This is a genomic window from Mesonia sp. K4-1 (assembly GCF_008017825.1).
Classification (GTDB): domain Bacteria; phylum Bacteroidota; class Bacteroidia; order Flavobacteriales; family Flavobacteriaceae; genus Mesonia.
Window position 1 is genome coordinate 1 of sequence record NZ_VRLS01000086.1, and the last position, 57,671, is coordinate 57,671.

The window sequence follows — 57,671 nt, forward strand, 5'->3', positions numbered from 1 at the left end:
CAGAGAAGTTAAGCCCGTTAGCGCAGATGGTACTGCTAATTGTGGGAGAGTATGTCGCCGCCTTTTTTACTTACCAAATGGTAAGTTTATAAACCCTTCACTTGATACAAGTGAAGGGTTTTTTTTTATCCTTTTTTTAAAAGTGAATTAAATCTTATTCTTATGATTTATTCTAAAAGAAATAGAATAAATTTACTCTTCAGATCTATAATATCTTAGTAATGAATTTATATAAGAAATAGATAAGAGCATTTCTATATATAATTTTATTGTTTGATCTCTGATTATTATATAAATAAGATTCTGAAACGTATTACAGTATATATATTGGAAATAAATCTTTATTGTATTGTCTATTTAAATCTATTAGATTTTGAAAGTTCTTATGTTTAAAATATAATAACTGAAAGGTTAGCGTCTAATCATTTTAGAATCTCAGATTAAGGCTTAGAAGTTAGTATATTTAGACAAAACAATATTTTGCTAACAGGCTTTATAGATTAAAAAAGTGGTTTAAAATACTCAATAATAAGCTCCTTAAATCAATGGTATGGGATTATAAGATAGAACAATCATACCGTGACAAGCATCAATTAAAATTTACAGAATCATATAGACTCTAATACAATACTTCATTTGTGCTGCTGTCAATAATAACTTTAACCCCAAAAAAAAGATGCTTGTATAAAAGCATCTTTGATTTATAAAAAAATATTTTCTTACCTTTTACTAATTTCTCCCCCAGATATTGATTTCTTTATTTTTTTATTACTAGGGTTTCCTCTATAAGTTATTGACCCCCCAGAAGATGCTTTAGCTTCTATAGATTTCTTTACGTCAATTTCAATATTCGCTCCAGAGCTAACAACAAGGTCTGCGTTTTTTACGCTTAGATTTTCAGCTTCCAAACTAGACCCACTACTTGCATTTGCCTCTAAATTGATGGAAGTTCCTTTTAAAATAATTAAAGAGCCGCTTGAACATGAAATATTAGTATTTTTAGATTTAATATTTAATTCCAAATTAGATCCACTACTAGTGTTTATCGTAATATTTTCCCCAATAACTTTTCCTTTACTTATCAATTGACTACCGCTTTGAGTTGAATAATAAATTAAAGGCTTTGTATGATAAACTCTAATTACACTTTCTTGGAGATTATTAATTTTCTTCTTAGAATCAATTTGCAAATGATTTTCAGCTAAAGTGTACTTAAATAAAGGTATTAAGTTTTTGCTTGCAGAAATATATATTTTATTTTCTTCAGCCTTAATTAATTCTACTTTCCATCCTTTAGAAACCGATAATTTTTCAAAATTATCGGTTAATACAATCTCTTCAGTTAATATTTCTCCTTTACCATCAATTCCATTGTTAATGTTAACATTACACGATAGAAAAAAGAAAGAAATCACAGTGCTTATAAATATTTTAGTCAAGGTTAGCATAGTATTTTGTTATTGGTTATTATTTTGATTTAATGAATCTAATATCTTATCATTAGTTTTATCTACATCGTTATACCACTCTTCTTTATTATCATCGTCAGAGAAAACTTCTATTTCTTCTTTACTGTCAAAATATATATCGTTTTCCTGCTCAGTATCATTTTCATTTTCCGGACAACTAGAACAAATTATTTTATTTTTTGCTATAAGTAAATATTTTCCCTCTTGCCCATTTTCTAAAATATCTTCATACCAAGAATAGTTTCGGTGATAACTATGAGTATTCTCATGAGCAAAAAGAATAGCTCCCTCAGGCAGATATAATGTTATTTCAATTTCTTGATCGAAATATTTATTTTTAAAAGCTGTAATAAAAAATCCGTCAAGGTAAAGAGTATTGTTTTTAAATTCTGAGTTAAACATAATCTGGTTAGCTCTTTGTCTAGCTTGTACATAGTCCTGACCTTCAGCTGACTTCATTATTTCTAATCTTGCTAGAGTGTCTGTAGTAGATTTGACAATTAGTCGAATATCTTTAGAAAAAATTATTTTTTCATTATTCTCATTATATTTAATTTGTACATCATCGTCTCTTTCTAATGAAGTATGCATCCATTCGTTATCCCTCATTTTAACGAATAAAGTATCATTTGTACGTATAGGTAAATTCTCTTTAAGTACTATATCTTCTTCGAATGCTCTGTGTGTGGCTTGTCTAATTCCTAAAAATGCAATAACAAAGATAGATAGTAACCAGACACCTAATAAAGTTAATTTTGCTGGAGTACCTATAGATTTTAAATTACTTACAACAATTTTTAATCCTAACAAGAAGATAAAGAATAAGGGAATTGCTGCGCTAAAAAAGATGATTATACTAGCTAACCAAATGGGAACACCAATATCTACCATATCTACATAATCCATCCAGGGAGCGTCAAAAATACCAAATGTACTAATACTTAGAATCGTGAATATGAGAGTTATTAAGCCCAATCCAGCAAATAGAATAATAAGTATTCCAATAAATTTCCCAATAATTTTTATGAATGATAAGATTAAATTACCAAGTGATTTGAAAAACTCTGAACCTCCTCTATTAGCTTTAGCGGTGTACTTTTTGTAGTCTACATCTTTAATTTTATCAGAAACGGTGTCAAAACCTTCCTTTACTTTTTTTTCTATATTGCTAATATTTATTGGTTCTCCTTTCATCTCTAATTTTTCTGAAGTAGTGATTGCTTCAGGTACTAAAATCCAGAATATTAAATATACGATTGCAAACCCTCCAGAAGAAAGAATGGTAAGTAGCACAAATAAAACCCTTACCCAAATGGTATCGATATGAAAATAATGACCCAATCCAGAACTAACACCCGCTATATAACTGTGATCTTTGTCTCTATATAATTTTTTAGATTTTTGGTAAGTTGAATAACTATTTTTAGGCTCTTGATCTTCAAAAATATCATCGTCTACCATATAGTCTTCAGGTTGTCCCATGATTTCTATAACAGCTTCGACCTCGACAATGCTAACTACCTGCTTGTCGGTTTTCATTTTTTCAGAAAACAATTCAGCAATACGAGCTTCGATGTCTTGAATAATTTCGTCTCTTCCTTGAGCATCTGTAAAAGATTTTTTTATTGCATTTAAGTAATCATTTAATTTTAAAAATGCATTCTCATCTATATGGAAGAAAACTCCTGCTAGGTTGATATTAACGGTTTTATTCATGAGTGTTGTTTTTTTGATTGGTAACTATGGTAACAGCATTTTGAAGGTTGTCCCAAGTGGTTGAAAGTTCGGTAAGGAAAAGTTGGCCTGTTTCTGTTAATCCGTAATATTTTCTAGGCGGTCCACTTGTAGATTCTTCCCATCTGTAACTTAATAAGCCAGCATTTTTAAGTCGGGTCAAAAGAGGGTAAATTGTTCCTTCTACAACAAGTAACTTGGCATCTTTTAAGGTATCTAATATTTCAGCAACATATGCGTCATTGTCACGAAGTATAGAGAGTATACAATACTCTAATACGCCTTTGCGCATTTGCGCCTTAGTGTTTTCAATTTTCATAGGCTTTCATTTTGAGTGGTATTAAACTGTTCATTTTTTGATGATGATTTGATGAATGATTCTTTTGTAAGTATGGGTATTGTAAGTGGGTATTTAAACTTTTTTCCTTCACTAGCACTTATACTTGCTTGGATTACAGCAAAGGTATCTAGTATAAATATGCCTATTCCTACAATCGCAACTATAGCGATAAAAATAAGATAAGGGGTTATAGCAAAATCTTTAGTATTTGAAATGGTTAAATTTCCTTCAGAAATGTAAAATTCATTTATTGTTCCAAAATTAAGACCTAAAATTAAACCAGCGAGTAAACTCACTCCAATCCAAATAGCGTAATATAAAAATATATTTAACTGAAAGTTAAGTGCCTGCTTGCTGTGATCTTCAATAAATGGTTCTGGCTTTTTAATCATTAAAATACACAGAGGAACTAAAAAATTTCCAAAAGGAAAAAAATATTTGCTAAAAGTACCTGCATGAGATAGCGTATACCAAGTTTTATTTTCTCTAGATTGCATAAGATATTATTTTATTATACAAATATATGGTTTTAAAAAGGTATTATGCAATACAAAGTACTAAAATTTAACAATTAATTTTTTAAAGTAGATTTATTTTACTTAAAAAAAATGAATAACTTACCTTAAAAAATTATGCTTACACCTAATAAAATCAATTGGTTTACTTTTTTTAAATTACCAGCTGCGTGGTGGAGTGGAGTAAAACTTAAAAGTATTGATGAAGAACGTTGTTCTACCAGCGTAAAATATAAATGGATTAATCAAAACCCTTTCAAATCGATGTACTTTGCAGTACAGATGATGGCTGCCGAATTGAGTACAGGAGCTTTAGTTATGAGCCATATTAAAAAACAAGATAGACCTATCTCTATGTTAGTGGCTAGAAATAAAGCAGAGTTTACCAAAAAAGCTATAGGTAAAATTACGTTTACTTGCCTTGACGGAAATAAAATTAAAAGTGCTATTGAAAATGCTATAAATACTAATGAGCCTCAAACCTGCTGGATGAAATCTATAGGAGTGAATGAAAATAATGAAACGGTATCCATATCAGAATTTGAATGGACAATAAAGGCTAAATCTTAAATTATTGTTAAGGTAAGGTGTTAAATAGTTATAAATTTTAACTTATTTTAAGATTTATTTGCAGAAAAATTACTAAATTCAAGTGTTTTTAATTCAAATTTATCGCCTATTCAAGAAAACTACTTTAACTAACTTAAACTGTTCGAATTATGTCTAGAGCAATGTTTGAATACACTAAAACGATCTTACAAAAAGTGAGTTTTGATGTTGTTTTGTTTTGCAAAGAAGTTGAAAAAGCGGTTGATCGATTATTACCTCATGAGGTAGAAGAATTGAGAGATTATATTTTACTACTTGTAAATCAAAACCCTACTTTAAAAGATTCATTAATATATCTAAAAGCTTAAAAAAAAAAAGCGACGCTTTTACTAACGTCGCTTTTTTTAATTTCTGTTTATAGGACTAATAATTTTTACATTTTGAAATGCAATAGCACCTTTTATAATACCAGCTATTATTTGTTGAAGTGCCTCGATAATTTGAATTTTTAATTCACTTTTGTGATAAATGAGACTTACCGATCTTGCAGGTACAGGTTCTTCAAACATTTTTAAATTACCTTTCTCTTTATCATTTAGCTCTAAGGTGTGTAAATATGGTAATAAAGTCATACCCATACCTTCATTAGAAAGTTTGATAAGCGTTTCAAAACTTCCGCTTTCTAATTGAAAAGAACTTTCTTCATAGTTCTTCTTTGTTTTGCAAAGATTTAAAATGCCTTCCTTAAAACAGTGTCCGTCTTCTAAAAGTAATATATCATCAATATTTAGATCTTCAGTTGTTAATTTTTGCTTTGTATACAATTGATGATTAGAGGGTATATAAGCAACAAAAGGTTCGTAATACAGCGTCCATTCTTTAATATTTTCCTGTTCCAAAGGAGTAGCAGCAATGGCAGCATCTAAATGTCCATCTTTTAATTTTTCTATTATCGCTTCAGTATGTAGCTCTTCTATTTTAAGCTTTACTTTTGGATATTTTTTAGTAAAACTCTTTAAGAACATAGGTAATAGGGTAGGCATGACAGTAGGAATAATACCCAACCTAAATTCACCACCAATAAATCCTTTTTGTTGATCTACAATGTCTTTAATGCGATCACTCTCATTTACAATATTTTTAGCCTGATAAACAATCTTTTTTCCTACTTCGGTTAACTCAATAGGTTTTTTAGATCTATCAAATATTTGAATGTCTAATTCTTCTTCGAGTTTTTGAATTTGCATACTCAAAGTAGGTTGAGTAACAAACACCTTTTGTGCTGCTTTCGTAAAATTTTGATATTCGGCTACAGCCAAAACATAGTGTAATTGAGTAATAGTCATGAGATAAGTATTTACAATGTAAAGATACTTATACTATCAAATAAATTTATTAATGTTTTCTAAAAATATAAGATTTATCGATGCTTAAAACCTGATAACAATTTCTTTAGTTTTTGCATTGACTTCAAATTTGGCGTCTTCCCAAGTTGGTGGACCCATTAACATAGGGTTATTCGAAACACCATAATCCTCCTTTGGCATTCCATTGTTTTCAAAGTCCATTTTCTTATTACCATTCTTGTCTTGAAAGCAGGAAATAGCATACCATCCATAAGGCACTTCATTAAAAGTAATAATGGCTTTTCCGTTTTCAATTTTAGCGTTTGCTGAGTAATTAGGTTGCGCTTTCATAAATTTTTCTTGCGTAGACATGCCTAAAAGAATCTCTCCTTCATCATTTGCAATATTTTCAATAATTACCGTTACGGTAGCGGTGTCTTGTGCAGTTATTTGTTGAGAAACTGCCATAATAAAAAGTAAAAATAAAGTTTTCATAAGATATAAGATTTGAATTATACCTTAAAGTAAAGCATACTTTAATCCCTAAAATAATCTTACTTACCCAATTGTAAAATGTAAAGGATGAATTGTTGAATATTATAAAATTCCCCTAGCTTTTATTTCTAAATACTTATTTATCGTATTAATAGATAAATCTTTAGGAGCAGTTAAAATGGTTTGTATTCCATGTTTTTCTAACTCTTTAGCCATATAATATTTGTCATTCTTAAACTGAGTCGCAATGGTTTGCTCATAAATTGTGGCTAAGTTTTCAGGGTTTTCTTCTGTAAACTTTTCTAGTTCTGTATTTTTAAAGAAAATGACTACCAAAACGTGTTTTTTAGAAATCGCTTTTAAATAAGGTAACTGTCTTTGTAAAGAAGAAATATGTTCAAAATTCGTATACAGCATTAATAAACTTCGCTGCGTTACTTTTCTTTTTAAATGTGCGTATAACAAGCCAAAATCACTATCTAAAAACTTAGTATCTACGTTATATAATTGATTTAATATAAGCTGTAGCTGAGTCATTTTGCTATTCGCTGGCAAGTAGTTTCCAATTTTATGCGAAAAACTTAGCATCCCCACTTTGTCTTTTTTCTTTAATGCAATATTAGAAAAAGCTAAGGTACTGTTGATGGCATAGTCTATCAATTTAAGCTCATTAAAAGGCATTTTCATTACTCTACTCGTATCAATAATAGAATAAATGGGTTGAGATTTTTCATCTTGATATTGGTTCACCATAATATCTCGATGCTTTGCAGTCGCCTTCCAATTAATGGTTCTTATATCATCGCCTTGAACGTATTCTTTAATCTGTTCAAATTCCATTGTATGCCCAATACGGCGTATTTTTTTTAAACCAATTTGAGAAATTCGATTATCTATCGCTAAGAAATCATATTTCTTCATCTGTATAAAAGAAGGAAATACTTTTACCATCTGGTTCTTGTTGAAAGTATATCTTTTTTTTATTAATTGAATGGGTGAAGACACGTAACAATTTAAATTTCCAAATATATACTTACCCCGTTCTACAGGTCTTAAACCATAAGAAGTTTTCATTTTTTTATGAGAAGGAATATGTACAGTTTTCAAAAAATCTCGTTTTTGAAACTGAACAGGAATCTCATCTATAATCTCTACTTTTAGCTTAACGGAATAATTATTTTTAAGCTTTATTTCTACTGAATTAAGATCACTATTCGAGAATTTTTCAGGTAACACACGTTCGGCTTCTAAGCTATTTTCTTTAAAGAGTAGAATAATATCCGCCAAGGTTAACAATAAAAACCCTAAAGCCAGTAGCCAGATATAAGCATAAATGGGTGTGTACCAATAACTAACTAAAAATAGTACAGCAAAGACACAAATAATCATGAAAAAGCGTGTATTGAAATATAAAGATTTAAAAAATTGAATCACGCTTATCTAGGAATTTCAATAGATTTGGTAATCATTTCAACCACGTTTTCGGTAGTCATTCCTTCCATTTCTCGTTCTGGAGATAGAATAATACGATGTCTTAAAACAGGATTTAAAACTTTTTTTACATCTTCAGGAATCACGAAATCTCTTCCGTAAATAGCGGCATAAGCTTTAGAAGCATTCATAATAGCTATAGAAGCTCTTGGTGAAGCTCCTAAAAATAGATGAGAATGATTTCTGGTTCTACTTACAATCTCTGCAATGTAATTAATGATTTTCTCTTCAATGATAATTTCATTAACCTGAGACCTAAAAGTATTTAGTAAACTTGGTGTAAGCACCGCTTCTATCATATCTAAAGGTTTTTTATCCTTTCGCTGATGATGCGATTGTAAGATTTGTACTTCCTGCTCTAGACTAGGGTATTCAACCTTAATTTTGAATATAAATCGATCCAGCTGAGCTTCTGGCAAAGCGTAAGTTCCTTCTTGTTCAACAGGGTTTTGAGTGGCCAAAACCATAAAAGGAGGATCCATTTTATACTCTTTCCCATCCATGGTCACTTGACGTTCTTCCATCACTTCAAAAAGTGCCGCTTGGGTTTTTGCTGGGGCACGGTTAATCTCATCTATCAATACAATGTTAGAAAATATGGGTCCGGGTTTAAACTCAAAATTAGAACTAGCCGAATTTAATATTGATGTCCCCAAAACATCGCTGGGCATTAAATCTGGCGTAAATTGAATTCTGTTAAAGTTGGTTTTAATCGATTTAGCAAAAAGCTTTGCGGTAATGGTTTTTGCAATACCAGGAACACCTTCAATCAAAACGTGACCTTCTGCCAAAAGACCGACGATTAATAACTCTATAAAGTCTTCTTGACCAATAATTACTTTTGCCAATTGTGCTTTAAGGCTTTCAACCGCTTGTTTTAACTCTTCTAAATTCAATCTACTATCAAAATTGATAGATTGCTCCTGATTATTTTCTGGTGATGTAGCTTCGTGGTCCATTCAAATATTAGTGTTTGAAGTTGGTAATTCGTTTATTGATTTTTTTCAATTCCTCTTTAGAAATCATTTTATTATGCTGCTGAAGTTGTAAAAAATCAATAAGCTCTTTTACTTCTTCTGTAGAGTGATTTGTTTTGTTAGCAATATCATTAATTAAATTGGAATTACTGTTTTGAGTGTTAATATGATATTTAAGCCTTAGCTCATGATAAAATTGATCGATCATTTTATGAGCAATTCCTGTATGATCTTTCCTTTCTAAATACATCCCTGCAATGGTTTGCGTGTATTCATATGTTTTATTTTTTAAAGGATTTCTTACGGGGATGCTTTGCTGTTTTCTTTTTCCTTCAAAGAACACAAATAATACCGCACCTATAAGAATGAAATAATATGCCCATTTTAAATATTTATTGTTCAGTAAAATATAAAGGGGAGACGTGTTAATAGTTTTTCCGCCTGAATAATGATTGTCCCAATAAAAATTATCTTCATTTAAATCTACATAGGAGATCGCATTTTGTGTGTACGCGTATTGTTTTTCACTAGAAAGTAAGAAAAAATTACTGAAAACTTCTGGAGAAGAATGAATATATATTTTTCCTTGGCCGAAAGGTGCTTCAATAAAATTAATAGATTCTTCCGTTTTTTCTAGATCTTCATCTTTGATTTGAACCAAGCCTAAAACCTGTTGATTAAGCGTATCAATTTCATTAAAATGAATAATTTCTTTGTCTTTCCGAAACGTATGCCAAGAATCTAATTTTAATTTGGGGTTGACGAGTTGATACTGGGGAAGGTTCTCAAGACCATTTTTTCTAACCCTACTTTTTTGACTCAACTTAAGAGTGTCTAAAAGAGTGGTGCTAAAATTATTGCTGGATAAAAAAAGTGTATTTCCTTTATTAACCCATGCTAGTAATTGTTCCGCTTCAGCTTTATCAAACATAAGAAAATTCCCGATAAAGAAATATGCTCCTGGTTTAATATCTCCGTATTTTAAAAACTCAAAAGGAGGTACATTAACCTCTTCTATTTGTGGAGCTTGTTTTTTTAATTCATTAAAGAAAGCGTAAGTCCCTAAAGGAATTTTGTCTTTATTAGAATAAGAAGGATACCAATTAACAGGATCTTTTTGATTCGCTTCAAGAAAAACTAGAGTTCCTAAAAGAGCGATTAGAATAACCAATAAAATTTTATAACGCTTACTCATAAGAACGGGTGTTAATGTGTTTCTTTAGCGCTAAAAAATCCTCTTCGGCAGTTTTGTATTGTTGCGGATTGATGGTAAAATTTCCGTACCAAACGAAATCATACAAATGCGTTAATTCTTGAAAAGGCTTATTGATTTTAATTTCTTGAATTTCTTTTAAGTAATCTTCATTCGTTTTTTCTTGTTCGTAGTTAATAAGATTCTTGTTTTTTAGCTCTCGTAAAATAAGAAGGTAGTAATATCTAATGGCTAACCTTAAATCACCCAACGCAATTGCCTCTCTAATTAGAGCTTCAATGTCTTTGTTTTCAATAATTTCTTGCTCTTCCGATAGGTAAACTTCTTGTTCGTTATTTTTAGAACCTAAACCTTTTCCAGGATTTAACTTTATAAAAAGCCAAACGATTAAAGCAATAATACCGCCAATAATTAGGTATGGAATAGTTTGGAATAAAAAACCTAAGAAACCTGTTGCTTTAATATCCCCAAAAAGAAAATCCCAAATACTATCGAGAATATTGAAAAACCATCGTTTTAGTTTAGTCCACCAGCTTTCAGCCTTTTCTTCTTCTACATAATCAAACTCATCTAGTTGTTTGTATTCTTCTAAAGTATCTTCATCAAAATGGAGAGGTTTTATATCCTCTCGTTGATCATATTGAATTTTTGCAATAGAATCATTCTCTACCAGCGTTTGAGCTTGAAGCACAGGAGCTGATAAATAATAAAAGAATAAAATGAGAAGAAGAGAACGCATGAATTTATCGGTTTCCTAAACTATTAATCTCGTCGTAAGTCCCTGTCTGATTTTTCTTTTCATTTAAATTGAAATAAATAAAAATACATGCTACGATAAAAATGATATAAAATAAATATTGACCAATACTAGAAACTGCTGTTAAAATCACATAACCCCAATCAAAAAAGGAACTAGGATCGCTTAAGCTACCTTCTTGAGATATAGCAAAACCTTTTACAAACATATAAATGATAGCGGGCAATTGAAAAATTAAACTCAAAATATATACTAGAATATAAGTAATAAGCATAGCGAAAAAGGACATCCACCAATTGCTTTTTATAAGTTGAAAGCTATAAGAAAAAGATTCTCCAATACTCAAATTATTAAAGGCATAGATAGAATACATAAGTGTAAGTACTACTCCAATATATATACCCGGTAAGAAACAAAGCATAATACCTATAAAAGTTAGTACTCCTATAATAAAGCTCATTCCTAAGTAATTCAACCAGTTTTGTTTTACATCTAAGCTAACTTCTTCTATAAGAATGGTTCCTTCATTTTTCATGTAAGATTTTACGGCATAATGTATAGTGCTTACTAAAAAAGCATAGAATACCGCCGAAGCAATTAGCATGATAATAGCTCCTAAAAATATAGAGAAATAAAAGTCTAAAATTCCATCAGAGACTTGTTGAGAGTCATTTAGTATACTCATCAAATCAAAACTTTGTTTTCCTGTAGTGTATGAATAGTAAGTAATCGCGAATACCAAAATAATAAAAGGTACACCCGCAGTTTTGGTTAATATTTTAAAAAGCGGCTTTATATTTTCTCTTATAAATTTAAAGGTATCACTTAAGATCTCTCCAATCTCTCTTTCTCTTTTAAACTGAATGTATTTATCAAACATGCTTTATTTCTTTTTTATGAAGTTGAATAGGGTAAATAATATAATAGTAAACGATTAAAGCTAACGAAATTAGAATAATAGATATGGCTAACCAATCTGGCATTTGGGTTTGTCGGGTTACAAAACCCTCTAAGAAACCAGCGACGATGAAAAACGGCACGGTGCTAATCACAATTTTTAAGCCCTCTTTAACACCATTAATAAACGATTGAAGTCGCGTGTAAGTGCCAGGAAAAAGTAAACCTTTTCCAACCACAAGACCTGCGCAACCAGCAACGATAATGACCGAAATTTCTATGGTTCCGTGAATCCAAATGGTTCTAACCGATTCCCATAATAATCCTTTATCATAAAAGAAATATTGAAAAGATCCCAGCATAATCGCATTTTGCATTAAAACGTATAAAGTACCCAAACCTAAAAATATGCCCAGCACATAAGCCATTAATCCAACCCGAATATTATTAATAGTAATCCCTAAAAACATATTCATTTCTTGCATTTGCTTATAAACCGCCATAGGGTCGCCTTTGTCTATATTGTCTAGGGTCATATTTACATAAGCATCTCCCAAAATAGAACGTACAAAGGCTTGCTCATTAGCAGCCGAATATGCTCCTACAATACAAAATAAACCAAAAACCAAGAAACTAATTAATAACTGCTTTTGGTGCTTATAAAATTGTAGAGGAAACTCTTTTAAGAAAAAAGAAAAGATTCTTCCTTTAGATTCTTTTTTGGTTTTATAAACTTTTTGATGCGCTTTCGCGGATAAAGAATTTAGGTACGATAAGGTTTTACTTTTAGGATAGAAAGTCTGAGCATAACTCAAATGATCTGTCACTTCAATATATAAAGCTGAAAGATCATCGGGTGAAATTTTCGCATTATTATCAATAACATTTTCAAATGTTAGCCATTTGTCCTTATTTTGCTTTACAAAAGCAGCCTCGCGCATAATTGAAAATTAAAGAATACCAAAGAAACATATTAAATGGATAATTATCAAATTGAAACCGCCCAAAATGTAGAGATATCTCAAAATATCGCTAATTTAGGAGATAGAATTTTGGCTTTTTTAATCGATCTGTTAATTATCATAGCTTATGCACTTTTAACAGGGATTACCACTTCAAGTTTAGGATTGGGGAGTGAAAACGAGTGGATTTATATGGTGGTTATTGGTTTACCCATTTTTCTCTACCATCTTCTTATGGAAACTTTTAATAACGGACAGTCTTTAGGGAAAGCTTCTATGCGTATTCGTGTAGTGAAATTAGATGGTTCTAAAGCTGCATTTTCTAATTATGCTATACGTTGGTTATTAAGAATGGTAGATATAAGTTTTACTAGTGGTGCGGTTGCTATATTTACTTTTTTATTTAATTCTAAGGGACAACGTTTGGGAGATATTGCAGCCACGACTACCGTCATATCCGAAAAGCAAAAAATATCTATTCATCACACCCTCTTGGCTAACATTCCTGAAGGATACCAACCTAAATATCCACAAGTAACTGTTTTCTCTGATGAAGAAATGCAGCAAATCAAAAACATATTTCAAAAAGCGAAAAGAGAACAAAATCATGCGGTTATTTTAGCTTTAGCTGAAAAATCATCCGCCTTGATGCAGGTAACACCACAGGAAAAACCATTTCCTTTTATAGATACTATAATTTTAGATTATAATTTTTACACACAGCAATAAATGGATTATTTGTTATTTATCGATATTTTAGGAACTATAGCCTTTTCTATTTCTGGAGTTTTGTCTTCTATGAAAAAAAGAATGGATGTTTTTGGGATCTTAATTATTGCTTTTGTAACAGCTGTTGGAGGTGGTACACTAAGAGATATTTTAATTGGTTTTCCTGTAGCTTGGATGCGCAACCTTACTTACGTCTATGTGATTATGGGAACCACAATTTTTGCGATCATCTTTAGAAAAAAACTCATATATCTTCGACGTTCAATTTTTCTTTTTGATACCGTAGGTATAGGATTATACACAGTTTTAGGGATTGAGAAAGGGATTGCAGCAGAACTTTCCCCTATTATTTGTATCGCAGTTGGAACCATGACAGCCTGTTTTGGTGGGGTTCTTAGAGATATTTTATGTAATGAGGTGCCTCTACTTTTTAGAACTAAAGAAATTTATGCAACCGCATGTATTTTAGGAGGATTTACTTATTTTCTTCTAGCTGAATTTCCTCTAAGTCAAGGGCTCGTTTTTGCACTCTCAGGAGTAGTAGTGATTTTGGTAAGATCACTTGCCGTATATTTTGATATCCGACTTCCTTCCGTTTACGGAAAAGATGATACTAGCGAATTACCTTAACTTCTAACATTATATTTTTTTTAGGCCATTCACTTTGGTCAACCTCTACTTTGGCAATCTTATCAACTACATTCATACCACTAATCACTTCTCCAAAAACGGTATGATCATTATCTAAGTGATGAGCCCCACGTTTGCTTTGTACAATAAAAAACTCAAAAGGAGAGGAAGCCTTACTTACGTTTTGTTCACTGTACTTAGCTGCAGAAAAAGCTCCGCGTTTATGAGTGTAACTTGCTTTAAATTCATTTGGAATAAGGTATGAACCTACTTTATGTCTTATCTTATGTGTTTCTTGTAGATCACTATTTCCTCCCTGAACTACAAAATCATTAGCCACGCGATGAAAAAATGAAGTGTCAAAATACCCTATTTTAGCTAACCTTATAAAATTAGCGCGGTGTAAAGGAGTGTTTTCATAAAGCTTAACTCTAATGTTTCCAAATGAGGTAGATATCTCTATTAAAGTTTCAGGGTTTTCCTTACCGTATTGAGTTAAAAAGGGAATAAGTTGTTCTTGCTGAATGGCTTCAATGCTATCTAAGTTGACCGATAAGTTATTTCCTCCTTTTGGGATCTTAACAGCATTTAAAAGACTGTCTCTTTTCCTTTCTTTCTCTTTTTGAGCTTCTATTTTCTGCTTCTCTATTTTTGTTGAATCAGATTTAGTATCTTCACAACTAAGATGAATTAATAAAATAAAGATAAATATAAAGGAGTATCGAAATGACATTTTCTGAGTTTAAAAAATCTATTTCAAAAATAGAAAAAATTGAATTGTTTGGAGAAAAAGCACACATGGAAATGTTACCTAAATTTAGAACTAAAGAACTAAGAGAGGTAGATGTTGAAAAAGCAAATCCGCGTGAAGCAGCAGTTTTAGCTTTATTTTATCCCGACAAAGATGATATTACTAATATTGTTTTAATTCTTAGAAAAACATATAAAGGAGTTCATTCTGCCCAAATTGGTTTTCCAGGTGGAAGAGTGGAGTTAACAGATAGCAATCTTGAAGAAACCGCTATAAGAGAGACCTACGAAGAGGTGGGAGTACAGCCAGAGAATATAAATATTTTAAAAAAGATAACTAAGATATATATACCGCCATCTAATTTTTGGGTGCATCCTTTTATAGGATTAGCCAATCATACTCCTAATTTTGTAAGGCAAGAAACAGAAGTAGAGCAAATTGTAGAAGTAAAACTAGAAGACTTTTTAAATGAATCTAGCCTTATTGAAAAAACACTTAATACTTCTTACGCTAAAAATGTAAATGTACCTGCATTTTTTTTAAATGAACATGTGGTGTGGGGTGCCACAGCTATGATGCTTAGTGAAGTAAAGATGATTTTAAAAAGCCTTATATAAGGAACGGTTTTTGTATATTAGCCGCTTTGTAAAATTGAAAAATTACTATGGGATTATTCAAAAGAAATCCTTTCGGACATATATTATTTGTAAAAAAATGGCTTATTAGAATTTTAGGTTCTATGACGCATAGGCGTTACCGCGGATTTAATGCGTTACAAATTGAAGGATCTGAAATTATTAAAAATCTACCCGATAAAAACGTACTTTTTGTATCTAACCATCAAACCTACTTTGCAGATGTTGTAGCGATGTTTCACGTTTTTAATGCGAGCCTTAGCGGAAGAACTAACTCTATAAAAAATGTGGGGTATTTATGGAACCCTAAGTTAAACGTCTATTATATTGCTGCAAGAGAAACTATGCGTGCAGGTTTATTAGCTAGAATTGTTTCTTATGCAGGAGCGATTACTGTTGAGAGAACTTGGAGAGAAAAAGGTAAAGACGTGAATCGTCAAGTGAAGATGAGCGATATTACCAATATAGGAACCGCTTTAAAAGATGGTTGGGTAATTACTTTTCCTCAAGGGACAACTAAACCTTGGAAACCCATAAGAAAGGGAACTTCACATATTATAAAAAAATATAATCCTGTAGTGGTACCTATCGTTATTGACGGGTTTAGGCGATCTTTTGATAAAAAAGGAATCAGAATAAAAAAGAAAGGAATTTTACAGTCTATGGTAATTAAAGAGCCATTAAAATTTGATGAAAATGATTCTGTAGAAAGTATTATAGAAAAGATCGAAATGGCGATAGAACAACATCCTTCGTTTGTTAAAGTGATTCCTAAAGAAGTATTGTTAGAACAAGAAAAATTAAACGAACAAAGAAGATGGAGTTATAAAGAGTAAAATTATTTTCTAATTTTAACATTATTTTTATACTATGGCAAGAAGCTTGTAGTTATTGTTGGAGAATGTTAAAATCTAACTTTCAGTTGGTTATGATAAACATTTCATTAATTTTGAAAATAATTTAAAGAAATACTTATTTATGACAAAAAGAAATTTCGCCCCAATTTTACTTATTTTAACTGTATTCTTCACCTCTTTGTCTGCATCTGCGCAGCAAAGTGTTCTTCCTTTTACCGACTTTAAAAAAATTATTCCTTTAGAAGAAATAACTGCAGCTCCGTTGCAAGTATTGCTGGAAGATGAGATTTTAAGTAACCCTCAATGGAAAAAATTAATAGACAATAAAAAAATGTCTATTGGAGTAGTTGATTTAAATAATGTCTACGAAGCACATTATGCAGGAATTAATAGCTCCGAAATGATGTATGCCGCAAGTCTGCCTAAAATCGCTATTTTATTAGCATCTATGGATGCTATTGAAAAATGTGAGTTAAAGGAAACTGAGGAGGTAAAAAAAGATCTCAATTCAATGATCAACCGTTCAGATAATCATGCTTCAACAAGAATGATTGATCGTCTAGGGTATAAAAAAATAGCCGATGTTCTTCAAAGTCCGGCTTATAAATTATACGATAAAGAAGATGGTGGAGGCCTTTGGGTAGGTAAGCGTTATGCTGCTTCTGGAGCTAGAAATCCAGATCCTTTAAAAGGTTTAAGTCACGCTGCAACCGTAAAACAAGTATGTAGATTTTACTATCAAATGCTAACGGGTAATTTGGTTTCTCCAGAAAAATCTAAGCAAATGCTAGATATAATGGAAAACTCTCACCTACATCACAAATTTGTAAATACTTTAGATAGAATAGCTCCAAACGCCAGAGTATTTAGAAAATCGGGTTCTTGGAGAAACTATCATGCAGATTCTGTTTTGGTATGGGGGAAAGACGGAAGAAAGTATATTCTTGTGGCACTTATAGAAGATGCTAACGGAGAACAAATTATAAGAGATTTAGTAGAGCCAATTGAAAAAATAATTAAAAAATCACGTTCTTTGGAGACCACATAGTTTCCTTAAATGATAAAAGTTTTTTTACAAAAGAGTTTTGGTATTAGAAGTGGCGAAGTAAGAATTTCGCTTCTAATGCAACTCTATATATTCCTAATCATCACAACGCTATTAATTGTAAAACCTACAATTAATGCGTTGTTTTTATCTAAATTAACTTCTAATGCTTTACCAAATGCTTATTTATTAGTAGCATTGGTTGCCATTGGAAGTTCTTTTTTTTACAATAAAGCACTAAAGAAGTTTTCTCTCTTAAAGATTGTAACGACAACTTTAATCGTTTCAGCAGCTATATTTTTATCCTTAAAATTTCTCCTCAATTTTGATTACTTCTCTACAGAGCTTTTATACTTCTATTATGTTTGGGTAGCAATTTTTGCTTTATTAACGACATCACAATTCTGGGTATTAGCGAATTTGGTTTTCAATATTAGAGAAGCAAAACGATTATTTGGTTTTATTGGCGCAGGAGCAATTACGGGAGGGATATTTGGTGGTTATGTAACTAATCTTTTGGCCCCCTCTATAGGAAATGATAATCTTATGGTTATTGCTTCCTTGATATTATTAGGTTGTATTCCTTTGTTGCATTACATCTGGAGAAAAAAAATTAAGTCTTTAGGGTATTTTAGACAAAAACAGCGATCATACGCTACCAATGAGTCATCTTTTCAGCTTATTTATAAATCAAAACATTTAACTTACATAGCAGGAATTGTTGGGGTAAGTGTTATTACAGCCAGGTTAGTAGATTTTCAGTTTAGCGATTTAGCTTCTAAACAAATACCAGATTCCAATGATCTTGCTTCTTTTTTTGGGTTTTGGTTCTCTACTTTTAATTTAGCCTCCTTAATTATCCAGCTTTTTTTAACGAGAAAAATCGTAGGAGTGTGGGGAGTAGCCTCCACATTAATCCTCTTGCCGATGGGAATTCTAGTAGCAGTAGGTCTCTTTATTATCTTTCCAGAACTCTGGGTAGTTATTTTAATGAAATCCGTTGACGGAAGTTTAAAACAATCTATCAATAAAGCAGCTTCCGAAATGTTGGTGCTTCCAGTACCTACAGATATAAAGAATAAAACCAAATCATTTATCGATGTGGTGGTAGACAGCGTAGCAACAGGTATTGCAGGTTGTCTATTGATTTTTGTAATTAAAGGCTTGAATTTTGGAGAAGTAGAAGTATCTATTTTAATTTTAGTACTTCTTCTTGTTTGGTTCTATTTTATTTATAAAGTTAGAAAAACCTACTTTCAATCATTCAGACAAAATTTGATCAATTTTACCAATAAACATCACTTAAGCAAAAAGAAGAAGGGAAATCGCGTATCGACCAATATTACAATCCTAAAAGTTCTTGAGGAAGGTGAGGATTCAGAGATATTGTATATGTTGAGTAAGATTGATGAGATTAAAGATAAACGACTAAAAGATGCAGTAGTATTATTATTAGATCATCCTTCAGAAGAAATTAAAGCTGCCGCTATAAGAAACTTGTACTTACTCGATAAAGGAACAGCAGTAGAAAAGGTAGAGAAATTAGTGAATTTTAAAAGTGATGAGGTAGTATTAGCAGCCATGCAGTATTTACTAACACATACAGATATTAATGATTTAAAATTATTTGACTCTTACCTTAATAGTGAAAACGAATATATAGCTTCTGCAGCCTTGTTTTGCTTGGCGAAAGAATCTCGTGACAACCAAAAATTAGCTCAACGCTACAGTTTAGATAATAGGCTAGAAGCTGCAATTACAGCCGTTAATTTACCAAGCGACAATCATAGAATTGAAGAAACTATAGAATTGGTAAAAGCAATTGGGTTTGCGGGTATGCCTAAATATTACTCTTTTATAAAGGCGCATTTTAATAACAGGAATCAAGAAGTAATTAAGGCTTCTATTGAAGCTGCGGGATACAGTGCAAATCTCATTTTTGTAGATGATTTATTAGGTTTTTTAGAGACTAAAGAATTTAGGGAAGAAGCGGAAGAAGCTTTACATCTTTACGGTTCTGGAGTTATAAAATTGTTACTTAAACGACTTAAAAATAACCTGATTTCAGAGAATGCAAAACGTTTTATACCTAATATTTTAGCTAGATTTAATAATCAAGAAAGTGTAAATACGTTGTTTACGCTACTGCGGAATAAAGATATTATTATCCGTTTGGAAGCTGCTCGGTCTTTACAAGAAATGAAGGAAAGGAACAAGTCTTTAAAGTTCAGTAAAAAAGATGTGGTGAGATTGATTCTTTCAGAGTGTAAATTGTATCACAATACTTTGATAGCCATGGAACTTCAGAAAAAAATCACTAAAAAATATAAGTTAGAGCTAGTAAGCGATAGTGAAATGGAAGAATTTTCTGCTAGAAACAGCTTAATAGAAATTCTGGAGAAACGTTTAGACCACGGCTTACAACAAATATTTACTTTATTAGAATTAGAATATAATTCTAAAGATGTGATTATTGCCTATAACGGAATTAAAAGTGATAAACAAGAAGTGCGAGCTAACGCGATAGAATTCTTAGATACACTCTTACAACCCAACTTAAGGCACACCTTATTACCTCTAGTAGAAAATACTATTTTAAGCGCAAGCAATCAAGAAATTGACTCTTCAATACTAACTGTGCCTAGTGAATACAAATGTTTTCAAATGCTACTAAAAGGAAATGATGTTAGAATTAAACTGGCCGTTCTTTATTTACTAAGACATATAGAAGATAAAAGTTACCTAAAACTAGTCCATCGTATGGTCACCGATAATGATGTGCGTATCCGAAATTTTGCCACGTTAGCCGTTGAAAGTCTAAAAAATTAAATACTTTCCTTTTGAATAACCTCGTCTATTCTTCCTGCCAAAGCTTGATGATCGTAGGCAGAATTTTTATTAAGCACATTGGTCATTAAACAAACCATATATTTTTTTCCGTTAGGGTGTTCAACAATCGCCACAGAGTTCATATAATTATAAACATTACCTGCATATTCTCCGCAAGTTTTTCCGTTAGAACGGTCACAAGAATATAAGCTCCCCGATTTAAAATAAACCGCAGCATCTCTAATCTTTGGGGAATAAGCGTATCGTATTCTTCTGTCGGTCATATACATTAAACGCTTAATTTCAAGGCTAGATTGGGCGTCAATTAAATTTCCTTGTTCTAAGCTTACTAAATACTTCATTAAACCTAAAGGTGTACCAATGCTACCGCCAATATCACCAACAAACTTATTGGCTCCAGAGGTAAAAAAGCTACCTAGACGCCATTCGTCTTTTGTGATTCCAATTTTTCTAAGCGGTTCATTCACGATTTTGTTAGCTAATAATGTAAGTTCTTTTTTAGGGGTATCTTTAAAATAAGCATCTATTTTTTCCTGAGTGAGATACTCATATTCTCCTTGAAAAGCAGCCATCAATAAAGCTTCTCTCCATACTACACTCGCTGCGCCATTATTACTTACAGACATCGTATGATCTATCCATTCGTATAAACTAAATACATCATCTGTTTTTACTTGCCTTTTGGTTAACTTGTCTTTTTCAATATCATAGATAGGAACTGTATGATGATCATACACTGCCCAATCTCCAGCTCTTACGCGTTTATTTTTTAGTAGAGCGGTGCGAGCATCCCAAGATTGCGGACATATATTCTGCAACTGGGTGAATAAAGCAGTCACAACGGCTAATTTTCCTACACTTCCAGGTTGGTAACCAGTAGATTCTTTATGCTCGGCATATTTTAGATCATCAGGATTGGTCATATCTAAGACGGTTAAAGAATAATTTCCAGAAGGAATTACTTTCTTTAACTTTTCAGCGAAAGCTTTATCTTCTATTAAAATAGTATTTACAGAATCATCTTTCCTTTTAGTAAGTTGTAATTCGATACAATTAAGCGGAAGTAAAGCACCTTTAGGCAAGTTTAAAGTTTGCGTACTGTCATTTTTTATCTTTTCAAGACGAGCTAGTCTAGAAATTTTAGTGGATTTGTAACCATCTATAGGATAAAAAGTGTTTAATCCAGCAACAATAGTAGTGGTGATGATTAAAAATGTGAGATTGGTTTTACTGAAAAAATTCATAAACTATAGTTTGGTGTTTAATGGTATTTGTTGAGTATTATCTATCTCTGGGTTCAGAGAATTAAGGTACGCAGAACTTAAAGCATTTTCATTTTCTACAAAAGGACGTATTTGAAAAAGCCAAAGTTTATCATTTTCAAAACCTAGTTCTACATCATAAGGTCCCGTATTAGAAGCTTCTGTCTTTTGCGGAATAGTAGTTCTTATATTTTTTGCAAATTCTCTAATTTGATAGATATTTTTTGCAGATAAAATAGAGTTATGAAGACTTGTAGTTTTTTGCTCTAATCCTCCGTTCACCGGAAGTCTATTATAGTTCATTTCTCGCGAAGGTGATAATAAGGTAATCCCTTTTGGCATTTCTATAAGCCAAGATTCCGCCGATTGCCCATCTACCGCGCCTCCCGCACCTTTACTAAAGGCTACAGTTAAATCATCACTGTTATTATTACTAATCCCTTTTGTAATTAGAACACCACTATAATCTACATCTACAGATGGAATAATAAGTATGGAAGGGAAAACATTTTCTGGATTGTTCAAGTACTTTTGTCTCCATTTAAAACTCCTTTCAGTATAAGGAGACGCCCATACATCTCTAATTCCTTGTAAGATTTTTTCTTTACTTCGTACATTGAAAACCGTGAGGTTTAAACCTGCACCCGTAAAGTTGCCTAAATCTTCCATATTGGTATCACTACGTAAGAAAACAGGAATCTCACCTAATGACTGATTGAAATTAAGTTGAAAGCTTTGTTCAAGTTTATTCACAAATTGGGGTTGAAGCTTTATACTTTTAATGGCTTCACGGAGTTGTAAAAGTCTATCGAGTTGACATTGCTCAACCTCTTGCTCATTAATATTATTTTCTCTCATTTTTTCCGCTTGAGCGAATGTAGCTTTTAAATAATCCCAGTAAGAACCGCTTTGCAAAGGCATAGGTTGATTCATATGGCTTTTGAAAATCCCGAAAGGAATAACAGATCCGTTCACTACATTATTAGGAAACATCGCTTTTAGTTGTCCTAAATTAGCAGCTTTAGGTCCGCAATAAATCCCCGAACTTTTAGCATCAATCTCGGTTAGATTAAGCAAATCATTCTTTTGAAGATTAATCTTATCGATAGGAACATTTATTTTAGAGTCTTTCTTTTGTGAGGTTTTATCTTTAAAAAGATCTTCTTCATCGCTATTCAGGTCATTAGCTTCTTTTAAGACAATTGTTCCTTTGCTAGAAACCGCATAAAAGACTTCTTTTCCTTCATATTTCTTTAGTTCTTCAAAGTTTTTTGCAGAAATGACACTGTTTGGTATTCCTAAATTACGTGCTAAAAGTTGTACGTGAGAAACCAAATTACCTTCGGCTACGGTAGCAATTCCGGCAACGGGTTTTAAATCTGATGGGGGCTTTTGGAAGATGTAAATTTTATATGGATCTACTTCTATATGTTCATCTTCTACGATGACCAGTTTTCCTTTAGCATAACCAGGATTAAGTCCGCGAGCATCGTTAGGGTGTTTTGCATCTAATAAGGTGTTAGAAAGCTGAGCTTCTTTTTTTATAAAATCACTTAATTCACTTACCGATTCCCCCAATTTTAAAGCAATAGAAGAGCGTACAGCGTTATCTATAAAACCATTTATTTTAGGTTCAAATCCACTGTAAGTTTTAATATCTTCTTGGTAAATAGCCTGGAGTAAAGAAGCACTCCACTCAACTTGACTTCTAGCGGCTCTTTCAATTTTTTCTAATTCTTCAAGAGTGGTATTTTTATTATTAGTTAACTGAAGTTTATTCTCTAGATTATTCCATTCCCACCATTCTATATAACCAGCACTTGCAGTGGCTTGTGCTAAGACGTAAACTTTATATATTTGCTCCTGAAGTGTTTGAGGTTTCCATTGTGAAGCATTCTTAAAAATAATACTTTCTAATTGGGTTAAGGCATCTAACATTTGCAGCCTGTCTGATGAACTATTAACCGTAAAAAAATGACTTCTAATATCGCACATTAAACTAGCGGTATTTTCTACCAATTCTTGAGTTGATAATGAATCTGATGAGGTAGAAGCAAATTTCTTTAATTCATTTCTTAAGTAATGATTTTTAGGTAAAACATTCGCCTTTTGGTTAAAGCTAGATAAATTAACAGGAGCGTAAAATAACTTCATCGCTTGAGTAAGCGAATCTATATCTTTTTTTAAGTTGTCTTTGAGATCTTCTTCGTGCTTATTAGAAAATTTTTCTACCAGCTGAATATCAGAAGCGCTAGGTTGACCGTGTATTTTTGTTCTAATATCCATAAATTTAGGATACTCCTCTGCAATGGTTTTACTAAGAGTTCTAATGGTTTGAGATTGTTGAGTTTCATCATTATGAGGAATCTCTAAAGTAGATTGCTTTATTAATAGAAAATTTTCTTTAACGCTATTATCATTAGCTAAAAGCCAATTGTAGAAATCAACACCCCATTCTTTCTCATCTTCAGATTGTACAGAACCTCTATAAAATTGTGCTTTGCGCATAATCCAGCCATCATCTATGCGATTAAGATATTTGTTTAAGACATATTGCTTAAGTCTGGAATGATTATGAGAAGCATCCCAAAAATCACTTTTATCGGTATACGCTAAAATATCAGCAAAGAATAGATGATTTTTTTTGTGCAGTTCTTCTATTTCAGTTTTGTAACTAGCGTGCTGAATTCCTCCAATCTTATCTGGACAAGGGTCTTTAGAATCTCTACGTGTGCCATCATCGCAAAACCACTCAATTTTTTTATAGGGCCCGCGAATGAGTTCTTTGTAATTTTCTATTCTACTTTTAATTTCTTCGTTAGAAACTTTTTGAGCTATCGAAGAAAAAGAAAATAAAAGTAAGGTAAATGTTAGCGTACAAACAAGTAGATGTTTAAACATATTTTATCATTATGGTTAGCTAAAATAGATGAACCAAAGCTAACTATAAGTTATGTTAAAACAATACTAAGGAAATGTTTGAAGCATCATAAAGTTAAAAGTTTAAGTTTTTTAACTCTTTATAGTTACGTAATAATTTCTTTAGTAGAATTCCGTAAAGTAAAGAATAAACTCCCCATAAAAAAAGTAGAAGTACTAGTATACAAATTAAACCTATACCAATAATTGTAAACCAACTTGTATCTTCTAAATTTTGAGAAATAGCGGGAGTATATTTAAGTGTATAAATATAAAAAAGCATCATAGTAATCCCAGAAGATGCTAAGATGTAGATGATGTAGTATTTTACTACTCTCCTGGTTTTTAAGATGTTTTTCATTAAATGAAAGGAAGAATCGGCAGCAGAAATTTTTCTATACCTTTTGTAAAAGATAACTATAAATGCACCTGTGATGATGTAACTAATAATATATATAACTATAGTAGCAGTCTTTAAATGAATAGTATCAACTTCTTTCCAAAATTGATCATCCATAAATAGGACATTCATTAAAATACCAAAGCTTAATTCTATAAGGCTAATGATAAAAATCCATTTCACGATCGAAGACGATTTTTTAAGCAACATTTTATAAAGTTGCTCTGCCTTAAAATGCGGAAGGTTCTCTTCCTGATTTTTCCAATCTTTTCGTAATAAATCTAATTCATCCATAATCTAAGCACTTAAGATATCTTTTAGTTTCTTCTTAACTCTGTTCATCTTCACTCTTGCATTAACTTCTGAAATACCTAAAGTTTCTGAAATTTCACTATAATTCTTCCCTTCTAAATAGAGAAAAACTAATGCTTTATCTATATCGTTTAATTCTTTTATAGCAGCATACATAATTTTTAATTGCTGCTCGGTAGTATCGTCATATTCCTCTGCTTTAATTTTAAAACTAAATTGTTCTATATCTTGCGTTTGAGGTTTTCGTTTCGATTTTCTATAAAGTGTAATCGCTGTATTTAAAGCTACACGGTACATCCATGTACTAAATTTAGCTTCTCCTCTAAATTTAGGATAAGCTTTCCAAAGCTGAATCGTAATTTCTTGGAAGAGATCATGGTGCGAATCTTGATCGTAAGTGTACATACGACAAATCTTGTGCACAATATTTTGATGCTCTTCCAGTAACTTTACAAACGTATGTTCGGTTTCTTTTTTCACTACTCTAATTACAGAATATTAGTACTAATATTTCTAAAATGTTACAAACAGAATGATAAAATATTCTAAAAAGCAATCTGTTTTATTTCTTAGTAAGGTAAATTTGTAACAAACCTAACTTATGAATATACCCATTAACAACCAGCCAAGAATAGTAATAATTGGTGGAGGTTTTGCAGGAATTCATCTTCTTAAAAAACTGATTAAAACTAAGAAATTTCAATTGGTTTTAATTGATAAACACAATTACCATACTTTTCAACCCTTATTATATCAAGTTTCTACTTCTAGCTTAGAGCCAGATTCTATAGCTTATCCTTTGCGAAAGTTAATAGCTTCTGTAGATAATGCGTATTTTAGGTTAGCCGAAGTAACTTCTATAGATGCCGAAAGTAATACATTACATTCTACCATAGGGGATTTAACCTACGACCATTTAGTAATTGCGACAGGATCAAAAACCAATTACTTTGGCAATGATAGCATAGAAAAAAATGGAATGGGAATGAAAACCATTCCACAAGCTTTAAATATAAGGAGTTTGATCTTGCAAAATTTAGAAAAAGCGACCATTACTTCTAATAAAGAAGAACGAGAAGCTTTACTTAATTTTGTAATTGCAGGAGCAGGACCAACGGGAGTAGAGTTAAGTGGTGCTATTGCTGAGGTGAGAAATAACATAGTTCCTAAGGATTATATAGATATAAAAGCTTCAGAAATTAAAATTCATCTCCTAGAAGGCCTCGACAGAGTATTACCGCCTATGAGTGAGAAAGCTTCCGCGAAAGCAAAAAAATTCTTAGAAGATTTGGGAGTACAAATTCATCTTGATACTATGGTGGAAGAGTATGATGGGGTAGTGGTAAAAACGAATAAAAATGATAACCTAAGGTCTAAGACCTTTATTTGGAGTGCTGGAGTTACGGGTGCACCAGTAAAAGGGTTAAATGCAAGTGCATTGGTAGACAAAGCTAATCGTTACACTGTAAATACATTTAACCAAATAGAGGGCTATGATAACATTTTTGCGATTGGTGATATAGCGCTTATGCAGAGCGAGAAATATCCTAAAGGTCATCCTATGGTTGCACAACCCGCTATTCAGCAAGGAGAGCATTTAGCAAAAAACCTAATCCGTATTCAAGAGGAGAAAAAGTTAGAACCTTTTGACTATTTTGATAAAGGAACCATGGCGACTATAGGTAGAAATAAAGCGGTAGTCGATTTAAAAAAATCCACTTTTGGCGGATTTTTTGCTTGGTTCATTTGGATGTTTGTTCATCTTTGGTTTTTAGTAGGTTTTAGAAACAGGATTGTTACCTTTTTTAATTGGACCTACAGTTATATTAACTTTGATAGAGCAGCCAGACTAATTATTAGACCTTTTAAAGGGGAAAGAGAAAACGAAGATTTGGTTAATTAGATTTTTTCTTAACGGAAATAAATCGAATTAAAGTTTTTATTTTTTTAATTCCGTAAAGGCTTAGTACAGAAATACAAGCTGCAGTTCCAAGTCCGCCGCCGTATCCATTAAAAAAGCTACTGGCGTTGAGGTAAAGTATAGTGAAAAGGATTCCTGCGCAAGCTACTTGCAAATAACTTGGTAATATTTTTTTGCTTACCATCCCCACAAATGAGGCTCCAAAAAATAGGATAGGAATGTGAAAATGTAAACTTTCAGATAATATAGAGGGCGAAAAATAAAAAATCAACCCCACGATTAAACTAGGCAAAGCCGAAGCTTTAACGGGTTCTACATTAAATTTTCTATGAAGATAATAAGGAAATGTAGCACCTAAAACTCCGACTAGGATAAAAATTATTATTTCCATTTAGTTGAAGAATATATAGGTTAAAAAATACGCAACAGCTACACCTACAAATGCCAAAGTTCCTAATTTACCTCCAAAACCATTTAACCAATTTGAGGTAATGCAAAAATAGATCCCGCTAATTAATCCGGCGAAAGCTATAAAAAGGTAATGGTTATTAACAAGAATACTTCCCATACCTATAAATGAACCACAGTAAATAGCTGTACGAATTGATATACCCTTATGTTTGGTAGGAAAATTTTCAGGAAAAAAACTACCTAAAACACCTACTGCAGCCGAACTTATTACTGCTCCTAATTGCATTTCTATGTTTAGAAAAGCAGTACTTAAAGCTCCAAACACAACAGCAACGATAAGGTAAGCATCTTTAAATTTCAATTTTTTATTTTTCTGAAATAAGTATAAATAGCCTACTGAAATCAACAAGGTGATAAGCATGGTTAAAGTACTTGCCAAAATATGATTTTTTTCTTCTGTGATAATAAAATATAAAAAAAGAAGGTGAATCACATAGATAACCAGTAACGGTGCGGTAGAAAGATATGTTTTATAAGAAGATGTAATGAAATAATTGTTTGGTTATAACTACAAAGATGAGTGTTTTGAATTACAATACCCAATAAAAAAATCCACCGAAATTAATCGGTGGATTCTTATGATCAAAAAATATTGGCTAATTTTTTTTGAAGTATTATTTGATGATTAATTTTTGAGTTTGTCCTCCATCATTTTTAACGATGTATGTTCCTGCATTTAAACCGTCAACATTTATAAAAGTTGAGTTTTGTGCAGCCTTTATTTTTCTTCCTTGAATATCATATAACTCATAGGTGGTAGGTTGTGCAAAAAATACTCTAGAAGAGGTTGCTGGGTTTGGATAAATAACAAAGCTATTATCCATTTCAAAACTTTCAGTGGTTAAAACGTTATTCTCTAAAGTATAAACACTAATAGTTGCACTTACCTCATTGGCAATAACGATGAGCCCTTTGTTCTCAGCATTATTTTCGGGTGCTATGTATACAATACTTTCGGGAGCTAAATCCCCTAGATTTGCCAAGTCATCTTCTCCTGGAGTTACGCTTCTATTATTAAAATAACCTTCAAAAACTGGAGTATTTGGATTGGTAATATCGTAAACCATAAACCCGCCTACTCGTTCTAATGCAATAAAAGCATAAAATGTACCATCAATTTCTTGAACGATTACCGCTTCTGGTTCTGGTCCTTTATTGTCACTTCGGTTTTTTAATTCATTTTCATCATCTGTAGCATTGAAAATTGCATTGTAAACAGGATCTTCGGCAATGATACGCTCAAAATCAGATCCGCTATCGTAAACTTGAGTTCCTGTTGTAGCGTCATAGATACTAAAAGATCTTCCACCAAATACGTGAATTTCTTCATATTCTCCATCATTATCAATATCTCCAAACTCTGATGTTATTTTAATTTTACCTAAGTTTTCATCTAATTGTAAGAAATCTTGATTCGGGAATACACTTGCATCTAAAACAATATCTTCTATATTAACTTCTTCTTCAAAAGTGTCATATTCTCTAGCATCTCCTTCATTTGCTGTCACAACATATGTATTCCCATTAACTGAATAACTGGCAATAGCATCTGGCATATACATTCCTTTTATTGGCCAGTTTGCCATAAAGATAAAATCTTGCTCGTTAGAAGTATCTAATGCATTGTTTGGTAAGCTATGATCTTTTAATCCTAATGGTAAAATATTAGTAATTTGCATAGTTGTTAAATCTACTACAGCTATAGCGTTATTCTCTTGTAAACTTACCCAAGCTTTGGTATTATCCTCTGATACGGTAATATACTCTGGCTCTAAATCTTGAGATACAGTAGCATTAGGTCCAAATATTCTAACTCCGTCTGCTTTAAGTTGTGTTTCTTGAGTGTCGAAAGCATTAAAGTTAAGCGTAGTTACATTGGCTTGTGTAAGATTAGCCGTTGCAATGCTTAAATCTATAATAGAAATAGTTCCTTCAGGGTCTATGGTGTAATCAGAATTTGGTTCCCCTTCATTGGCCACCAATAACATACTTCCATCAGGAGAAAAGGTAATCATATCAGGTAATGAACCTACTTCTAAAGAAGTAATGATAACACCATTGGTATCCATAAAAACAACTTTTCCGTTAAGGTTTTTGTCATCAGGAACTGCTGTAGCAGCTACAAGTCCATTATGAACTGCAACACTTGTACTATTGTCACCATAAGAAGATAAATCTATAGTCGAAATAGAAGTGATATTTAGCGGATTACTAAAATCTAAAATCTCTACAGAAGCATTACCGCTATTCATCACAAATAAACGTTCTGTAATAGCATCGTGAGCAACAATTTCTGAACCTGGATTAGGTCCTGTAATCGCATAGCTTGTTGCAAAATTTATGTCTAAGCTATTCGTAGCAATTGGTGCGTGCGCTTCGTTATCTAAAATATAAACTACACTTAGGTTATCCTCTCCTAGATTTGCGTTTACCGGATTTGTTAACTCTAAAGCTAAAAAAGTATCTGCTTCTGCATCAGTGTTATCAGGAACATTTATGGTAATGGTTTGAGATAAATTTCCCGTCGTGGTAAAAGTTAATGTCTCATTGGTATACGTATAATGTTGATTGTCTATAGCTGTACTTTCATTTACTAAAATAGCAACGTCTATACTAGCGTCTGCGTTTGGTAATTCAGAAATATTTACGGTTAAGGTAGCAGTTCCAGAACCTTCAACGGCGCTAATGTATGCTTCGTCAAATTCTATTTCGGCAACGGTAGTTACTACTGGTGTAAAACTACCTAAGCTAACTATTGTACTCAATGCACTTGAAGAATTACATAAACCTTCACCGTCTAAACTGTTTAATGCTCCAAACGTCCAGTTGTTTACATCAAAACTTCCTGCATTTGCAGTAGAACTGTTATTTCTTAAATAATAAGAATCTAAGTGCTCCCAAGCAGTTCCACCTCCGTCTACATTTTCTTCTCCAAAGCGATCGATAACAACAGAATTGTTGTCTATAATTTGAAAAGCATCATTACCGTTAGAACTAATTACAGAACTTTCTATAACATTGGCGGTAATTCCAAATTCTGCGGTTAAAATGACTTGATCATTAGTTAGGTAAACAAATTCGTCGCTTTTAGTAGCAAGAGAGCTCAAATCTATGTTGGTAGAGTAGCCTCCACCATTAGATTGACGTTGAACGTTCCAACCTGTGAAGTCGATAGTTCCATTTACATAGATTTCTAACACTCTTCCATTTGCTCCACTACACGGAGAGTCTACATAACCCGTAATTAAGGCTTCTTGAGCGAAAGAAGTAATTGAAATAAGCGCTATTAAAATGCTTAAGTAAGTTTTTTTCATGAGTAAAGTTTTTGGTTTTAATTGTAAAGCAAAATTAGAGATTAGATCATAAGAGGAGTTAAATTTAAAGTTATCTATAATTTACTTTTAGGTGTACATCCTAGCGTAAGAGCTACTTACTTACAGTTTGGAAACTTTAATTTTGTTTAGGCTTAACAAAGCTTGTCTTTGATATGAATTTATTTCCCATTAGAAATAAAGATTACAATTCGTACCTTAAATGTTACAATTGAGTCACTTCTTTTTTAAAGATCAATCCTTTTAGAAGATATTTGCTCTATAATTAATGAAAACCATGAGTTTAAAACATATCAAAATATTATTTAGAATTACAATAGTCGTTAGTCTATTTATAGTGTTAATGGATTTTATTTTTAGTGGTTTTGATATTGCTGTGATCACTAATTGGAAAGATATTTTGATCACGGTTTTGTACACTTGTACGCTTACCTTAGTGAATTTTGCTTATTTTATTTTCCTTGACGGAAAACTCGACTGGAAAGTACAAAGTAAATCTAGGTTTGTATACGGTGTATTGGGATCTATATTACTTACGGTATTAGCCTATTTTATTTGTAGAGTTTTACACGTAGTCGTTATAGAGCAGCATTATAGTTTAAATAAATTTTTAACCGAAGAAAAAGCATCTTATTACTTATTTCCTTTTTTGCTTACCACTATCGTTACGCTATTTTTACATGCTTTTTATTTTTATAAAGCTATACAAGATAGTAAGGTAACCGAGCAAAAGTTAATTGCAGGAACAGCATCAGCAAAATTTGATGCTTTAAAGAATCAATTAGATCCGCATTTTTTGTTCAATAGTTTAAATGTGCTTACCTCGCTTATCGATGAAAACCCTCACGCAGCACAAGATTTTACCACCTCGTTATCTAAAGTTTATAGATACGTGTTGGAACAAAAAAACAAAGAATTAGTAGAAGTAGGAGAGGAGCTTAGTTTTGCTAAACGCTATATAGGTCTTTTAGAAATGCGTTTTGAAGATAGTATTCAATTTCATATAACCAGTGAAATTTTAAACCCTGAGGCTAAAATTGTACCTCTATCTCTTCAGCTATTGTTAGAGAATGCGGTAAAGCATAATGTTGTCTCACAAGATCAGCCTTTAGAGATTTCTATTTATGAAGAAAAAGGCTTTTTAATCGTAAAAAATAATTTACAGAAAAAAAATATATTAGGTAAAAGCTCTGGTTTTGGTTTACAAAATATTCAACAGCGGTATGCTCTATTGACCTCTAGAAAAATGCATATAGAAGCTACTAAGTCGTTTTTTATTGTAAAACTGCCTATGCTAACCAAAAGAGTAGAAATTATTAAAGAACCTATTAAATCTTATGAAGATATGACAAATCAAGAAAAATTAGAACGAGCACAAGAACGTGTAAAAGCAGAAAAAGGCTTTTATGGAAATTTAACCGCATACTGCATTATTATACCTTTTCTGTTTTTTGTGAATTGGTTTAGTAGCGGACTTCAGATTCCTTGGTTTTTATTTGCAGCCACAGGTTGGGGACTAGGATTGTTTTTTCACTATATGGAAGTCTTTAATTATAATCCATTATTTGGAAAAGACTGGGAACAGCGAAAAATTAGAAAATATATGGAAGAAGATGATTTTAAAAACTTATAATTTATAAAAGATGGAAACAAGAAAAGAATTACGTTACTACGAAGCAAAGAAAAGAGTAAAAGAGATGAAAGACTTTTATGTGCATCTATTCACATATATTGTAGTCATTGGCTTTTTAGCTTTTTTAAATTTTAGGCATGGCTTTGAAGCATATCCTTGGGTTTTGTGGCCTGCAGCAGGTTGGGGAGTAGGACTACTATTTAATGCAGCCAGTGCGTTTAGAATAAATCCTTTTTTTAATAAAAATTGGGAACGTAAAAAGATTGCTCAGTATATGCAAGAAGAAGGAGAAGAAGAGCCACATCAAAGATGGGAGTAAAATAACGGAATATGAATATAATTATAATTGAAGACGAAAAACCTTCAGCACGCAGACTGCAAAGAATGCTGGCTAAAATTGAAGTAGAGGTTATTACGGTACTACATTCAGTAAATAGTGCTATTTCTTGGTTGCTTACTAACCCTCACCCAGATCTTATATTTTTAGATATCCAATTAAGTGATGGTTTATCCTTCGAGATTTTTGAAGAAATAAGTCTAGAAAGCGCTATTATATTTACTACTGCTTATGATGAATATGCTTTGAAAGCATTTAAATTAAATAGTGTAGATTATTTATTAAAACCTATAGACCAAGAGGAATTAGAACACGCCTACAATAAGTTTTTAAAAAAATATAAGCAAAAATCATACGAGAATTTTCCCTTAACGGAATTACAAAAAATCCTCTCGGTTCCACAGCAAAAAGTCTATAAAAGGAGATTTATAACCAAGATAGGTCAGCATTTAAAAATGTTTCCCGTAGATGAAATAGCTTGTTTTTATAGCGAAAATAAAGGAACTTATTTGCAAACTACATCGGGGAGAAACTATTTGGTAGATTATACCTTAGAAAACTTAGAAGAAGAATTAGATCCCGACTTTTTCTATAGAATTAGCAGAAAGTATTTCGTGCATATTAATGCCATTGAAGATATGCTGAGTTATACTAATAGTCGTGTTCAGCTAAAGCTGAAAAAATTTGAAGATAATAAAGTTATTGTGAGTAGAGAAAGAGTAAAGGATTTTAAAAATTGGTTGGCGCAATAATTAATCTTCTAATCTATTTTCATTAAAAGCAGATGGTAATAATTGAGGTATAAATTTAATTAAAATGGGGAGTAAAACACTTCCGCCAGGCAGAATAAATATCGCTAGGGAAGGTATAGATTTGCAAATATCTAATAATTGACTCTTTACTTTTATACGTTCTTCATCGGTTAAGTTTTTATGTGTAGACTTAGAGAGTAGAATCACTAGCTCTTTACTTTCAAATAATTCTCGTAACAGTCTATTTTTATTTCTAAGCACCAATAGCCTAACCATTCTATGGGTGTTCTTGTATAGATTATTGAGGGCATGAGAATGTTGAAAGTAAGTAATTTGGTTTTTAAATTCCGTAAAGAAAGAAGTCATTTCTACTAATGAAGTATCAATAATATTTCTTTCTAATTGAAATTGGTCCCCTAAATTTTTTATAAATTTAATCTCTTCTTTTTCAATTTTTTCATCATTATAAGCCGTTATGCAAGCTAAATCGATGAGGTAATACTTCTCCAATACATCATTGGTAAGTTGTGCATTAAAACTATATTCTTTTGTGATTTCTAGCTTATGAAACCTGAACGAACTTTTTAAAACCTGAAGTATTAAATTATCATATTTAGTAGTTTCCTTTTTAGATTTAAATGATTGATAGACAATACTCGCCACCAGATACTCAAACTCTTGTAAATAAAGATGAATATTTTTTTTAGATCTTAAAAACTCCTGAAAAGCCAGAATATCTATAAAAAGTAAAGCATTTGTAATGAGGTGACTAAAATTCTTTTTAATAATAGAATTATTAATCTGTATTCTTTCTTGCAGAATTTTTTCTAACTTTTCTTCAGAAGAAATTTTCAATTTTAGAAAACTAAAAGGTGATGTGCTTTTCTTTTCTAAGTGAGTATAAAATAATATAATAGTTTCTATAGCCTCTTCTAATGAAGTTTGAGGGTTTTTTTGTTTGAATATAAAAAGTAAGGAGTCTAATATATTAATTTTTGTTAGCTCTTCTGTAGTATATTTAAAGTTGCTATTTTCTAAATGGGATATACTCTTAATACTGTTTGCGTAAATAAAACCACTAGCTCTAAGTTGGTGATAAAATTGATGTTCTGAAAAATTAAGAAGCGTTTTGTCCTTATTTAAGTGACGAAGGTGTTTTTTAATCCAACCAGAGGCCGATGGGTTCATTGAGAAATTTTAGGACAAATATAAAATTTTATCAAATTTAAAAACCAAACCTATAATTATTTCGTAAGTATTTGAAAGCGAGTTATAAAAATAGATTAGTCAAAGATTTTAAAAAAATTGCTATGAAATTTTAGATTAGTTTTTTTCAAGTTTTTTTGTTAGTTGAGAAAGGCCCTTCAAGAAATTGAAGGGCCTTTTGAATATAATTATAACCTTATTTTAAAATGTTCTTTTTCCTGTTCTTTTCTAAAGAATACCAATCCCCAAAAAAATGTATCGATACTTACTTTAACTTTTGGGTGCTTTTTAATTTCTTCCCAAGCTTCTTGCATTCCGCTAGACCAGTAGATGTCATCAAAGATAAATACGGTTTCATTGTGAATTAAGGGCAATAAAGCTTCAAAATATTCAAGGGTCGCCTCTTTGCTATGGTGACCGTCAATAAAGGCTAAATCTATTTTTTGAAAAGGAATGTTAGGAATTTGTTCTTTAAAGTCACCTACCGCTACTTGAATGTTGGTTAGTTGGTGTTTTTGAAAGTATGTTTTGGCTACTGCTGCGGTCTGGGAACAGCCTTCTATGGTATAAAGTTCGACAGGATTATTGCATGCGATACTAGCAGCGCCCATTCCTACAGAAGTTCCTAATTCTACAGCAGTATTCATCTGAAAATAATGCGTTAACCGATTTAGAAATTTACTCCGTTTTAAAGTAGTTCCAGCATTTTTAGCAATGGCAGCGATTTTTCTTTTATCCTCATAAAACACCTGAGATCCTGCACCCAGATCTTTTACTTGGATAGACTGCTGATCATTCAAAATTTCTTGACGGAATTTTTTTAAAATAGGATAGGAGTTGTACTTCTTCTTATCATAAAAACATAAAGTGACTAGTTGATACACAAAAGGAGAGTGTACCCCATGTTGATTGGAGCTTTTCCACCAAAAATTCGGATATGATTTAAGTAAGTGCTTCAAGGCTTTCAAATCTCAAGAGTGCGTAAAAATAGAGATTATAGTTTATCTTTTAAAAAATTTGTATGCTGTAATTTTTATATAGTCTGAGATAGATAGGAAGAAGTGGTGATTTTCTTAAAAATTCTAACCCCTGTTAAAGTAGATTTCTCAATCGTTCCTCTTTCGAAGTGACAATCGCTACCTGTCATATTGAGTGCAGCGCAGCGGAGTAGAAATATCTTTTAAAATTCTAACTCTTGTTTAAACAGATTTCTCAGTCGTTCCTTCTTCGAAATGACAAACTTGTCGAAATGACAATCGCTTACTGTCATATTGAGCGCAGCGCAGCGGAGTAGAAATATCTTTTAAAAATTCGAACTCCTGTTTAAACAGATTTCTCAGTCGTGTCTCCTTCGAAATGACAGGTTACAATTTTTATTAAGCAGCTTTCTCATTCATGCCTTCTTCGAAATGACAAACTTGTCGGAATGACAATCGCTTACTGTCATATTGAGCGCAGCGCAGCGGAGTTGAAATATCTTTTAAAAATTCGAACTCCTGTTTAAACAGATTTCTCAATCGTTCCTCTTTCGAAATGACAGGTTACAATTTTTATTAAGCAGCTTTCTCATTCATGCCTTCTTCGAAATGACAATAGAAATTAATCCTCTCCTTCCATAATCGCTGAAAGTTCAAACCAGCGTTCGGTTTTTTGATCAATCTCATCGATGATTTTTTGTAAGGCTATAGATTTTTCTTTGATCTGTTCTTCGGTTAATTCTTGTAAAAACTCCTCTTGCAAAGTCTCTTTTTTACGCTCTAGTTGAGGTAAATCTTTTTCAATGCGCTTAAATTCTTTCTGCTCGTTATAACTGAGTTGTGCATCGGCGGTGGTGGCTTTCCAATCGCTTTTAGAATTTGCTTTTGTCTTTTCAGTAACTGGACTAGTACTACTATCATAGACTCTAAAATCGCTATAATTTCCAGGAAAATCTTCTACTTCTCCATGGCCTCTAAAAACAAATAAGTGATCTACAATCTTATCCATAAAGTAACGGTCGTGAGAAACCACCAACAAGCAACCAGGATAATCTAAAAGAAAACTTTCCAAGACATTGAGGGTTACAATATCTAAATCGTTGGTTGGCTCATCGAGAATTAAAAAGTTAGGATTCTGAATAAGAATGGTACATAAATATAAACGTTTGCGCTCTCCACCGCTTAGTTTCTCTACGTAATCATATTGCTTCTTTCTATCAAATAAAAAGCGTTCTAGCAACTGAGCAGCAGAAATTTGCCTTCCCTTTTTTAAAGGAATATATTCTCCAAATTCACGAATGACCTCAATTACTTTTTGACCTTCTTTAATGCGAATTCCTTTTTGGGTGTAATACCCAAATTTCACGGTTTCTCCAATGGTGATTTTTCCGCTATCCGCTTTTAAATTTCCGGTAAGAATATTAAGAAAAGTCGATTTACCTGTTCCGTTTTTACCGATAATTCCCAGTCGTTCTCCGGGTTGAAAATTATAGTTAAATTGATCTAATAATACCTTTCCGTCAAAGCTCTTAGAAATCTTATGGAGTTCCACGATCTTATTTCCCATACGTTCCATATTAAGCTCGAGCTGTACTTCGTGTTCATTACGTCGTTTGTGAGCATTGGCTTTAATATCGGCAAAATCGTCAATTCTCGATTTAGATTTGGTAGTTCGCGCTTTGGGTTGGCGACGCATCCAGTCGAGCTCTTTTTTATAGAGCTGTTTAGCTTTGTCGGTATTGGTTTTTTCAACTTCTACGCGCGCTTCTTTTTTATCTAGGTAATAACTGTAATTTCCTTTATAGGTGTAAAGCTGCCCGTCTTCTAATTCGATAATTTCATTACACACCCGTTCTAAAAAATACCGATCGTGAGTGACCATAAAAAGGGTAAAGTTTTGTTTTTTAAAGAAATCTTCGAGCCACTCAATCATTTCTAAATCTAAGTGGTTGGTAGGCTCATCAAGAATTAGCAAGTCAGGTTTATCTAGAAGAACAGTGGCTAATGCCAATCGCTTTTTTTGCCCTCCCGAAAGTTTAGACACCGATTGGTGAAGGTCTTCTAATTTTAGTTTAGATAAAATCTGTTTGTATTCTGTTTCAAAATCCCAGGCTTGTTTGGCTTCCATCAAATCGAAAGCTTTTTGATAAGCATCCGTATCTTCAGGATTGTTGAGCGCTTTTTCATATTGCTCAATAATACGAAGCACTTCATTGTCGGATGCAAATACCACTTGCTCTACCGTGAGTTTCGGATCCAGGTTGGGTTCCTGCGGCAAAAACGCTACCTTAATATCTTTACGATAAACTACTTTTCCTTCATCAGGAAGTTCGGCTTGAGACAATATATTTAGAAGGGAAGTTTTCCCAGTTCCATTTTTAGCAATAAGCGCAATTTTCTGTCCTTGATTGATTCCGAAGGATAGATCTTTAAATAAAATGCGTTCGCCAAATGCTTTGGCGATGTTCTCGATAGATGCGTAATTCAAGGCTTTTGATTTTTGTTGCAAATTAACAAGAAAATACTGAGTATTTTAGGTTTAGGTTTTATTATTAGGTCTTAAAAGTTATATTTGCTTCGTATAGAAATGTCATTTTTAATGAAGTTGATAAAGCTTATGTTGCTTTTTATCCTTATCGGAAGTTTTACTTCTTGTATAGGGACAAAGAAACTCACCTACTTACAAGAAAGTGAGCAGCAAGTAGATAGTCTCATGGCTATTAGACAAATTCAAAAGCCTTACCGCGTTCAAACGAATGATCTCTTAAGTATTCGGGTAAAAGCATTAGACCAAGAGCTGGTAGGTATGTTCAATCCTATCGATGATAATAATGTAAGTGCTACTGGCGAAGAACGTTTGTATTATGACGGATTTCTTGTGGATAATCACGGGAATATAAGGGTTCCTACCTTAGGAGAAATCAATGTCTTAGGATTTACCTTAGAAGAGATTCGACTTAAAATTGAAGAAGAACTTCTTACCAATTATTTTAAAGAAGAAGCCAATATATTTGTAACGGTAAAATTAGCAGGAATTCGCTATACCACGATTGGCGAAATAGGTTCTGGTAGTCAGGTGATTTATAAGGATCAAGTCACGATTATGGAAGCCATTGCCAATGCGGGAGATATCGAACTTACGGGAGACCGTACCGATGTGGTGGTTTTAAGGCAATATCCAGGCGGACAAAAAGTACACCATATCGATTTAACTGCTTTAGATGCTATTAATTCTCCTTATTATTATATACAACCTAATGATTTGATCATGGTCAAACCTTTACCTCAAAAAAGTTTAGGATTTGGGGTAAACGGATTGGAAACCTTTTCGGCCGTTGCCTCTGTAGTCGCTTTAATCACGTCCCTTATTTTACTTTCAAACCGATTGTGATGGAAGAAGAATTTGAAATTAATGACAGTACGACTGGGAATTTTGACTTTAAAGGGTTTATCCTCAAAGTGTTTAGTTATTGGTACATCTTTGTCATTAGTATTCTCATAGGGCTTGGAATAGCTTATTATATCAACGTAAGAAAGCTTCCGGTCTACCGTTTAAGCTCTCTTATTAGTATTAAAGACGATCAAAATCCTTTTTTTACTTCCAATACCAGCCTTACTTTTAATTGGGGAGGAACTTCCGATAAGGTGAGCACAGCAGTAACTACGCTCAATACCCGATCCCATAACGAACAGGTGGTAGAACGTTTGCAATATTATTTAGAATACTTAAGACAAGGAGAATACCAAAAAGTAGATGCTTACGGACAGACGCCTTTCCTTATTGAGGTGGATACTTCTCGTTTTCAAGCTTTGCATACCCTTATAGGCATTCGGCTTATCGATTCCTCTCGGTATGAACTGAGTTTAACTCGGGAAGAGCCAGGGAAGGTTTCCTTGATGCGTTACCATGATAAAGAACAGAGTTCCTTGTTTTTAGAAAACGGAACCTTTAAAAAAACTTTTAAGGTGGGGGAGTCAGTTCGTTTGCCTTTTGCTAATTTTACTTTAACTCGGTCTAAAAATCCATTAGTTACTGGAAAAACTTATTACATACAATTTTTAAATTTTGATAATGTCGTAAAGACTTATCAAAATATTCGAGTAGATGCAGAACAAAAAGGAGGCTCTGTATTATCACTTTCTTTAACGGGTAATAACAAGGAAAAGCTGGTAGATTATCTAAATGCCACAGCAGAGGTATTAAGCGATAATATGCTGAGACGGAAAAATTTATTTGCTACCAAGACCATTCAATTTATCGATAGCAGTTTGCAAGAGCGCTCTAAAGAGCTGAAAGGGGTAGAAGATGAAATGAATACCTTTAAAAAGAGTAATGCTATTATCGATATTACTGCTGAAGCACAAAATTTACGCGTAAAATTAACCGATTTTGATATTCAAGAACGAGATTTAAAACGCAGACTCAACTATTTGGTCACACTCGAAGATTATTTAGAATCTCGCAGTGACTATAGCAGTGTTCCCGCGCCTTCGGTTGCGGGAATAGTAGAATCTAGCCTCACCAATGGGGTTGCTCGCATCATTACCTTATCGGAAGAGCGAGAAAAATACCAATATAGCTTAAAAGAAGACAATCCTACCTTTGATGATATCGATCGGAAAATTAATGCTACCAAATCGGTTTTATTAGAAAACATCACTTCCTCTAAAGGATTATTAAAGTCTGAGTTAAATAATATCCGTACAGAAATTGCTGCTTTAGAAGCAGAAGTCGCTAACTTACCGCAAGAACAACAAGATTTACTTAAAATTGAGCGACGTTATAACATTAGCGAACAGACGTATAATCTATTTTTAGCCAAACGAAATGAAGCAGGTTTGGTCAAAGCTGCCAATGTAAGTGATGTACAAGTGATCGATGAAGCTAAAGATGTGGGAGGCGGGAAAATAGGTCCGAATACACAGTTGAATTATGTAATGGCTGTGTTGCTGGGAAGTGTTATCCCTTTGGTATTTGTTTTTGTCATCGTATTTTTAGACAATAAAATTAACAGTGCTAAAGATGTAGAGCGTTTATCTCCAGTACCTATTTTGGGAATGTTAGGGAAGAGTAGGCAATCGAGTAATTTGGTGGTGTATAATAAACCTAAATCGGCTATTGCTGAAAGCTTTCGAGGTTTACGCGCTAGTTTGCAATTTATCTATAAGCAGCAAGAAATTACGGGATGTAAAACCGTATTGATCACTTCTTCGGTATCTGGGGAAGGAAAGACATTTTGTTCTATGAATTTGGCTTCCGTATTTGCGATTAGCGGTAAGAAGACCATTCTATTAGGACTGGACTTAAGAAAGCCTAAGATTTTTGATGATTTTGAAATCACCAACCAGGTAGGGATAGTCAATTATTTAATCGGTCAAAAAAGCAGCGAAGAAGTTATACAAAAAACTAAGTACGATCATCTGGATATCATTACGGCGGGCCCTGTACCCCCTAATCCTTCAGAGTTATTGATGACCGATAAAATGGATGAAATCATAAAAGAGCTGCAAGCTACCTATGATTATATCATTCTCGATTCACCACCTGTAGGTTTGGTTTCTGATGCTTTAAATTTAGTAAAGTATGCCGATGCTTCCCTGTATATGGTCCGTCAAGGCTATACCAAACATGCCATGCTGGGGGTAATCAATGAGAAGTATAAAAAAGGAGAGGTAGAAAACATAAGTTTTGTCCTTAATTATTTCCAACAAAAAGCCAAGTACGGATATGGCTATGGTTACGGGTATGGTTACGGCTATGGGTATGGAAATTATGGGAATTATGGAAATGGATACCACGATGAAGAAAAAAAACAATCTCTATTTAATAAGGTCTTTAAACGGAAAAAATAAATGAAAAATCAACCACGCATTGCCATTATAGGCTTAGGTTATGTTGGACTTCCCTTAGCTGTAGCTTTCGCTGAAAAATATTCAGTAATCGGTTTTGATATCAATCAAAATCGCGTTTCTCAGCTTCAGCAGGGAACCGATCATACCTTAGAAGTATCTGATGAACATTTACAATCAGTTTTAAAGGTAGAGGAAGGTAAAGGCTTAGCACTATCTTATACTGCAGATTCTTTAGCTGATGCGGAAGTCTATATTGTTACCGTACCAACACCAACCGATAAAAATCACCGTCCGGTACTTACTCCCTTACAAAAAGCCAGTGAAACCATTGGTAAATACCTTAAAAAAGGAGACGTAGTCATCTACGAATCTACGGTTTACCCTGGAGTGACCGAAGAAGTATGTGTACCTATTCTAGAAGCGGTATCGGGATTAAAATTTAACGAAGACTTTTATGCGGGCTATTCCCCAGAACGCATCAACCCGGGTGATAAGAAACATACGGTGACTCAAATTTTAAAAGTCACTTCGGGTTCAACTCCAGCTATGGCTCAGCAAATTGATGAGTTGTACGCTTCTATCATTACTGCCGGAACCCATTTAGCACCGAGTATCAAAGTAGCAGAAGCAGCTAAAGTTATTGAAAATTCACAGCGGGATATCAATATTGCCTTTGTGAATGAGTTGAGTAAGATCTTTAGATTATTAGATATTGATACCGACGCCGTACTAGATGCGGCGGCGACCAAATGGAACTTTATTAAATTTACTCCAGGATTAGTGGGTGGTCATTGTATAGGGGTAGATCCTTATTATTTGGCACAACGCGCCCAAGAAGCAGGTTATAATCCCGAGATTATTTTGGCAGGAAGGCGTATGAACGATGGGATGGGTGCTTATGTCGCACAAGAAGTTATTAAGTTGATGGTTAAGAAAGAAGCGACAATTAAACGTGGAAAAGCCTTAGTATTAGGAATTACATTTAAAGAAAACTGTCCCGATGTCAGAAACACCAAAGCTATTGATGTCATCGATGCACTTAAAGAATACAATTTAGAGGTCGATGTATGCGACCCTTGGGCCAATCCAGAAGAGGTCAAATCTATATTTGATTTGGAATTGATCACCGATTGTAAGGATTTACAATGCACCTATGATACCATTGTATTGTGTGTTTCTCATCAAGAGTTTTTAGCCTTAGACTTTCAAGCCTTGCGCAAACCCGAAACGGTCATTTTTGATGTAAAGTCCTTTTTACCTAAAGAAATCATAGACGGAAGATTATAATGAAGTATACTACAGCATACCACACTCAAGATTTAAAAGACTATTCATTTCTTATCACGGGAGGAGCTGGTTTTATTGGCTCTAACTTGGTACAATATTTATTAGAACACGGGGCTAAGAAAGTCCGTGTTTTAGATAACTTGTCCAATGGCTATTATGCCAACATAGAAGAATTTGAAAACCACTCCGCTTTCGAATTTATGGAAGGTGACATTAGAGGTTTAGAGACTTGCAAAAAAGCCCTTAACGGAATAGATTATGTAAGTCATCAAGCTGCTTTGGGGTCAGTTCCTCGTTCGATTAACGATCCTATCACCTCTAATGATGTGAATGTGAGCGGATTTTTAAATATGTTAGTTGCTCAAAAAGAGAGTGATTCCGTAAAGCGATTGGTGTATGCAGCCTCTAGTTCTACTTATGGAGATAGTAAAACCTTACCTAAAGTAGAAGAACAGATCGGAAAACCTTTATCTCCATATGCGGTAACCAAATATGTGAATGAATTGTATGCCGATGTATTTGCCAAAACCTACGGAATAGAAATTATAGGTCTGCGTTACTTTAATGTATTCGGCCCTAAGCAAAGTCCGAATGGAGCCTATGCAGCAGTAATTCCATTATTTATGCAAGCTTTAAAAGATGGGGAAGCTCCTACGATAAATGGAGACGGAGAGCAAACCCGAGATTTTACTTTTGTAGAAAACGCCGTTCAAGCCAATATAAAGGCTTTGTTCGCTCCTCAAGATGCTGTCAACGAAGTCTATAATGTAGCTTATGGAGAACGCATTAGTTTGAACCAACTGTGGAAATCTTTACAAGAAGCCGCAGGGTCAGATTTAAAAGCAGAATACGGACCCTCACGTCAAGGCGATGTGCGTGATAGTTTGGCGAATATTCAAAAAGGAAAAGACAAATTAGGTTATGAGCCCCAATATAGCGTTCATAACGGATTACAAGTGACTTGGTCTAATTTTTAAATCCATAGAGTGTGAAACAGGAAGAGTGGTTATATGAAATTACACCCAAGCGAAAACTGATTGATCTCAATCTAAAAGAAATTTGGCGGTACAGAGATTTGCTTATTCTTTTTGTAAAAAGAGATATTGTCACTGTATATAAGCAAACCATTTTGGGTCCGCTTTGGTTTTTTATTCAGCCTTTGTTTACTTCAGTGATCTTTACCTTGGTGTTTAGTAACATTGCAGGGCTAAAATCGGGTGTGATTCCTTCTTTTTTGTTTAACCTAGCGGGAATTACTGCTTGGAACTATTTTAGGGAATGCCTTACGGGAACATCCAATACCTTTCGCGGGAATGCAGGAATTTTTGGAAAAGTCTATTTCCCAAGAGCCATTATGCCACTTTCAGTAACCATCTCCAATTTATTAAAATTTGGAATTCAATTGTCTATTTTTATAGGCTTTTACTTATATTATGTGTTGATCGGGAAAGATATAAGTCCGAATCTCTACCTGCTGCTATTTCCTGTATATGTATTGATGATGGCGTTGATGGGCTTAGGCTTAGGAATGTGTATTTCAGCCTTTACGACCAAATACCGAGATTTAACCGTGTTGGTAGGCTTTGCGACTTCATTACTCATGTATGTATCGGCAGTTCCTTTTTCCTTAGCAGAAGCTATCAAAAAAGTACCTGAATTAAGCTGGGCATTTCAATACAATCCCATTACGCAATTGATTGAAGGCTTTCGTTTTATGACGCTTGACTATGGAATGTTTACTTGGGGCGGATTTATATACGCATTAGTTTTTTCAATCGTTTTGTTTTTGGTAGGATTAATTATATTTAACAAAACAGAAAAGAATTTTATTGATACGGTTTAAGTTAGTAGTTAGCGGTTAGCTCTTAGCCCTAAGCGGTTAGCAGTTGATAGTTAACAGTTAACGGTAAACAGTTAACAATTAAAGGTTAGCATTTAGAAATGGAAACTAGGACGTAAGGTTTAAGAAAAAAGCAGAATTAAAAAAGATTAGTTGATAAAGTTACTATGAGTGATGTAATTCTTAAAGCAGAAAATATTAGTAAGCAATACCGACTGGGAACGGTAGGGACGGGTACCTTAAGCCATGACCTTAACCGTTGGTGGCATCAGCTTCGTGGAAAAGAAGATCCTTATACGAAGGTTGGAGCAGTCAATGATCGTAGTCAAAAAGCTACCGAAGATTATGTTTGGGCGATTAAAGACATTAGCTTTGAAGTAAAACGCGGAGAAGTTTTAGGGATTATCGGCAAAAATGGGGCTGGAAAATCAACTTTACTAAAAATACTCTCTAGAGTCACCGGCCCAACGACTGGTTCTATAAAAACCAGAGGACGCATCGCTTCTCTTCTAGAAGTAGGTACAGGTTTTCACCCCGAACTCACCGGTAGAGAAAATGTGTTCTTAAACGGAGCTATTTTAGGAATGACCAAAGCCGAAGTGAATGAAAAACTAGAAGAAATTATTAGTTTTTCAGGATGTGAAATGTATATTGATACTCCTGTAAAACGTTATAGTAGTGGCATGCGGGTACGTTTGGCTTTTGCCGTCGCTGCCCATTTAGAACCTGAAATTTTAGTGATCGATGAGGTCTTAGCCGTAGGAGATGCGGAATTTCAAAAAAAGGCAATCGGGAAAATGCAAGACATTTCCCAAGGCCAGGGAAGAACGGTATTGTTTGTCAGTCATAATATGGAATCGATACAGCAATTGTGTACACGCTGTTTAGTTTTGGAGAATGGTACTTCTGTTTTTGAAGGAGAAGTAGATAAAGCGATTAGTTTTTATCTAGATAAATCAAAAACTGAAAATAATATAGAGTTACCATTTAAAGTTAATGGAATTTCTATATTAGAATATAAAATTAAAGACTTTTTAAATAACAAATCTTCAGGTCTTCTGTTGGGAAAAGGTTTTGAAATTTTCTTGAAGTTAAAAAATATCTCCCGACAAGACTTTCACCTCAATATACGTTTTCAAATCTTCAATGAAAAAGAAAAGCTTATTACAACATTTAATACCTTTCATGTAAATAAGACTACAATTTTAGAAAGTAATGCAACTAAAATTTTTGATTGTAAAATCTTAAAAAATCAAATTTCTGCTGGTTCCTATAGTGTAGGGATTCAATTACTAGATTTAAATAATAGAAGCATACTTTTTGAAAATGAAAATTGGGATAATATAGAGATTGATAACGGTGATTTCTACAATACAGGTAAATTACCTAGTATAAAAAATAAAGGAATATTTTCGATGGATTACGAATGGATTATAAATTAGAAAATGATATCACATCAACAAAAAATGATTTTTATCCATATTCCTAAATGTGCGGGTTCTAGCATTAGAGATTATTATTTTAATGCTCCTAAATTAGACTGGAAAACTCCTAATTATGATTTATTGTATGGATGGTGCCCTAAACGTAAATTGCATTTACAGCATGCTACAAGTCAACAATTACTAGAAACAGAACTTATTTCAGAAGAAGTTTTTAAAACTTACTTTAAATTTACCTTTGTAAGAAACCCATATGATCGTTCATATTCTGATTATTTATGGATACAAAAAGATCGAAAAATAACAGGCAGTTTTAAAGATTATATTTTTGCGAAGGGATCATTTAATCATGTTTTAAATAATCAGGAAAATAAAGAATATAGAGGAGATCATGTCTTACCGCAAACTGATTTTTTCTACACAGAAGGAGAATTTAAAATTAACTTTTTAGGACATTTTGAAAATTTGCAACATGATTTGAAGTTATTAAATCAAGAACTTGAATTTAGAAAACCTTTCACTCAGCATTCAAAAAAAAATAAAAAAAGATTTTCACATTATTCTTTTTTTTATACCGGCAGGAAGAAAAGGTGGGTAGAAGAAAAATACCATAAAGATTTATCCCTACTAAACTATCATTTTGAGGATTACAAAAAAGGTTTTCAAAAAATAAAAAATTATTTTTAATGAAAACAAGCATCATTATCGTTACGTATAATGGAATGAAATGGATATCAAAATGTCTGGCCTCAATTCCTACAGAGTTTTCGGTTATTGTTGTAGATAATAATTCTACTGATGGTACGGTTCAATTTATTCATCAAAATTATCCGCAATTTATAATTTTTGAAGGAAAGCAAAATTTAGGATTCGGACAAGCTAATAATAGAGGCATAAGTTATGCCTTACAGCAAAATGCCGATTATGTGTATTTGCTCAATCAAGATGCTTATTTAGAAGAAGATACCATTCAAAAATTAATTAATATTCATCAGCAATATCCAGAATATGGGATTTTAAGTCCTATTCACACCAATGCATCTCAAACCAAGTTGGATGCCCGATTTTCTAATTATGTAGGATTTAAATATAATTCAGATTTCTATTCAGACTTTGTTTTGGATAACAATAAGAAAGAAATTTATTCTGTACCATTTGTTAATGCTGCTGGTTGGTTACTACCTAAGAACACCTTACTTAACGTAGGAGGTTTTGATCCTATCTTTTTTCACTATGGTGAAGATGATAATTATTGTCAACGTGTACGTTATCATAACTTAAAAATAGGTGTAGTGCCAAATGCATTTATGGTTCACGATCGGGAAGATAGAAAAGAAAATAAATTAAGTAAAGGAAGTAAAGCATATTTTAAAAATAAAGAGAAAAATTTAAAGGTCAAATATGCAAATATCAATTTAAATGATTTTGAAAAGTACGATGAATTACTTGCTAATTGTAGAAATAATATGTGGAAACAATTTTTTTTATTTAAGTTTAAGAATGCAAAATGGCACAGATTGGTACTAAAATTTTTAAAGAGTATAAAAGAGGAAATGAGACAATCCATTGAATTTAATAGAAAAAAAGGAACTTGGTACCTTGATAGCTAAGAATTTTAAATATGCAAAAACAGCCTTTAGTTTCTATAATTATTCCTACCTATAATAGAGCTCATTTAATAGGTGAAACACTAGATTCAATTATCGCTCAAAACTATCAAAATTGGGAGTGTATCGTAGTGGATGATGGAAGTACAGACCATACCGCTCAATTCATGAAAACCTATTGTGAAAAAGATCCACGTATCCAATACTACCATCGCCCAGAAGTACATTTGCCAGGAGGCAACGGAGCACGTAATTATGGGTTTAAATTGAGTAAGGGAGAGTATATTCAATGGTTTGATTCGGATGATTTAATGTTGCCGAAAAAAATTGATATCAAACTTAAAGCTCTACAAAGGAATAAAGTGGATTTTGTAATCAGTAGAACAAAATACTTTAACCACCCTAATAATAGCTTTTTTAATTACGAATTTGAAAGTGAGGATGTTGATTTTTTAAAATTTTCAATTGATTATGTTCGTTGGCTGACTCCTGATTTATTTGTCAAAAAACATATCGTAGATGATATACATTTTAATGAACATATGAAAGCAGGACAAGAGTATAATTACAACTGTAAACTCTTATTAAAAACTACCTCTTTTTATTACGTAAAGGAATTTCTTACTTTACGTCGATTTACGACTAATTCAATACAAGGTGAAAGAAATTTAAATGATGAAGTTCATCAAAATAAAATTTTTGAATCAAACTGGTACAATTATTTAGATATTAAGGAAATAGCCAAATCAAATAAATTTAATCGATATTCTCTTTTACAATGCGTACAAAGTTATCTAAATGCTCAGAAAATAAGCTTACCCAGACAATTTCACATTGAATTGATCAAAAATTTCCCTATAAGGTTTATATATTTTTATATGGGTATTATAAGTAAACAGTTTAGTGGTAGGTTTTATTTTTTTTATAAAAAATTGAAAGCAAAGGAGCAATTTAATACTTACAAAAAAATATTATAAGTTTATTGCAAATGTTATCACTAATATCTCAATAGTATTTCACATCAGTAAGGATAGTAAAGAAATACTTATATATAATTACCGAAATTATTTAGATAGAGTTTATTTTAAATCAGATATGATGATTTTTATTTCATAATTATCTGTTATTCTTGGTTTCAAAATTATCTAATGGCGATAAAAAATTACTTCTAATTATTTGAGAGATAATATGTTTTATGAAGAAAATTTACAATTTTAACAGAATATTAATTATGGTTAATAACTCTGGAAAAGGGATAGCATAGCATAAACATTGGGCCTGGATAAAATAAAAATCAACAATTTTAATATGTGTAATAAAACAATGTATCTTCATTTTGTTAATTGGAAACGAACTATGAAGTATTCAGAAGTTTGTTATAAAGATGATTAACAACTTTTTTATGTTTCGTTTAATGGAAGGCATTATCAATTACATACAAGTGCTCAAAAAATATGGCGTAATTTCGTTAATTTTTTTGATGGTTATGAAGTTAAGAGAAGAAGGAGAAATAAGAAACTAAAAATACAACTTTTATTCAATCGTATTAAAAAAATAGTTAATGTTTGGGATTTTAAGGACTATTTTAGCAGTTAATGTCATTTTGCTCCATATATTTAATGTGCCAGCATTAGGGAACTTTTCAGTAACATTTTTCTTTATGTTATCTGGTTTTTTAATGACCTTGGTTGTAAATGAGAAATATGGTTTTACGGTGAAAGGTTTTTTTGTGTTTTGGTTAAATCGTATTTTAAGATTATACCCTCTTTATTGGGTCGTTTTACTATGTACAGTAGGGGTTCTTATGATGTCATCGGGGCTTACAAAACACCCTCATATGTATCTCCCGAGTTCATTAATTGAGTGGGGCAGTAACTTAACGATGGTATATGCAAATATAGTACCTTCGCGTATTCATCCAAGAATTATACCTCCATCTTGGGCAATCTCAAATGAGCTAGTTTACTATCTTCTTATTTCTCTAGGGATTTCTAGAACTAAAACGCGTAGTGTTATATGGTTTTTAATAAGTGTTCTGTATTTTATCTATACTTATTTATTTTATGACTTAGATACCTTTCGTTATGGGGCAATACCTGCAGCTTCATTAGCGTTTTCGATTGGCGCTGTTTTGTATTGGTATAAAGAAAAGTTGCCAATTATATTAAAAAGTAAAAGCATTACCGTATTACTTATGCTTACCGCTTTTTATTTAAATGGAATTTATAATAAAGAAATTCAATATTATCTTATAAAGGATATTAGTATTTATATGAATTTAATTATATCTTTTTTCTTAATTAATACTTTGTATAAAGTGAAAACTTCAAATAGATTAAGGAAAATAGATAATTATGTAGGTTTATATTCTTATCCGTTTTATATATGTCACTATTTGGTAGCTTTAATTTATAGCTATTTTATAGGGATAGGTGTAATTGAAGGAAGTTTTAAATTAAGCTTTAATGCATTAATAGTTTATTTTGTATTTCTAGGGTTGTTTACTGCTCTAATAATACATTTTATTGATTACCCAATAGAAAACTATAGAAAAAAGCTTAAAAAACACCTTGATTAAAATGATTTTTTTTATTCACATACCTAAAACAGCAGGTACAAGTTTTTATGAAATTGTAAAAAACAATCATGATTTATATTTAAAACCAAAGGTGGAATCTAAACCCTATGAGTATTTAAGTAGTAGTTTTGAGAAGAACAAAAAATCAGCAATTCGTCTTCCTGGTGGTTATAAAACAGCACCAAAAACTTTAGAAGTTATAAAGAAACTTATTCTAGAGAAATCATCTGTTACAGAAAAATTAGATTTTATAGGGGGGCATGTTGGTTATGGTTTTCATGATGTTATACAAGAAAAAATAAACTATATTTCTTTTTTAAGAGATCCTCGTGAAAGAATAATTTCAGATTTTAAAGAGCATCATAAAAATGGTCGATACCTTTATGAAGATTTAAAATCAAGAAACTTTGAATTTAATGCGTATTTAGAGTTGTTGATAGAGCACGGTTTAGATAATTTATTAACTAGACAGTTAGCAGGACCATATGATTTTTTTCTTCAAGATAAAATAAAAATAACTCCACTTATATTTAATAGGGCTTTGGCGAATGGTGAAAATATAATTTTTTTCGATATGCTTAAATTTAATGAGGCTTTGTTTATTTTTAATGAAAAGTTTAAATGGAAAAAAACTAACTATAAAAGTAAAAATGTATCTAATGATAAGAAAGTCTTCTATGCTTATGATGAAGAACTTATGAATGAAGTTCTACAATATGATTTAAAATTATATAATGCAATAAAACCATCTGTAATTAATAATTTTGATTTAGATTTTTTAAAAAAAATTAAATTACAATTTGATAATTTATTTAATTAATGAAAATCTCACTTTTACATCCGTTTACTCCTAAAGCTGCTGGAGTAGTAGAAAAAAGTGTGGCTACGTATCATAGTCAACCACATCTAAAAGCTATGGAACAATTAGCGAAGGAGTTTACATATGAGGTGAGTATAGAATACTTTACTCCAAAATTTAGCATGTATAAGTATACTTTTGAAAATGTAAATTATAAATTTTATCCAGTAAGCTTTCAATGGAATGGTAATCATAAAAAATGGAAAAAGCAAAGCTCTAAAACATGTTTTAAATGGTATAAAGAGTCGGCTCCAGATGTAACTATTATTAATATGTCTGCCCATGCAAGTTCATTTTGCTATAACTTATCAAAAGAGTTATACAAGCAACAAAAACCTTATGTCCCAATGTTAGGCGGGCAGCATTATAGTAATACTCCAGCAAATTTAGAATATTACCAAAAAGCTCATCATATTTTAGTCCATACTCACTTACAGAGGCAACAAATGCAAACGATGGATATGTTTAAAGGGAAAGATATACGCGTGTTCCCTCTAGGCGTGAATACGGAAAAATTTTCACTAAAAGAAAAAAATAAGGATTACACATCACCAAAATTGTTATATGTAGGGAGAATAACACCGCTAAAGCAAGTTCATCTAGCTATCGAAGCAGTAAAAAAAATCAAGTCTTCTGGATTGACCAATGTTGTTTTAAATATTATAGGACCCGTGAGTTCAAAAGAATATTTACAGGAATTAAAGGAGTTAGTGAAAAAGTATTCTTTAGAGAGAAACATTAGTTTTTTAGGCCATAAAGAACACGATGAATTACCTGATTATTTTCAAAGCGCTCATTTGTTATTATTACCAAGTACTCATGAATCATTTGGTATGGTCATGGTAGAAGCAATGGCGTGTGGTACCCCTGTAGTTGCAATGGAGGGGTCAGGAGGTCCAGAAGAAATTATAGATCACGCTAAGAATGGTATGCTGTGTACGTTAAAAAACTATGCAAATACAGTTTCCAATTATTTTCAAGATATTTCTAAAGCGGAAGGCTTTTCTAAAGCTGCAAGAAAAAAAATAGTTGAGAATTATAGTATGGATAAAACTTATGAAGTTTTAAAATCAACTGTACAAGACGCTATAAAACAGATAGGGTAATTGGCTAAATATAAAATTATTATTTATACACCTCAAGAGTTGAACCATTCTTCTTATATTCAAACAGGTTTGTATGAACTTGAAGCAAAAGGTTTCATAGAGGTACATGTTGAACTAAATACGGACAAAAGATTAGGGAGATATTTTGTAGAGCAAGGTATTCTTCAAACTAATAGTAAACCACACCCTAAAACTTCTTTTTATAAGTTTATAGATTTACAATCAAAGAAAGAGCTTCTTTTTGCTACAGATTTATATGATTTTGCAGATCAATTTTCTAAACATGCATTAGAGACCTGCGATTATGTGTTTAAACGTAGTTATGATAGTAAGTTTGTAGATAAATTACCAAAGGCTCTGCAATCTAAGATTTTTCCATTAGGATTGTGTTTTGGTGTGCGATCAAAGCATCAAAATACTTGGCTTTCCTTTTTGTTGGGGATTTTAGGAAGTAACTTAAAAATGCAAACTAAATTAGATCGTTTTTTGTTTCAGCGTTGGTTGAAAACCTATAGGAGTCAAAAAAAACATTGGAATTTTATCAAAACAACACGAAATTTATCGAGATTCAAGTCATTTGAACCAGCTAATAAAGATATTATTTTATTTCAAACTCGTTGTTTTAAAGAGAATCAGCAGGATGTAGTAGAGATTCATCAACAACGTTACCATATTATTAAATTACTCAGGAAAGAATTTCCTGATAAATTTAAAGGCGGTTTTATAAAGTCAGAGTTTTTTTTAGATAAATTTAAAGATGCTATTTCTAATGTGCCTAGTGATCCTGAAAGTTATTTAGATGTATTAAAATCTGCTAAAATTGTTATATATACTAGAGGTTTAGCTAATTCTCCAGCTTGGAAAATGCCTGAATATTTGTCTCAAGGAAAAATAATTATAGCAGAGCCTTTAACCACAGAATTACCTGTACCTTTAGAAAATAAAAAACATGTATTATATTTTCATTCAGATGAAGGGTTAATAGCTAATATCAAATTAGTTTTAGTTGATCAAGAATTAGGGTCGCTACTTTCTAAAAATGCAAAATCTTATTTTGAGAACTATATTTCTCCAGAAAAAAATATAAAACGAGTATTGAAGATTATGAGCGATTCAAAATTATTAGAAATTTGAAAAAAATTATTGTACATCATCGGTCACAACACCACGCAGGTTATTCAGGTTATGCTCGTCTTATTAATTTTTTAGAGCAATCTGATGTAATCCATGGAGAAACTAAACTTCCGTATCGTTTTGCAAAATGGCTAGGAGAAATGAGTACTACTAAAGCTGGTCTCTATGATTCACAAAGTGTTCAAAAAGAATTGGAGCTATTTTTTCATTTAAAAAAATCTTCTAGAAAAGAAAAAACAATTGTTCACTACCTAAATGGAGAACGAGATATTAGGTACTTATTAAAATATAAAAAAGAAAATAAACAACTAAAATTTTGTGCTACTTTTCATAAGCCTCCAGAAGTTTTAAGAAAGATTATAAAAGAAACAAGTTATCTAAAAAAACTAGATGGAGTTATATGTGTAGGACAAAATCAAGTGGATTTTCTTAGAAATTGGTTAGACCTAGAGCACGTTAGTTACATTCCCCATGGTGTTGATACAAGATTCTTTCATCCTTCGAATAAGGAAAAGCATTCTAAAAATATGCTGTTTGTAGGACAGCATTTGAGAGATTTTGAAATGTTGAATACAACATTACCGATCATATTAGCAAAAGATAAGAATGCTTCCATTGATATTATTTTAAAAAAGGAATATAAAGAAAAAATTAAGCTTCCAAACTCTAACCGAATAAATATTCATTCTGGGATTAGCGATAATCAACTTAAAACATTTTACCAAAAGGCTACTTTTTTATATCTCCCCCTATTGGATAGTACTGCTTGTAATTCTATTTTAGAAGCTTTGGCTTGTGGTTTACCTGTTTTGACATCAAGCGTAGGAGGAAATCAAGCTTACCTTAATAGTGGAGGTGGTTTTTTGTTGTCAGATAAAGATGAATTCATTCAATTAGCTTTGGAATTACTGGAAGATTCTGACAGATGTAACCTATTATCTAAAGAGGCAAGATTGCAAGCGCTAAAATATGATTGGAAAAATATTGCTGCAGATATAATTTCTTTTTATAAAAAAATAACTTAATAAAAAATAGAAGTTAATAGTTAGTGTTCTATGAAAAAAATTCTCGTTACAGGTGCTGCTGGTTTTATCGGTTTTCATCTATGTCAACAACTCATAAATTTGGGGTTTAAAATTGTAGGTCTAGATAACTTAAACAATTATTATGATGTAGGTCTAAAGTTTGATCGGTTACAGAAATTAGGTATTGAGAAACAAGACGCCTCGTATTATAATCACATCTGCTTTTCTCAAAAGTATTCTAACTTTGAGTTTATTCAATTAAAACTAGAAGATCGTGTCCATTTACCTAAGCTGTTTCAAAAATATCAATTTGATCAGGTTTGTAATTTAGCTGCACAAGCTGGAGTGCGGTATAGTATTGAAAATCCAGAGGTTTATGCAGATTCCAACATTAGCGGCTTTTTAAATGTGTTGGAATGTATGCGCCATCATCAAGTAAAAAAGTTGGTGTTTGCCAGTAGCTCTAGTGTTTATGGTAATAACGATAAGGTGCCATTTGCAGAAACCGATAACGTGAACGAGCCTATTAGTGTGTATGCAGCTACTAAAAAAGCTAATGAATTGTTAGCGCACACTTACAGTCATTTATATGGTATTCAGTGCATTGGCTTACGTTTTTTCACGGTGTATGGACCTTGGGGAAGACCTGATATGGCTATCTTTTTATTTACTGATGCGATCTTAAATAACCGACCTATCAAAGTATTTAATAGAGGAAACCTGTCTCGTGATTTTACTTATATAGATGATATTATTGAAGGAGTTGTCAAAACCATACAACACGATATGCCTAATTCTGCACGTTATGGTATTTATAATATGGGGAACTCTAAACCAGTAGCTTTAAAGAATTTTATCGAAGCTATAGAAAAGACAACGCAAAAGAAAGCAAGAAAAGAAATGCTTCCTATGCAACCCGGTGATGTATTGACCACTTGGGCAGATACGACTAAACTACAAAAAGACTTTAATTACCAAGCTACCACTTCTGTAGAAAAAGGAATTGAAAAGTTTGTAGCTTGGTATACCACCTATTATAAATTATAATGTGTAAAAGCAAACTCCATATTGTTATTTTTGATGGAACCTTCCAAACCACTGCGTTTATCAGAAGGCTGGTTTTGGGGTTACAAAAAGAACATCAAGTCTATGTCTTGGGTTTTAATGAAAAATTAAAAGACCCCATACCTCACGTCAAGTATATTTCTTTAGGTGATAACAGTTCAAAGTTAAAACTTATTCTTACAAGCATTCAGCTTGCATTAAAAACGCTTAATATTTCAATAATTTTAAATACGTTGACACGGATTTTATCAGGGAGAAGAAGAAAGCTTCAAGAACAAAACTTGCAACTTCAGTTAAAAAAAATAAACCCTGATGTCATTCACGCCCAATGGAATTCTGTTTTACCGTGGTTAGAACCTTATTTAATGCATAAAACTTATCCTATAATTCTAAGTCAGCGTGGTTTTCATACCAATGTACGTCCGTTTATAAACCTTGATAATAAAAATTACCTTCAACAATGGTATCCCAAGCTTAGTGGAATCCATTCAGTATCCAAAGCAATTTCTAAAAAAGGAAAAAAAATAGAGGTCCCTAGATCTCATATCAATCAAGTAGTATATACGGGATTAGATTTTTCTAAATTTCCTTGGGTACAATCATCTAAGAAAGTAGGTAAACTTAGAATTATCTCCGTAGGAAGGCCACATTGGATAAAAGGATACCCTTATGCGCTTGAGGCCATGAAAATTCTAGCAGAAGAACAATTGGATTTTGAATATATCATTGTAGGCGCTTTAGGAGATGAAGAACTCACTTATTTAATTCAGGAATTTAATCTACAAAATAAAGTAAAACTTACTCCGAAATTAGAGCAGGAAGAAGTTTTTAATAGGATAAAAAATGCTTCTTTATTTTTATTACCCAGTTTGGAAGAAGGAATTGCTAATGTAGCTGTAGAAGCCATGGCCTTAGGCATACCCGTAATTAGTACCAACTGTGGAGGAATGAAAGAATTGATTACAGATGGTCAAGAAGGTTTTATTTGTCCTACCCGTGATAAAGTTGCCTTAGCTAGTGCCATAAAGAATTTTATATATCTTGATGCAGCTATTGTTGAAGAAATAGAACTTGCAGCAAGAGCCAAAGTAGAAAACCAATTTAACGAACAACATATGATTTTGAAGATGCTGAATTTATATAAGGAGGTGGTACAATTTAATTATCGATAGTGATAGTCAATAGAATAGATTGGCTTTCCTCTATACCAAGCCCAGTTTAGTCTAAAATTTTATATATTTATTTTGTAATGTCTAGTGTTGTGAAAAAAATAACTACTCCAATCATCCCAGTTCAGTCTTATTTGGTTAAAAATAATCAAGCTAAAGAGATTGACTTTAAAGCGATCTGTTTATTCGCTGCAACGGGTTTTTTTTGGGAAAAAGATACTTATTGGAAGAATCAAAAAGTATTAAATCCTGCCAGTTTCCATCAATTAAGCGATACGGGAAAACTAATTTCATCTGCACCTTATTTTAATTGGCATTACCAGCCAGACCGTAACTTGAAATTTAATGATGCTTTAGAGGAATTTACGCATCTTTTTGAAACTATTATAGCAGAGCAGATTGGAAATCAACAAGCGATTTTACCCATTTCTGGCGGATTAGACAGCAGGTCACAAGCAGTAGCTTTAAGACATTTAGGGAAAGAAGTCACTTCTTATAGTTATTCTTTTTCAGGTGGCTATTCAGAAAGCGGTATAGCTAAGAAAATAGCCAAAGCGTGTAATTTTAAGTTTCAAGAGTTTTTTATTCCTAAAGGTTATTTATGGGATGTCATTGAAGACTTAGCTGAAATCAACGGCTGCTATTCTGAGTTTACTCATCCGCGTCAAATGGCAGTTTTGCCAGAATTTAATAAAATGAAAGGTGTGTTTTGTTTGGGCCATTGGGGAGATGTACTCTTTGATAAAGGGGCTTCAGAAAATTATACGGAAGAAGATTTGGTGCCACTGGTGGTTAAAAAAGTAGTGAAGAAAGGAGGATTAGAGTTTGCTAAGGCGCTGTGGAACAGTTGGGGTTTAGAAGGTAATTTTAAAAGTTATTTAGAAAGTAGAATTCAAGAGTTATTAAATCAAATAGATATTGACCACATAGGAGCAAAAATGC

The 57,671-nt window shown here is 32.3% G+C and carries 52 protein-coding genes (1 of these 52 running past the window's edge); 29 read left to right on the top strand and 23 right to left on the bottom strand.

The window, feature by feature from the left end:
• Nucleotides 1-719 precede the first annotated feature (719 nt).
• From FT986_RS12280 to FT986_RS12295, 4 genes are read right to left on the bottom strand one after another with little or no spacing between them, the layout of a single operon-like run.
• The gene (locus FT986_RS12280) at nucleotides 720-1,448 is read right to left on the bottom strand and encodes a head GIN domain-containing protein (RefSeq protein WP_147865304.1); all 729 of its coding nucleotides are present in this window, start codon (nucleotides 1,446-1,448) and stop codon (nucleotides 720-722) included.
• A gap of 9 nt (nucleotides 1,449-1,457) precedes the next feature.
• Nucleotides 1,458-3,185: a PspC domain-containing protein gene (locus FT986_RS12285; protein WP_147865305.1), complete on the bottom strand. Its 1,728-nt coding sequence runs from the start codon at nucleotides 3,183-3,185 to the stop codon at nucleotides 1,458-1,460.
• A complete protein-coding gene (locus FT986_RS12290; RefSeq protein ID WP_111542089.1) occupies nucleotides 3,178-3,522 on the bottom strand; it encodes a PadR family transcriptional regulator in 345 nt (114 codons plus the stop codon). The genes FT986_RS12285 and FT986_RS12290 overlap by 8 nt, the downstream gene beginning before the upstream one ends.
• A complete protein-coding gene (locus tag FT986_RS12295) occupies nucleotides 3,519-4,040 on the bottom strand; it encodes a DUF4870 domain-containing protein (RefSeq protein ID WP_147865306.1) in 522 nt (173 codons plus the stop codon). Before FT986_RS12295 ends, FT986_RS12290 begins: the two co-directional genes overlap by 4 nt.
• A gap of 132 nt (nucleotides 4,041-4,172) precedes the next feature.
• On the opposite strand from FT986_RS12295, the gene FT986_RS12300 reads away from it, so the two are divergent.
• Both FT986_RS12300 and FT986_RS12305 read left to right on the top strand, forming a co-directional pair.
• Nucleotides 4,173-4,628: a DUF4442 domain-containing protein gene (locus FT986_RS12300; RefSeq protein ID WP_147865307.1), complete on the top strand. Its 456-nt coding sequence runs from the start codon at nucleotides 4,173-4,175 to the stop codon at nucleotides 4,626-4,628.
• Nucleotides 4,629-4,777: 149 nt separating this feature from the next.
• Nucleotides 4,778-4,975, top strand: coding sequence for a hypothetical protein (locus FT986_RS12305; protein ID WP_111542086.1), 198 nt, complete (start codon nucleotides 4,778-4,780; stop codon nucleotides 4,973-4,975).
• Between the two features lie 36 nt (nucleotides 4,976-5,011).
• On the opposite strand, the gene FT986_RS12310 is transcribed toward FT986_RS12305, so the two are convergent.
• From FT986_RS12310 to FT986_RS12345, 8 genes are all read right to left on the bottom strand, one after another.
• Nucleotides 5,012-5,953 (bottom strand): hydrogen peroxide-inducible genes activator, encoded by a 942-nt coding sequence (locus FT986_RS12310; protein ID WP_147865308.1) that lies wholly within the window; start codon nucleotides 5,951-5,953, stop codon nucleotides 5,012-5,014.
• A gap of 84 nt (nucleotides 5,954-6,037) precedes the next feature.
• On the bottom strand, nucleotides 6,038-6,448 hold the full coding sequence (locus FT986_RS12315) for a DUF2141 domain-containing protein (RefSeq protein ID WP_147865309.1): 411 nt from the start codon (nucleotides 6,446-6,448) through the stop codon (nucleotides 6,038-6,040).
• Between the two features lie 102 nt (nucleotides 6,449-6,550).
• Complete coding sequence (locus tag FT986_RS12320) at nucleotides 6,551-7,837, bottom strand: DUF58 domain-containing protein (protein ID WP_147865310.1); 1,287 nt, start codon at nucleotides 7,835-7,837, stop codon at nucleotides 6,551-6,553.
• 47 nt (nucleotides 7,838-7,884) lie between these two features.
• On the bottom strand, nucleotides 7,885-8,898 hold the full coding sequence (locus FT986_RS12325; RefSeq protein ID WP_147865311.1) for a MoxR family ATPase: 1,014 nt from the start codon (nucleotides 8,896-8,898) through the stop codon (nucleotides 7,885-7,887).
• Nucleotides 8,899-8,905: 7 nt separating this feature from the next.
• Nucleotides 8,906-10,111 (bottom strand): DUF4350 domain-containing protein, encoded by a 1,206-nt coding sequence (locus tag FT986_RS12330; protein WP_147865312.1) that lies wholly within the window; start codon nucleotides 10,109-10,111, stop codon nucleotides 8,906-8,908.
• Nucleotides 10,104-10,868 carry a DUF4129 domain-containing protein gene (locus FT986_RS12335; protein WP_147865313.1) on the bottom strand — a complete coding sequence of 255 codons (765 nt, stop codon included), beginning with the start codon at nucleotides 10,866-10,868 and terminating at the stop codon, nucleotides 10,104-10,106. Before FT986_RS12335 ends, FT986_RS12330 begins: the two co-directional genes overlap by 8 nt.
• A 4-nt stretch (nucleotides 10,869-10,872) precedes the next feature.
• Nucleotides 10,873-11,766, bottom strand: coding sequence for a hypothetical protein (locus FT986_RS12340; protein WP_147865314.1), 894 nt, complete (start codon nucleotides 11,764-11,766; stop codon nucleotides 10,873-10,875).
• On the bottom strand, nucleotides 11,759-12,724 hold the full coding sequence (locus FT986_RS12345) for a stage II sporulation protein M (protein ID WP_111542078.1): 966 nt from the start codon (nucleotides 12,722-12,724) through the stop codon (nucleotides 11,759-11,761). The genes FT986_RS12340 and FT986_RS12345 overlap by 8 nt, the downstream gene beginning before the upstream one ends.
• A gap of 36 nt (nucleotides 12,725-12,760) precedes the next feature.
• Between FT986_RS12345 and FT986_RS12350 the strand changes: the two genes are divergently transcribed.
• A complete protein-coding gene (locus FT986_RS12350) occupies nucleotides 12,761-13,474 on the top strand; it encodes an RDD family protein (RefSeq protein ID WP_147865315.1) in 714 nt (237 codons plus the stop codon).
• Nucleotides 13,475-14,104: a trimeric intracellular cation channel family protein gene (locus tag FT986_RS12355; RefSeq protein ID WP_147865316.1), complete on the top strand. Its 630-nt coding sequence runs from the start codon at nucleotides 13,475-13,477 to the stop codon at nucleotides 14,102-14,104.
• On the opposite strand, the gene FT986_RS12360 is transcribed toward FT986_RS12355, so the two are convergent.
• Complete coding sequence (locus tag FT986_RS12360) at nucleotides 14,088-14,837, bottom strand: peptidylprolyl isomerase (protein WP_147865317.1); 750 nt, start codon at nucleotides 14,835-14,837, stop codon at nucleotides 14,088-14,090. The genes FT986_RS12355 and FT986_RS12360 overlap by 17 nt on opposite strands.
• Here FT986_RS12360 and FT986_RS12365 point away from each other — a divergent pair.
• From FT986_RS12365 to FT986_RS12380, 4 genes are all read left to right on the top strand, one after another.
• A complete protein-coding gene (locus FT986_RS12365; RefSeq protein ID WP_147865318.1) occupies nucleotides 14,831-15,472 on the top strand; it encodes a CoA pyrophosphatase in 642 nt (213 codons plus the stop codon). The two genes, FT986_RS12360 and FT986_RS12365, sit on opposite strands and share 7 nt — an antisense overlap.
• A 47-nt stretch (nucleotides 15,473-15,519) precedes the next feature.
• Nucleotides 15,520-16,326, top strand: coding sequence for a 1-acyl-sn-glycerol-3-phosphate acyltransferase (locus FT986_RS12370; protein ID WP_147865319.1), 807 nt, complete (start codon nucleotides 15,520-15,522; stop codon nucleotides 16,324-16,326).
• A gap of 142 nt (nucleotides 16,327-16,468) precedes the next feature.
• Nucleotides 16,469-17,395 carry a serine hydrolase gene (locus tag FT986_RS12375; protein WP_147865320.1) on the top strand — a complete coding sequence of 309 codons (927 nt, stop codon included), beginning with the start codon at nucleotides 16,469-16,471 and terminating at the stop codon, nucleotides 17,393-17,395.
• Nucleotides 17,396-17,404: 9 nt separating this feature from the next.
• Nucleotides 17,405-20,221, top strand: coding sequence for an Npt1/Npt2 family nucleotide transporter (locus FT986_RS12380; protein ID WP_147865321.1), 2,817 nt, complete (start codon nucleotides 17,405-17,407; stop codon nucleotides 20,219-20,221).
• On the opposite strand, the gene FT986_RS12385 is transcribed toward FT986_RS12380, so the two are convergent.
• The 4 genes from FT986_RS12385 to FT986_RS12400 all read right to left on the bottom strand — a co-directional run bounded on the left by FT986_RS12385 (nucleotide 20,218) and on the right by FT986_RS12400 (nucleotide 25,615).
• On the bottom strand, nucleotides 20,218-21,486 hold the full coding sequence (locus tag FT986_RS12385) for a serine hydrolase (RefSeq protein ID WP_147865322.1): 1,269 nt from the start codon (nucleotides 21,484-21,486) through the stop codon (nucleotides 20,218-20,220). The two genes, FT986_RS12380 and FT986_RS12385, sit on opposite strands and share 4 nt — an antisense overlap.
• A gap of 3 nt (nucleotides 21,487-21,489) precedes the next feature.
• The gene (locus FT986_RS12390) at nucleotides 21,490-24,405 is read right to left on the bottom strand and encodes a PEP/pyruvate-binding domain-containing protein (protein ID WP_147865323.1); all 2,916 of its coding nucleotides are present in this window, start codon (nucleotides 24,403-24,405) and stop codon (nucleotides 21,490-21,492) included.
• Nucleotides 24,406-24,499: 94 nt separating this feature from the next.
• A complete protein-coding gene (locus FT986_RS12395; RefSeq protein ID WP_147865324.1) occupies nucleotides 24,500-25,117 on the bottom strand; it encodes a hypothetical protein in 618 nt (205 codons plus the stop codon).
• A gap of 3 nt (nucleotides 25,118-25,120) precedes the next feature.
• Entirely contained in the window at nucleotides 25,121-25,615 is a 495-nt protein-coding gene (locus tag FT986_RS12400) for an RNA polymerase sigma factor (protein WP_147865325.1), read from the bottom strand.
• 121 nt (nucleotides 25,616-25,736) lie between these two features.
• On the opposite strand from FT986_RS12400, the gene FT986_RS12405 reads away from it, so the two are divergent.
• Nucleotides 25,737-27,038, top strand: a complete 1,302-nt coding sequence (locus tag FT986_RS12405) for an NAD(P)/FAD-dependent oxidoreductase (RefSeq protein WP_147865326.1) — start codon at nucleotides 25,737-25,739, stop codon at nucleotides 27,036-27,038.
• Here FT986_RS12405 and FT986_RS12410 read toward each other — a convergent pair.
• The 3 genes from FT986_RS12410 to FT986_RS12420 all read right to left on the bottom strand — a co-directional run bounded on the left by FT986_RS12410 (nucleotide 27,031) and on the right by FT986_RS12420 (nucleotide 30,841).
• Nucleotides 27,031-27,447 (bottom strand): hypothetical protein, encoded by a 417-nt coding sequence (locus FT986_RS12410; protein WP_147865327.1) that lies wholly within the window; start codon nucleotides 27,445-27,447, stop codon nucleotides 27,031-27,033. The genes FT986_RS12405 and FT986_RS12410 overlap by 8 nt on opposite strands.
• Nucleotides 27,448-27,906, bottom strand: a complete 459-nt coding sequence (locus tag FT986_RS12415) for a hypothetical protein (RefSeq protein WP_147865328.1) — start codon at nucleotides 27,904-27,906, stop codon at nucleotides 27,448-27,450.
• A gap of 235 nt (nucleotides 27,907-28,141) precedes the next feature.
• Nucleotides 28,142-30,841 (bottom strand): choice-of-anchor I family protein, encoded by a 2,700-nt coding sequence (locus FT986_RS12420; protein WP_147865329.1) that lies wholly within the window; start codon nucleotides 30,839-30,841, stop codon nucleotides 28,142-28,144.
• 295 nt (nucleotides 30,842-31,136) lie between these two features.
• Here FT986_RS12420 and FT986_RS12425 point away from each other — a divergent pair, with 295 nt between their 5' ends.
• Genes FT986_RS12425 through FT986_RS12435 form a run of 3 tightly spaced genes read left to right on the top strand, consistent with a single transcriptional unit; the run spans nucleotide 31,137 to nucleotide 33,581 of the window.
• Nucleotides 31,137-32,492 carry a 2TM domain-containing protein gene (locus FT986_RS12425; protein ID WP_147865330.1) on the top strand — a complete coding sequence of 452 codons (1,356 nt, stop codon included), beginning with the start codon at nucleotides 31,137-31,139 and terminating at the stop codon, nucleotides 32,490-32,492.
• A gap of 10 nt (nucleotides 32,493-32,502) precedes the next feature.
• Nucleotides 32,503-32,811 (top strand): 2TM domain-containing protein, encoded by a 309-nt coding sequence (locus FT986_RS12430; RefSeq protein ID WP_147865331.1) that lies wholly within the window; start codon nucleotides 32,503-32,505, stop codon nucleotides 32,809-32,811.
• Between the two features lie 11 nt (nucleotides 32,812-32,822).
• Nucleotides 32,823-33,581, top strand: a complete 759-nt coding sequence (locus FT986_RS12435) for a LytTR family DNA-binding domain-containing protein (RefSeq protein ID WP_147865332.1) — start codon at nucleotides 32,823-32,825, stop codon at nucleotides 33,579-33,581.
• Here the strand turns inward: FT986_RS12435 and FT986_RS12440 are convergent, their stop codons facing one another.
• The 3 genes from FT986_RS12440 to FT986_RS12450 form a co-directional block, all read right to left on the bottom strand.
• Complete coding sequence (locus FT986_RS12440) at nucleotides 33,582-34,769, bottom strand: LETM1-related biofilm-associated protein (protein ID WP_147865333.1); 1,188 nt, start codon at nucleotides 34,767-34,769, stop codon at nucleotides 33,582-33,584.
• 206 nt (nucleotides 34,770-34,975) lie between these two features.
• Nucleotides 34,976-35,746 carry an O-methyltransferase gene (locus tag FT986_RS12445; protein ID WP_147865334.1) on the bottom strand — a complete coding sequence of 257 codons (771 nt, stop codon included), beginning with the start codon at nucleotides 35,744-35,746 and terminating at the stop codon, nucleotides 34,976-34,978.
• A gap of 640 nt (nucleotides 35,747-36,386) precedes the next feature.
• A complete protein-coding gene (locus FT986_RS12450) occupies nucleotides 36,387-38,252 on the bottom strand; it encodes an ABC-F family ATP-binding cassette domain-containing protein (RefSeq protein WP_147865335.1) in 1,866 nt (621 codons plus the stop codon).
• Nucleotides 38,253-38,363: 111 nt separating this feature from the next.
• On the opposite strand from FT986_RS12450, the gene FT986_RS12455 reads away from it, so the two are divergent.
• The 17 genes from FT986_RS12455 to FT986_RS12535 form a co-directional block, all read left to right on the top strand.
• On the top strand, nucleotides 38,364-39,155 hold the full coding sequence (locus tag FT986_RS12455) for a polysaccharide biosynthesis/export family protein (RefSeq protein ID WP_111541478.1): 792 nt from the start codon (nucleotides 38,364-38,366) through the stop codon (nucleotides 39,153-39,155).
• The gene (locus FT986_RS12460; RefSeq protein WP_147865336.1) at nucleotides 39,155-41,617 is read left to right on the top strand and encodes a tyrosine-protein kinase; all 2,463 of its coding nucleotides are present in this window, start codon (nucleotides 39,155-39,157) and stop codon (nucleotides 41,615-41,617) included. Before FT986_RS12455 ends, FT986_RS12460 begins: the two co-directional genes overlap by 1 nt.
• Nucleotides 41,618-42,904, top strand: coding sequence for a nucleotide sugar dehydrogenase (locus tag FT986_RS12465; RefSeq protein WP_147865337.1), 1,287 nt, complete (start codon nucleotides 41,618-41,620; stop codon nucleotides 42,902-42,904).
• Nucleotides 42,904-43,881: an SDR family oxidoreductase gene (locus FT986_RS12470; protein ID WP_147865338.1), complete on the top strand. Its 978-nt coding sequence runs from the start codon at nucleotides 42,904-42,906 to the stop codon at nucleotides 43,879-43,881. Before FT986_RS12465 ends, FT986_RS12470 begins: the two co-directional genes overlap by 1 nt.
• Before the next feature lie 11 nt (nucleotides 43,882-43,892).
• The gene (locus tag FT986_RS12475) at nucleotides 43,893-44,747 is read left to right on the top strand and encodes an ABC transporter permease (RefSeq protein ID WP_147865339.1); all 855 of its coding nucleotides are present in this window, start codon (nucleotides 43,893-43,895) and stop codon (nucleotides 44,745-44,747) included.
• 164 nt (nucleotides 44,748-44,911) lie between these two features.
• Nucleotides 44,912-46,186: an ABC transporter ATP-binding protein gene (locus tag FT986_RS12480; protein ID WP_147865340.1), complete on the top strand. Its 1,275-nt coding sequence runs from the start codon at nucleotides 44,912-44,914 to the stop codon at nucleotides 46,184-46,186.
• Between the two features lie 3 nt (nucleotides 46,187-46,189).
• Nucleotides 46,190-46,873, top strand: a complete 684-nt coding sequence (locus FT986_RS12485; protein WP_147865341.1) for a sulfotransferase family 2 domain-containing protein — start codon at nucleotides 46,190-46,192, stop codon at nucleotides 46,871-46,873.
• Entirely contained in the window at nucleotides 46,873-47,796 is a 924-nt protein-coding gene (locus FT986_RS12490) for a glycosyltransferase family 2 protein (RefSeq protein WP_147865342.1), read from the top strand. Before FT986_RS12485 ends, FT986_RS12490 begins: the two co-directional genes overlap by 1 nt.
• Before the next feature lie 11 nt (nucleotides 47,797-47,807).
• The gene (locus FT986_RS12495; protein WP_147865343.1) at nucleotides 47,808-48,770 is read left to right on the top strand and encodes a glycosyltransferase family 2 protein; all 963 of its coding nucleotides are present in this window, start codon (nucleotides 47,808-47,810) and stop codon (nucleotides 48,768-48,770) included.
• A 584-nt stretch (nucleotides 48,771-49,354) separates the two neighbouring features.
• The gene (locus FT986_RS12500; RefSeq protein ID WP_147865344.1) at nucleotides 49,355-50,371 is read left to right on the top strand and encodes an acyltransferase; all 1,017 of its coding nucleotides are present in this window, start codon (nucleotides 49,355-49,357) and stop codon (nucleotides 50,369-50,371) included.
• A 1-nt stretch (nucleotide 50,372) separates the two neighbouring features.
• A complete protein-coding gene (locus tag FT986_RS12505) occupies nucleotides 50,373-51,191 on the top strand; it encodes a sulfotransferase family 2 domain-containing protein (protein ID WP_147865345.1) in 819 nt (272 codons plus the stop codon).
• Nucleotides 51,191-52,336 (top strand): glycosyltransferase family 4 protein, encoded by a 1,146-nt coding sequence (locus FT986_RS12510; RefSeq protein ID WP_147865346.1) that lies wholly within the window; start codon nucleotides 51,191-51,193, stop codon nucleotides 52,334-52,336. Before FT986_RS12505 ends, FT986_RS12510 begins: the two co-directional genes overlap by 1 nt.
• On the top strand, nucleotides 52,337-53,470 hold the full coding sequence (locus tag FT986_RS12515) for a hypothetical protein (RefSeq protein ID WP_147865347.1): 1,134 nt from the start codon (nucleotides 52,337-52,339) through the stop codon (nucleotides 53,468-53,470). It begins immediately after the preceding gene.
• Nucleotides 53,467-54,495, top strand: a complete 1,029-nt coding sequence (locus tag FT986_RS12520; protein ID WP_147865348.1) for a glycosyltransferase family 4 protein — start codon at nucleotides 53,467-53,469, stop codon at nucleotides 54,493-54,495. Before FT986_RS12515 ends, FT986_RS12520 begins: the two co-directional genes overlap by 4 nt.
• 30 nt (nucleotides 54,496-54,525) lie before the next feature.
• Nucleotides 54,526-55,542 (top strand): GDP-mannose 4,6-dehydratase, encoded by a 1,017-nt coding sequence (locus FT986_RS12525; RefSeq protein ID WP_147865349.1) that lies wholly within the window; start codon nucleotides 54,526-54,528, stop codon nucleotides 55,540-55,542.
• Nucleotides 55,542-56,732: a glycosyltransferase family 4 protein gene (locus FT986_RS12530; RefSeq protein WP_147865350.1), complete on the top strand. Its 1,191-nt coding sequence runs from the start codon at nucleotides 55,542-55,544 to the stop codon at nucleotides 56,730-56,732. Before FT986_RS12525 ends, FT986_RS12530 begins: the two co-directional genes overlap by 1 nt.
• An 89-nt stretch (nucleotides 56,733-56,821) precedes the next feature.
• Nucleotides 56,822-57,671 carry the 5' portion of an asparagine synthase-related protein gene (locus FT986_RS12535; protein WP_147865351.1) on the top strand. It continues 545 nt past the right edge of the window, so 850 of the gene's 1,395 nt are visible here — the first part of the coding sequence; the start codon lies at nucleotides 56,822-56,824; its stop codon lies beyond the right edge, outside the window.

Coding starts and splice junctions, on each gene's coding strand:
- FT986_RS12280 (WP_147865304.1), bottom strand. CDS start 1,448: ATGCTAACCTTGACTAAAATATTTATAAGCACTGTGATTTCTTTCTTT.
- FT986_RS12285 (WP_147865305.1), bottom strand. CDS start 3,185: ATGAATAAAACCGTTAATATCAACCTAGCAGGAGTTTTCTTCCATATA.
- FT986_RS12290 (WP_111542089.1), bottom strand. CDS start 3,522: ATGAAAATTGAAAACACTAAGGCGCAAATGCGCAAAGGCGTATTAGAG.
- FT986_RS12295 (WP_147865306.1), bottom strand. CDS start 4,040: ATGCAATCTAGAGAAAATAAAACTTGGTATACGCTATCTCATGCAGGT.
- FT986_RS12305 (WP_111542086.1), top strand. CDS start 4,778: ATGTCTAGAGCAATGTTTGAATACACTAAAACGATCTTACAAAAAGTG.
- FT986_RS12310 (WP_147865308.1), bottom strand. CDS start 5,953: ATGACTATTACTCAATTACACTATGTTTTGGCTGTAGCCGAATATCAA.
- FT986_RS12315 (WP_147865309.1), bottom strand. CDS start 6,448: ATGAAAACTTTATTTTTACTTTTTATTATGGCAGTTTCTCAACAAATA.
- FT986_RS12320 (WP_147865310.1), bottom strand. CDS start 7,837: ATGATTATTTGTGTCTTTGCTGTACTATTTTTAGTTAGTTATTGGTAC.
- FT986_RS12325 (WP_147865311.1), bottom strand. CDS start 8,898: ATGGACCACGAAGCTACATCACCAGAAAATAATCAGGAGCAATCTATC.
- FT986_RS12330 (WP_147865312.1), bottom strand. CDS start 10,111: ATGAGTAAGCGTTATAAAATTTTATTGGTTATTCTAATCGCTCTTTTA.
- FT986_RS12335 (WP_147865313.1), bottom strand. CDS start 10,868: ATGCGTTCTCTTCTTCTCATTTTATTCTTTTATTATTTATCAGCTCCT.
- FT986_RS12340 (WP_147865314.1), bottom strand. CDS start 11,766: ATGTTTGATAAATACATTCAGTTTAAAAGAGAAAGAGAGATTGGAGAG.
- FT986_RS12345 (WP_111542078.1), bottom strand. CDS start 12,724: ATGCGCGAGGCTGCTTTTGTAAAGCAAAATAAGGACAAATGGCTAACA.
- FT986_RS12350 (WP_147865315.1), top strand. CDS start 12,761: ATGGATAATTATCAAATTGAAACCGCCCAAAATGTAGAGATATCTCAA.
- FT986_RS12355 (WP_147865316.1), top strand. CDS start 13,475: ATGGATTATTTGTTATTTATCGATATTTTAGGAACTATAGCCTTTTCT.
- FT986_RS12365 (WP_147865318.1), top strand. CDS start 14,831: ATGACATTTTCTGAGTTTAAAAAATCTATTTCAAAAATAGAAAAAATT.
- FT986_RS12360 (WP_147865317.1), bottom strand. CDS start 14,837: ATGTCATTTCGATACTCCTTTATATTTATCTTTATTTTATTAATTCAT.
- FT986_RS12370 (WP_147865319.1), top strand. CDS start 15,520: ATGGGATTATTCAAAAGAAATCCTTTCGGACATATATTATTTGTAAAA.
- FT986_RS12375 (WP_147865320.1), top strand. CDS start 16,469: ATGACAAAAAGAAATTTCGCCCCAATTTTACTTATTTTAACTGTATTC.
- FT986_RS12380 (WP_147865321.1), top strand. CDS start 17,405: ATGATAAAAGTTTTTTTACAAAAGAGTTTTGGTATTAGAAGTGGCGAA.
- FT986_RS12385 (WP_147865322.1), bottom strand. CDS start 21,486: ATGAATTTTTTCAGTAAAACCAATCTCACATTTTTAATCATCACCACT.
- FT986_RS12390 (WP_147865323.1), bottom strand. CDS start 24,405: ATGTTTAAACATCTACTTGTTTGTACGCTAACATTTACCTTACTTTTA.
- FT986_RS12395 (WP_147865324.1), bottom strand. CDS start 25,117: ATGGATGAATTAGATTTATTACGAAAAGATTGGAAAAATCAGGAAGAG.
- FT986_RS12405 (WP_147865326.1), top strand. CDS start 25,737: ATGAATATACCCATTAACAACCAGCCAAGAATAGTAATAATTGGTGGA.
- FT986_RS12410 (WP_147865327.1), bottom strand. CDS start 27,447: ATGGAAATAATAATTTTTATCCTAGTCGGAGTTTTAGGTGCTACATTT.
- FT986_RS12420 (WP_147865329.1), bottom strand. CDS start 30,841: ATGAAAAAAACTTACTTAAGCATTTTAATAGCGCTTATTTCAATTACT.
- FT986_RS12425 (WP_147865330.1), top strand. CDS start 31,137: ATGAGTTTAAAACATATCAAAATATTATTTAGAATTACAATAGTCGTT.
- FT986_RS12430 (WP_147865331.1), top strand. CDS start 32,503: ATGGAAACAAGAAAAGAATTACGTTACTACGAAGCAAAGAAAAGAGTA.
- FT986_RS12435 (WP_147865332.1), top strand. CDS start 32,823: ATGAATATAATTATAATTGAAGACGAAAAACCTTCAGCACGCAGACTG.
- FT986_RS12440 (WP_147865333.1), bottom strand. CDS start 34,769: ATGAACCCATCGGCCTCTGGTTGGATTAAAAAACACCTTCGTCACTTA.
- FT986_RS12455 (WP_111541478.1), top strand. CDS start 38,364: ATGAAGTTGATAAAGCTTATGTTGCTTTTTATCCTTATCGGAAGTTTT.
- FT986_RS12460 (WP_147865336.1), top strand. CDS start 39,155: ATGGAAGAAGAATTTGAAATTAATGACAGTACGACTGGGAATTTTGAC.
- FT986_RS12465 (WP_147865337.1), top strand. CDS start 41,618: ATGAAAAATCAACCACGCATTGCCATTATAGGCTTAGGTTATGTTGGA.
- FT986_RS12470 (WP_147865338.1), top strand. CDS start 42,904: ATGAAGTATACTACAGCATACCACACTCAAGATTTAAAAGACTATTCA.
- FT986_RS12480 (WP_147865340.1), top strand. CDS start 44,912: ATGAGTGATGTAATTCTTAAAGCAGAAAATATTAGTAAGCAATACCGA.
- FT986_RS12485 (WP_147865341.1), top strand. CDS start 46,190: ATGATATCACATCAACAAAAAATGATTTTTATCCATATTCCTAAATGT.
- FT986_RS12490 (WP_147865342.1), top strand. CDS start 46,873: ATGAAAACAAGCATCATTATCGTTACGTATAATGGAATGAAATGGATA.
- FT986_RS12495 (WP_147865343.1), top strand. CDS start 47,808: ATGCAAAAACAGCCTTTAGTTTCTATAATTATTCCTACCTATAATAGA.
- FT986_RS12500 (WP_147865344.1), top strand. CDS start 49,355: ATGTTTGGGATTTTAAGGACTATTTTAGCAGTTAATGTCATTTTGCTC.
- FT986_RS12505 (WP_147865345.1), top strand. CDS start 50,373: ATGATTTTTTTTATTCACATACCTAAAACAGCAGGTACAAGTTTTTAT.
- FT986_RS12510 (WP_147865346.1), top strand. CDS start 51,191: ATGAAAATCTCACTTTTACATCCGTTTACTCCTAAAGCTGCTGGAGTA.
- FT986_RS12525 (WP_147865349.1), top strand. CDS start 54,526: ATGAAAAAAATTCTCGTTACAGGTGCTGCTGGTTTTATCGGTTTTCAT.
- FT986_RS12530 (WP_147865350.1), top strand. CDS start 55,542: ATGTGTAAAAGCAAACTCCATATTGTTATTTTTGATGGAACCTTCCAA.